This window comes from Flavobacterium chryseum, from assembly GCF_004362015.1.
Classification (GTDB): domain Bacteria; phylum Bacteroidota; class Bacteroidia; order Flavobacteriales; family Flavobacteriaceae; genus Flavobacterium.
This window is the reverse complement of the sequence record NZ_SNWW01000001.1, coordinates 403,699-461,369: the sequence shown is the minus strand read 5'-3', so window position 1 is coordinate 461,369 and position 57,671 is coordinate 403,699. Positions and strand designations below refer to the sequence as shown.

The following is a 57,671-nucleotide window of genomic DNA, read 5'->3' as shown; positions in this document are numbered from 1 at the left end:
ACGGCATTTTGAGCCATGCGTTTCCTAAATCTGTAAAAAGTAACATCCAAAAAGCAAATATACTTGCCAAAACTGCTGATGGCCAAGTAATAATATACCACAAACGATAGGTCATTATTTTGTATTGCGCTTGCAGGATTTCCTTTTCAGGAGATGGTTTATCATTGGCTTCAATTTGGTACACAAACAAACGTACAATGTAAAACAAACCTGCAAACCAAGTAATTACAAATATAAGATGTAACGATTTTAGATAGTTATAATATTCCATTTAAGTCTTTTTTCTTTACTCTTTGTTCTATTTTCTATTTTGCCCAATCATTAATCCAATTTCCAACTGTCTGACACCATTCATCACCATCATTCAAACACGGAATCGCTAAGAATTTTTCTCCACCGTTTTTCTCAAAATCTTCTTTGGCGCGCATAGCGATTTCCTCCAAAGTTTCTAAACAGTCTGAAACGAAAGCTGGCGTTACAACTGCCAGATTTCTAATTCCTTTTCCTGGCATTTTATCAATTTCCACGTCAGTGTAAGGCTCTAACCATTTGTCCCCCGCTAAACGCGATTGAAAAGTCAAGCTGTATTTATCTTCAGGAAGTCCTAATAATTTTACGACTTGTTTTGTAGTTTCATAACATTGATGACGGTAACAGAAATCATGCGCCGGCGATGGTGTGTTGCAACAAGAACCATCGATTTTGCAATGCGATTTTGTTACATCGGTTTTACGGATATGACGTTCCGGGATTCCGTGGTACGAGAATAGTAAATGATCGTATTCAAACCCAACTAAATTTTTCTGAATTGAATCAGCTAAATTCTTGATATAATCCGGTTTGTTGTAAAATGCCGGAACATCAGTAAAAGTCATGTTTGGGAATTTCTTCTTACGAATTTCTTCCGCTTTCACTAAAATAGTCAAAGTTGAAGCCATTGCGTACTGCGGATATAAAGGAAAAAGCAATACTTCTGTAACACCTTTATCGTGTAATTCCTGAAGTCCTTTTTCGATTGTCATGCTTCCGTAACGCATTGCCAAGGCTACAGGAACATTTACCAAAGGCTGTACTTTTTTCTGCATTCTTTCTGAAAGAACCACAAGAGGCGAACCTTCATCCCACCAAATTTTCGCGTAAGCGTGAGCCGATTCTTCCGGTCTTTTTCTTAAAATAATGCCTCGAACCAATAATGCTCTCAACAAATACGGAACATCGATCACGTATTTATCCATTAAAAATTCGTCTAAATACGGTTTTACATCTTTTGTAGTTGGACTTTCCGGAGATCCTAAGTTTACTAATAATACGCCTTTCATTGTTTTTTTGCTTTAGGCTTTAAGCTTTAGGCTTTAAGCTTTTTGTTTGTTTAAATTTTCTTCAAAAGTAGGTTTTGCTGCTTTTTGGAAATATGATAAATGTTATTTTTTATTTATTGCTGAATATAGAAAATCAATTTGTTAGAAATCTTCATTCATAAATTCTGTTCTAATAAATTCAATGGCTTGTTTATAATAATCGTTATTATTCCAATCTCCAATTTCAATTTGAGTTTTCCAATTGTTTAAACAGATCACTTCGCACTCAGGTTCTAATTGAATTGAGAATAAAATATTTCCGTCATTATAAACTGCATAACTATCTTCAATTTGAGCACCAAAAACATATTTTCGGTACTTTTTGTTGCCTTGTAGTATTTCAAATATTTGAATACGTTAGGTAATTCCCTTTTTATTACATTATAAATGTCTTTACCAAATCGATTATAACGAACTAATACTTCTTCAAATTTTTCTTCTAAGTATTCTTGATGGTCTCCTAATATTTCTGTTTCCATTATTTATTGACACTTCTATTATATGTTAAGAATACAATTGAGCAATTCTGAAAATCAAATTAAACATTCGTATTAATCGACATCAAATATTTCTTCGGAGTCGTTGCAAACTTTTTCTTGAAAGCCGCTATGAAGTGACTTCCGGTACTGTAGCCAATTTTTAATCCCACTTCATTTACATTATAAGATCCGCTGTCAAGAAGTTTTCTTGCGAAATCCATTTTATAATCGAATAAGAAACCATAAACTGTGTCACCGTAAATTTGTTTGAAACCCATTTTCAGTTTCTTCAAATTTAAACCAATTTCATCTGCAAGCTCTTGTAATCCGGGAGGTTCAGCCATATTGGCGATGATAATTTCTTTGGCTTTTCGAATCTTCAAAACATTATCTTCATCAATCAAAAACGGACATTGTTCTGCATTTGGATCTTCGGTTCTGTTAAAATACAAACTCAGTAATTCGTATCCTTTTCCTTTATAATAAAGGTTTTTTATGGATGGATGAAGGTTGTAATGAAACAGTTGACTTAATACAATAGCCATAGAAGGACTGATGTTTCCTTCGTTATAATACTTTTTATCCTTATTATCAGGACTTAAAAAAGTAATATAATCTGCTTCTGCAGAAAACAACGCGTGAAATTTCTTGATCGATACAATTACGGAGATCACCCATGAATTTGGAGCCAACTCTAAATTTAGGGGTAATTCTTTTTGCGGATTATATAAAAGAAGCGATTTTTCTTCCTTCAATTCAAGAGCATAATTACCCTGATTGAACAAAAATTTAGCATTGCCTTTTATTCCGAAGTGAAACTGTATCAGGCCACTACCAATTTCGCGTTGAGCAGAAAATGGTTCAGCACTGTCGTTTTGAAAACGAATTAGCGTAAAGTCGTCTTCAATTTTTATAATTTCCTGAGAACTCATAGCGATATTTTTTTGAAACTAAAATCAGAACAAATCAAAAATGTTATTTAGAATCACTCTAAACAAATCATTTCGAACAAGTTGATTTTGCTACAAAAATAATGCTTTTTGCATAAAAACAGACGATTAGAAACAAAAAAACATGTAGCGACACAAAAAGTACTTTGAGCGTTACTTTTATAAACTCTATAATGATAATTTTGTCTCACTTTTAGGAAAGTGAATTTATGGAAAACAATAACGTACCGAAACACCTTTATTTTTACTCAGTTGGTCTGAGTTATAAAAAAGCTGATGCTGAGGTAAGAGGTCAATTTAGTTTGGATGCGGTAGCGAAAACACGTTTACTGGAACAAGCTAAAACTGAAGGAATAGAAAGTTTAATTGTCACTTCGACCTGCAACAGAACCGAAATCTACGGTTTTGCAGAACACCCTTTTCAATTAATAAAACTTATTTGTGATAACAGCAACGGGTCTGTCGATGCTTTTCAGAAAGTAGGTTTTGTTTATAAAAATCAGGAAGCCATCAATCATCTTTTTCGCGTAGGAACTGGTTTAGACAGTCAGATTCTTGGCGATTTTGAAATTATATCCCAAATAAAAACTTCTTTTTCTCACGCTAAATCAATGGGATTGGCCAATACTTTTATGGAAAGATTGGTAAATGCGGTAATTCAGGCGAGTAAAAGAATCAAAAATGAAACGGAGATTAGCTCTGGTGCCACTTCGGTTTCATTTGCATCGGTACAATACATTATGAAAAATGTAGAAGATATCAGCAATAAAAATATTTTACTTTTCGGAACAGGAAAAATCGGTAGAAATACCTGCGAGAATTTAGTAAAACATACTAAAAACGAACACATTACTTTAATTAACCGAACTAAAGACAAGGCGGAGAAATTAGCCGGAAAACTAAATTTGATTGTTAAAGATTATTCTGAGTTACACTTAGAACTTCAAAAAGCAGATGTTGTCGTTGTGGCAACAGGCGCGCAAAACCCAACGGTTGACAAAGCAATTTTAAATCTTAAAAAACCTTTGTTGATTTTAGATTTATCTATTCCGAAAAATGTTCACGAAAACGTAGAGGAATTAGAAGGCGTAACGTTGATTCACATGGATTATTTGTCGCAATTGACAGATGAAACTCTGGAAAACAGAAAATTACATATTCCGGCTGCTGAAGCAATTATCGAAGAAATCAAAGAAGAATTTGTAATTTGGATGAAAGGTCGAAAATTCGCACCAACCATCAATGCTTTAAAAGAAAAACTGAACGCGATTAAAACTTCAGAATTAAACTTTCAAAGCAAGAAAATTACTGATTTCAATGAGGCTCAAGCGGAGATCATCAGCAATAGAATCATTCAAAAAATCACTACACATTTTGCAAATCATTTAAAAGATGACGAGACCATGGTGGATGAAAGCATCGAATGGATCGAAAAAGTCTTTAAAATAAAAGCATCTTAAAATAAAATTTTAAACCATATAAGTTATATAAGTTCATTTAAAAGCAAACTGCTTAAATTATCTTATATAACTTATATGGTGAAATTCAACAAAATGGCTGAAAAAACAATCAGAATTGGAACTCGCGATAGCGAACTAGCACTTTGGCAGGCACATAATGTGGAGAAACAACTAAACGATTTAGGTTATAAAACTTCTATTGTTGCGGTAAAATCTACTGGAGATATTATTCTTGACAAACCGCTTTACGAACTTGGCATTACCGGAATTTTTACAAAAACCTTAGATATCGCCATGATTAATGGGGATATTGACATTGCAGTTCATTCCATGAAAGATGTTCCAACGGCTTTACCAAAAGGAATTGTTCAGGCGGCGGTTTTAGAAAGAGCCAATGTTTTGGATATTTTAGTTCACAAAGGAAATCCTGATTTTGCAAATCCAAGCACAATTGCAACCGGAAGTTTACGTCGCCAGGCGCTTTGGTTCAATAAATATCCAAATCATACAGTGGTTGATTTACGTGGAAACGTAAACACGCGCATGCAAAAATTACAAGACAACAATTGGGACGGAGCTGTTTTTGCTGCTGCAGGTTTGGAGCGCATCAACATAAAACCAGAAAATTATATTAATTTAGATTGGATGATTCCCGCGCCGGCACAAGGAGCAATGCTTGTTGTGGCGATGGAAAATGACAATTTTACGCTTGATGCACTTTCGCAATTGAATCATATTGAAACCGAAATTTGCACGTATATCGAACGCCAGTTTTTAAGAACGCTGGAAGGCGGTTGTACCGCGCCAATCGGGGCTTTGGTGAAATATAATGAAGACGAAGACACGTTACATTTTCAAGGTGTTTTACTTTCTGTTGATGGAAAACAAAAACTCGAAATTGAAAAAACAGTTGATATTTCAGAATGGAAAAAATTAGGTTTTCATTCAGCTCAGGAAATATTGAATAATGGCGGAACCGAATTGATGGCATCTATTAAAGAAAGTTTGAAAAAATAATGGCTTTTTATGGATAAAGCTTTATTGATAAAAAATATTTGTGGATTATTACTCGATGATAAAAAAAATGATTGTGTAGATTTTGCTAATGAAAATTATCCCTTTATGGATAATCTGACTCAAAAAAGGCAATATTCTAAATATCAAATGTGTAAAATCTTTTTAAGAGATGGATTTGTAGATCGATATTCAGGTGATAAATTACTATTTCCTGGATTAATAAAAATATTAACAATAGAGTTTCCTGATATTTTTAAATATCAAAAAAATTGGAAAAGGTCAGAAATACATATCATCTATTGGGATTTATTTCCAACTATTGATCACTATATTCCAGTAACAAGACATGGAGAAGATAATGAAAACAATTGGGTAACAACTTCTATGATTGGTAATTCGGCAAAAGCAAGTTGGACAACTGAAGAATTGGGATGGAAACTATTTGAAAAAGGAAAACTTAAGGATTGGGATGGTTTGGTATATTATTTTTTAGAATTAACTAACAAAAACCCTGATTACGAAAAAGACAATTATGTTAATCAATGGAAAAGAGCATTGTTAAAAGCAATAGATCAGATGAAACAAGAAAAAAACAATGAGTAAATCAATTCAAATATTATCCACAAAAAAGCTATCAAGCGAACAAAAACAAGCTTTGGTAAAAGCTAATATTGAAGTTGTTGAAGCTGATTTTATTCAAACCCAAAATAAATCTTTCGAATTAAAAGACCTCAACGAAAATCTGATTTTCACAAGTCAGAATGCGGTTCACAGCGTTTTATCAGGTCCGAAATCGGAACAATTAAAAAGTAAAAACGTTTTTTGTGTTGGATTAAAAACAAAGATTCTTTTATCAGAAAGCGGTTTTAATGTTGTGGCTTATACTGGTTATGCTTCAGATTTAGCTGAAATTATCACTTTGATTTACCGTGCTGAAACTTTTACATTTTTCAGCGGAAATCTTAGAAGAGAAACTTTGCCAAAAGCTTTAAAAGATGCTGCCGTAAAATTTAATGAAATTCAGGTTTATGATACTTCATTAACGCCTCAAAAAATAAAAACTGCCGTTGATGGAATTTTATTTTTTAGTCCGTCTGGCGTTGAAAGTTATTTGAAAGAGAATACAATTAAAAAAGAAAAATGCTTTTGCATTGGAGAAACCACTGCCGAAGCTTTAGAAAAAATCACAAAAAACATCATCATTGCAGATCAGCCAACGGTTGAAGATGTAATTGAGGATGTAATTGAAGAATATAAATAAAAACCTTTGCAACTCTGTCACTTTGTGACTTTGCACCTAAAATAAAAAACATGTTAAAAAACGACCTATTTTTAAAAGCACTAAAAGGAGAAACTGTTCAACGACCGCCAGTATGGATGATGCGTCAGGCCGGAAGATATTTACCGGAATTTATCGCTTTGCGTGATAAATACGATTTCTTCACCCGTTGTCAGACTCCAGAATTGGCTGCTGAAATCACAGTACAGCCAATTCGCAGAATTGCTCCGGATGCAGCAATTTTATTCTCGGATATTTTAGTTGTGCCTCAGGCAATGGGAATTGAAGTTTTGATGAAAGAGAATTTTGGTCCGTTTTTACCAAACCCTATTCGTTCTTTGGCAGATGTTCACAGAGTTTACGTTCCGGATATTCAGGAAAGTTTAGGTTATGTAATGGATGCCATTAAATTGACGAAAGAAATGCTGAACGACGAAGTGCCATTAATTGGTTTTGCTGGTTCGCCTTGGACAATTTTCTGCTACGCTGTTGAAGGAAAAGGTTCTAAAAGTTTTGATACTGCAAAAGGTTTCTGTTTTTCAAACCCGGCTGCGGCGCATACTTTATTGCAAAAAATTACAGATACGACGATTTTATATTTAAAAGAAAAAGTAAAAGCGGGAGTTGATGCCGTTCAGATTTTTGATTCTTGGGGAGGAATGCTTTCTCCGGTTGATTATCAGGAATTTTCATGGAAATACATCAACCAGATCGTGGAGGCTTTGGCTGATCACGCGCCGGTTATTGTTTTCGGAAAAGGATGTTGGTTTGCTCTTGGCGAAATGGGAAAAAGTAGAGCTTCGGCACTTGGTGTAGACTGGACATGTTCGGCTAGAAATGCGCGTTATTTGTCTGGTGGAAACATTACGTTGCAAGGAAACTTTGATCCTTCAAGATTGCTTTCTCCAATTCCAACCATCAAGAAAATGGTTCACGAAATGATCAACGAATTCGGAAAAGATAAATATATCGTGAATTTAGGTCACGGAATTTTACCAAATATTCCTGTAGATCACGCGAAAGCGTTTATTGACGCGGTTAAGGAATACGAAGCAAAATAGTTTATGATTTATGGTTGATAGTTTGGATATAAATACAATCAACCATAAACTAACAACTTAAAACTATGCTCAACAAAGGCCTAAGAGACGACGAAAGCATCAGAATTGACAATGTCCTGAAAACATTGCGCTCTCTCGACTTTGTGCCTAAAATGTTGACTAACGACGAAAAATTAGATATCGAAAATCAGCTAAAAGAATTTGGGTTGAATATCCAGACTTTGGTCGATTATGATAATGACGAATTAATAACCTTATTAGTTCGTGCTCATTTAGACTTTAATCAGTTAGAGCAATTTGCTGATTTTTTAATTGCTTTTTCAAAAGTAGAAAATTATGATTTTCACGGGAAAGCTTTAGCACTTTATGAATATATTCAGCGGGAAAGCAAGATTTTTTCATTCGGAATAAATATTAAAATCGCTTCGGCCAAAAACAAATAACGAAATGAGTTTTACGGATTGGAAAATAGAAACGATTGACAATATTCTTCCCGAAGAGTTTTATAAGCTTATAGATAAGAATAGAAATCATATTGGAAAAACATTTCCGGTAACGCTAGCTAATTCTGATTCTTTAAAAAAAGCAAAAGATTTTCTCGCACTCAGTGTTGATAAAGAAAAAAACAAGGAAGGCTTTTATTTTTACGCTAGAGATACCAAAACCACTGATTTGATTGGCTATTTATGCATCAAAACTATAGATTACCGCATTTCAAAATGTGAGTTAGGGTATTTTGCTGATGAGAATGTTCAGGGAAAAGGAATCACATCAAAAATGGTTTCACACGCACTTGACTTTTGTTTCAACGAATTAAAAATGAACAAGGTTTTTATCTGCACCTCAGAAATTAATACTGCTAGTCAGCGAATTGCATTAAAATACAATTTTAAACAAGAAGGAATTTTACGCGACGAATTTAGAAATGGTGATGGCGAATTGCAAAACACTGTTTATTTCGGATTGCTTAAATCAGAATACAATCAACATGAAGGATAAATTAGCATTTAATAGGGTATCAGTGCTTGTTTTTCAAGGCTTTCCAATAATGAGATTTTTGTTTAAAATCATTTTTTTTGGATTTTACTATTACTGTCTTTTTACTTTAGTAAAATTTTATTTCTTTTCAAATAATGCAAACATGACAACCAGTCAAGCCTGTGCTGCTGGCTACATGACTTTTATTTATCCGATATTTATAATTATAGTTACGATATTATATCTGGTTTCCATTTCAGTTTATTCAAAAAATATTCAATATAAAAGTTCATATTATAAATTAGTATTATACCCTCTTATCTTATTGATTGTATCCATTTATTTAAATACTATCAAAGATCTTTTTTTCTAGAAATCAATTAACATGAAAGATAAATTTTACGCTTACATACAAAATCTACAAGACCAAATCTGCGCGGGATTAGAAGCTGTTGACGGAACAACAAAATTCCGTGAAGATCTTTGGAAACGTCCGGAAGGCGGTGGCGGAAGAACGCGCGTAATTGAAAACGGTTCTGTTTTCGAAAAAGGCGGTGTCAACATTTCTGCCGTTCACGGAAAACTTCCTGAAGCAATGCAAAAGATGTTTGGTGTTGGCGAAGCTGATTTTTTTGCCTGTGGATTGAGTTTGGTTTTACACCCAAAAAACCCAATGGTTCCGACTGTGCATGCCAATTGGCGATATTTTGAAATGTACGACGAATCCGGAAAAGTAATTGAACAATGGTTTGGCGGTGGACAGGATTTAACGCCTTATTATCTGTTTGAGGAAGATGCAACATTGTTTCATCAAGTCTCTAAAACGGCTTGTGACAAGCACAATGAGGAATTTTATCCAAAATATAAAAAACAATGTGATGCTTATTTCTGGAATGCTCACAGAAATGAAGCTCGCGGAATTGGAGGTTTATTCTTTGATTATTGCAAAGCAAATGAGCAAATGTCTATGGAAAATTGGTTCGATTTTGTTTCTGAAGTTGGTAATAGTTTCCTTGATGCGTATGTGCCAATTGTAGAAAGAAGAAAGAATCTGGAATATTCTGCAGAAAACAGAACGTGGCAGGAAATCCGTCGTGGCCGTTATGTAGAGTTTAATCTGGTTCATGACAAAGGCACTTTGTTCGGTTTAAAAACCAACGGAAGAATTGAGAGTATTTTGATGAGTCTGCCTCCGCATGTGCAATGGGTTTACGATCATCATGCAGAAGCAGGAAGCAAAGAAGAGAAATTAGTGAATGTGCTGGAAAATCCAATTGATTGGATTTAAAACACTTAAGCCACATTTGATATTAAAACATAGATTTAATTTGTAATTTAGAGATTATTTAAAAACGTCTATAAATGCTGTTTGTGTTTCAAAAATTAAAATAAATGGATCTAAAACTGATTTACATATCGTTTTTTACAAGCGTTTTCGGGTGTTTTGCCCAGAAAGATTCGCTTCAAAATCCGTATTTTAAATCATATGATGATAAAGTTACCGCTAGTATTTATTATCTGGATACTTCAAATAATTTTCAGATTGGTTTTGATTCAGAAGGACAAAAAAAATACCTTGACCTTAATCCAAATCGAAAAGAACAATTAGGCGTAAGTATCAGCTATAAGTTTGTTGATATTAGTTTTGGTTTTGCACCGAAGTTTTTTGATGTAAACAAAGACAATTCAGACTCTAAATTAGTTAGTTTCAATACTCGCTTTTATTATAAAAAGTGGATGCAATCTTTCACTTTTATCAATCAAAAAGGCTTTTATGCCAGTGAAGAGAACATTTCTGTAGATTTTCCGCGAATGCGAACTACAAAAATTGGAGGAACTACTTCGTATATCTTCAACGATAAATTCTCTTATAAAACATTAGTCAATCAAAATGAATGGCAGACTAAGAGTTCAGGAAGTTTTATTCCGACATTTTCATTTTATTATACCAATTTAAACTTGAACAATGAGCCTAATTCTTCTAACGGAGATATTTACGTTTTTTCGTTAGCACCCTCCTATTTTTATAATTTTGTAATTAACGACAGGATTTTGATTGGAGCGGGAATTGCCTTTGGAGCGGGAATTAATGATATCGATGGCGATACCTCAGCTTTATACGAATTAGATCTAAATTTAAAGCTTGCGTATAATAGAGATCGTTTTTTTGCATTTGCGAGCTTAAACACGCTTAATTTCATTCAGAATGACACCGCAGCGGAAAGACTGAATGATAATATATCAACTGTGAAATTTAGTATTGGTTACCGATTTGATCCGCCAAGTAAAGTCAAAGAGATTTATGAAAAAGTAAATGAGAAAACCGGGCTTTAAAAGTTTTAAAATTAGTAGTTATTAGTTACGAGCTGAATGCTCACACTCAAACAGTATTTATAGTAAATAAAATTATTATTATGGAAAATAGAGAGAGATACATAGCACAATTACATCGTATGCATTCCGGAAAAGGATTTATCGCTGCCTTAGATCAAAGCGGAGGTAGTACGCCAAAGGCTTTAGCGCAATATGGCGTTTTGGAAACAAGCTTTACAAATGACGAGGAAATGTACACTCTTGTACATGAAATGAGAACTCGAATTATTAAGAGTGCTGCGTTTGATAGTAAATATATTCTGGGAGCTATTTTATTTGAAAATACGATGGACCGCAAAATTGAAGGACAATGGACTGCTGACTATTTGTGGGAGAAGAAAAATATAGTTCCTTTTTTAAAGGTTGATAAAGGACTTGCTGATCTTGCCAATGGTGTGCAATTGATGAAGCCAATTTCGAATCTAGATGAATTATTGACCCGAGCGGTAGAACGAAATGTTTTTGGAACTAAGATGCGTTCGGTTATTAAAGAAGCGAATAGTACAGGAATTCGCGAAGTAGTTGAACAGCAATTTGAAGTTGGTAAACAAATCTTTGCAAAAGGACTAATTCCAATAATTGAACCTGAAGTTGATATTTACAGCGCAGATAAGGAAAAATCAGAGGAAATTCTGAAAGAAGAAATCAAGAAACAACTTAGTTTACTGGATAAAAATGTAAAAGTGATGCTGAAACTGTCCATTCCAACAGTGAATGACTTTTATAGTGAACTAATGTCTGATCCGCATGTTGTGCGTGTTGTGGCATTGTCTGGCGGTTACGGCCAAGAAGAAGCCAATCAAAAACTATCTCAGAATCACGGATTAATTGCCAGTTTTTCAAGAGCATTATCTGAAGGACTTTCTGCCAGTCAATCTGAAGAGGATTTTAATACTAAACTAGATACAACAATTAAAGGGATTTATGAAGCTTCAATTACATAGTTTAGTCGAAAGATTAAAGTCGAAAAGTCGAAAGTATATATCATCAATTAATAAAAATAAGATTGCAGAAAATCTAAAATCTGCATTCTAAAATCTAAAATTTAAAACAATGTTCCCATTACAAAGAAACCGTCGTTTAAGAACCAATGAATCTATTCGTTCTTTAGTTCGAGAAACCAGTTTAAGTCCACAGGATTTTATGCTTCCGATGTTTGTGGCCGAAGGAAAAGATGTAAAAGTTGCCATTCCGTCGATGCCTGGAATTTATCGTCATTCGTTAGACAATACGATTAGAGAAGTTAAAGAAGCTTGGGATTTAGGAATAAAAGCGGTAAACATTTATGTAAAAGTAAGCGAAAATCTAAAAGACAATAAAGGCGTTGAAGCCTGGAATAAAAACGGATTGATGCAGCAAACCATTCGTGCTATCAAAGATGCTGTTCCCGAAATGATTGTTATGCCGGATGTAGCGCTGGATCCGTATTCGATTTATGGTCATGACGGAATTATAGAAAACGGTCAATTGGTAAACGACGCAACTGTCGATGCTTTAACCCGAATGAGTTTAAGCCATGCTGAGGCTGGAGCCGATTTCGTTGCACCAAGCGATATGATGGACGGAAGGGTTTTGGCGATTAGAAAAGCATTAGAAGAAAACGGACATCATAATGTTGGGATCATGAGTTACAGCGCCAAATATGCTTCTGCATTTTACGGACCGTTTCGTGATGCATTAGATTCTGCTCCGGTAGATTCTCAAAATATTCCGAAAGATAAAAAGACCTATCAAATGGATTATGCCAACCGAATTGAAGGAATTCGCGAAGCATTATTAGATGTTGAAGAAGGTGCAGATATCGTAATGGTAAAACCGGGAATGGCGTATTTGGACATTGTTCGTGAGGTAAAAAATGCCGTTCATGTGCCGGTTGCTGTTTACCAGGTATCTGGTGAGTACGCTATGGTAAAGGCCGCAGCCGAAAGAGGATGGCTTGATCACGATAAAATTATGATAGAGCAACTATATTGCATTAAGCGTGCAGGTGCCAGTATTATCTCAACTTACTTCGCAAAAGAAGCAGCTGTAATTTTAAATAGATAAAATGAAAAAAGTATTATTCTTATCAGCCGTTTTAGCGTTTGCATCTTGTAAAAAAGAAGCAACTGAGAATGTTCAGCCCACGACAGAAACTTATTCAGAAGGAGAATCGGCGGAAGCCAAAACACCGGAAGCTTTAGGAAAAGATATTTTTGAAGGAAAAGGTAATTGTATTTCCTGTCATCAGGTTGATCAAAAAGTAATTGGTCCAAGTATTCAGGAAATTGCTAAAATATATAAAGATAAAAAGGGCGATATCGTTACATTCCTTAAAGGAAATGCAGAACCAATTGTAGATCCGAGTCAGTTTCCGGTAATGAAAACAAACATTCCGATTACGCAGGCAATGTCAGACGAAGAACTGAAAGGTCTTGAAGCTTACATCTACAGTAACTTGAAGTAAATTAATATAACTTGAAGTAAATCAAAATTATATAAAACAAAATGGCGCTAAATTAGCGCCATTTTTTATAGATTATCTTACCAGATTTTTACTCTCTTGTCTGGTTCAACATACATAGGATCTCCTTTTTTGATTCCGAATGCCTGATAAAAAGCTTCAACATTCTGAATTGGAACATACGCTCTGTACATTCCCGGTGAATGCGGATCTGTTTTTACCTGATTTTTAATTGCTTCATCTCTCGATTTTGTTCTCCAAACCGTAGCCCATGAAATAAAGAAACGTTGTTCTGGTGTAAAACCATCGATTAATCCCGGATTACCATTTTTCTTTAAATACAATTGCAAACCATCATAAGCAGCATTTATACCACCAAGATCTCCAATATTTTCCCCTAAAGTAAATTTACCATCAACGTGAATTCCCGGTAAAGGTTCTAGAGCACTGTATTGATCTGCAAGAGCAGTTCCTAATGCCGTAAATTGTTTCAAATCCTCAGCTGTCCACCAGTCAACAAGATTTCCATCTGCATTGTAGCGTGCGCCTGAGTCATCAAATCCATGTGAAATTTCATGACCAATTACAGCTCCGATTCCACCATAATTAACTGCTTCATCAGCCTGATAATTGTAAAATGGCGGTTGTAAGATCGCTGCCGGGAAAACAATTTCGTTATACGATGGATTGTAATACGCATTTACCGTTTGTGGCGACATTCCCCACTCTGTTTTGTCAACCGGTTTATTTAGTTTTTCCAAATCTTTATTGAAATTCCATCTTGCAAGGTTCTTAGTATTTTCAAAATAACTTCCACCATCAGCAACACTTTTAATATCAAGAGCCGAATAATCTTTCCACTTATCAGGATATCCAACTTTAATGGTGATTTTATCTAATTTTTCAATGGCTTTCTTTTTTGTCGCGTCAGACATCCATGTCAAATTATTGATACGGTTTTGATACGCCAAAATCACATTATGAATCATATCAACTGCTTTGGTTTTTGCTTCAGCAGGAAATACTTTCTCCACATACAATTTACCAAGTGCTTCTCCAATACTACGATTAACTACCAGTAACGCTTTTTCTTCACGAGGAAGTTGCTTAATCGCTCCTCTTAATGTTTTACTGTAAAAGTCAAAATTTGCTGTTTCAATTTCTGTCGTTAATTGTGAAGCCGCAGAATTTAATAAATCCCATTTCAGGTATTCTTTCCACTGCCCTACTTTGTTTTCAGTAAAAACAGTTTGTAAAGCTTTCATATATCTTGGTTCTGTTACAACAACAGAATCTAATTTAGCCAAACCAATTGCTGTGAAATAAGTATTCCATTTAATCGCCGGAGTTAGCTTTTGAAGATCTGCTATCGACATAGGATTGTATTGCAAACGGCTGTCTCTGCTTTCTACACGATCTAATCGTGGAGATGACAAAGAAGTTTCAAAGGCTACTATCTCAGTTGCACTTTGTTTTGCTTTTTCTAGTGATTCTCCAATAAACTGCAGCATTTTTGCAACGTGAAGTTCGTATTTAGCACGTTTTTCTTTAGAATCTTTATCTTCAGAGGTGTAATAATCCTTATCCGGCAATCCTAAACCGCTTACACTTAAGCTTACAGAATTCTTTGAACTGTTTTTTTCATCTGCACCAATATAAATGCTGAAAAATCCTGAACCTCCTTCACGTTCCATTTCGGCTAAATACTTTTGAAGATCAGATACATTTTTGATAGCATCAATCTTTTTTAGATAAGGTTTCAATTGTTCGATTCCTCTTTTGTTTCTTCCAACAGTATCTAAAACGGCACTAAACAAATTTACAGCTTTGCCCTGATCCGTGTTCGATAAATACTTTGGGTTTTTTGAAGCTTCCTTCAAAATTGCCATTGCATCTTTATCTGTTTTTTTAATCAATTCATTAAAACTTCCCCACGTTGTACGATCGCTTGGGATTTCAGTTTTATCTAACCAGGTTCCGTTTACATATCGGAAAAAATCCTGGCCCGGGCCAATTTTGGTATTCATGTACGAAACATTAATCCCCGGTTCTTTTGAAGTTACATCTTGAGCGTTTACTGCCGTTAATGAAAACAATGCAGAAAAAACACAAAACATAGGTTTACTAAGCTGTTTTTTCATTTTACTATATTCTTTGAGTGTAAATACAAACATATCGCAATTATCTTAAACTTCATGTTAAAATTATACAATAATCACAGCCTGATCCTTTATCACAAATTCTAATAGGAATCAGCAAAAAAATTCATGAATAAATGAGATGATTTTATGTTCTAATTGAAATAGTTTTTGGAATATTTGTTAAAAGAATTAAATCAAAATGAGAGCGAAAATTCAAACTGCATTTTCAGGAAAAGTTGAAGCCATCGGATTACCGATTTTGGCCGTATGCTGGGTAAGTTTTTTTTGGGGAACAACCTGGCTGGCTTCAAAAGAAGGAGTGCGACATATGCCTGCTCTTCAATTGGCAACCATTCGTCAGTTTATAGGCGGAATACTGTATGTTGGTTATTTTTTAATCAAAAAAGAACCTTGGCCAAAAGGCAAACAATGGCGAACTATTCTGGTTTTGGCTATTTTGAATTTTGTTTTGAGTAATGGTTTAAGTACTTGGGGCGTAAAATATATCAGTAGCGGATTGGGTGCCATCATCAGTGCCATTTTCCCAATTTGGATTATTGTGATCAACTTTTTTAATGGCGAACGAATTGCAAAATTGGCTATAACAGGAATTTTAATTTGCTTTGGAGGAATTTGCATCATTTTCATGGATCACTTAGGCGATTTTTTCAAACCTGATTTTCAAGTTGGAATTATCTTAACTGTTGCTTCAACCATTACATGGGCTTTCGGAATTCTACATACCAAGAAAAAGGCAGCCAGTTTCAATCCGTACTTTAGTTTAGGACTGCAAATGTTTATTTCGAGTTTTATTCTTTTTGCAGTAACTGAAGCGGCAGGAGTTAATATTCCGTTGAGCGAAATCCCATCAACATCCTGGTGGGCGATTGGTTATTTAGTAATTATTGGCTCGGTATTAACTTTTATTGCTTTTATATATTCTTTACAACATCTTCCAACAGAAATTAGCAGTATTTATGTTTACATTAATCCTATAGTTGCAATGATTTTAGGCGCTCTAATTTTCGGAGAAATACTAACTCATGCAATCCTAATTGGGGTTTTAGTTACTTTGGCAGGATTATATTTGGTCAATAAATCGATTCGAAAACCTAAAGTTTAGACGATATAAATAAATTCGCCACGAATTACACGAATTTTCACTAATTAATGTTTAATGTAAATTGATTCGTGAAAATTCGTGTAATTCGTGGCAAACTATTCAGCCTGTTAAAAAGCGTTATTATTAAGGATTTTAAAAACCTCTTTTCGTATTTTTGCACCAAATTATTTTTATGAAATCGTTCCTTTACAAATACCGTAAATTCTTTATTGTTTTAATTTTATTTTCGGTTGTCACTATATCCCTATTTTATTCGGCTTTGAAGCCACAAAAAACGTTGCCAATTTATAATCCTGCTGATGTAAATCCAGAATTGGTCGACAGTACTGTTCAATACAAAAGCAAATACCACACCATTGCTGATTTTTCTTTTGTAAACCAAAACGGCGATACCATTACTCAAAAAAATTACGAAGGCAAGATTTATGTTGCCGACTTTTTCTTTACAACCTGCGGATCAATCTGCCCGAAAATGTCAACAAATCTATCCGAAGTGCAAAAAGCAGTTTTAAAAAACCCTAAAGTAATGTTGCTTTCCCATACGGTTTTTCCAGAGGTCGATAGTGTTTCGGTTTTAAAAGCTTATGCTGTAAAATATGGCGTTGTCGACAGCAAATGGAATTTGGTTACCGGAGACAAAAAAGACATTTACACCATGGCAAGAAAATCATATTTAGCTGTAAAGCTTGGCCGACCTGACCAATTATACGATATGGTTCATACAGAGAATTTTGTTTTGGTTGATCAGAAACGTCGCGTTCGCGGATTTTATGATGGAACAAACAAAGATGAAATTAAACGTCTCTTAGAAGATATCGATTTCTTATGTCAGGAATAGCGCCCTTTATTTTAGAAAGATTTAGCATATTCAAAAGTTTTAAATGCCTTGCAATAAAGAATTATTGTCTACTTTTGTAATCTAAATTCAATCTAAATAAGCTTGCAAAATACAATCTATACACTGAAAAAAGGCGAGAAGGCCATTATCAAAGATTTTGACATCGATCTTATTCCTCTAAAATTATTAGAAATGGGTTGTTTGCCGGGCAACTTAGTAGAATTACTTCAGATTGCTCCTTTTGGAGATCCATTATATTTGGACATTAATGGCTCGCATGTTGCGATTCGTGTAGAAACTGCTCGTGAAATTGAAGTTGAACTTATCAAAACCAATTTGTAATGAGCATTCAAAATATTAATGTTGCGCTTATCGGAAATCCGAATACCGGAAAAACTTCTGTTTTCAATCAACTTACAGGATTAAATCAGCAAGTTGGAAATTATCCCGGAATTACGGTTGAGAAAAAAATCGGGTTTTGTAAATTACCTCATAACATAAAAGCCAACATTCTCGATTTACCGGGAACGTACAGTTTGAATGCCAGTTCAATAGACGAAAGTGTTGTCATTGAACTTTTACTGAACAAAAACGACAAATTATATCCAGATGTCGCTGTAGTAGTAACAGATGTTGAAAATCTGAAACGAAATTTACTGATTTACACTCAAATAAAAGATCTTGAAATTCCGACGATTTTGGTCATCAATATGTCAGATCGCATGGAAAGAAAGGGAATTACTCTGAATATTCCGTTTTTAGAAGAAAAACTAAAAACCAAAATTGCCTTAGTCAGTTCACGCAAAGGTTTAGGAATTGATGAATTAAAAGAGTTAATTGTTTCTTATAAAACCATTCCGCATGAACCTTGTTTAAACGCTTCGGTTATTGATGCTGAGTATTTTAAAAATTTACAGCATGCTTTTCCAAATCAATTATTATATAAATTGTGGTTGGTTATTACCCAGGATGTCAACTTTCTAAATTTAGACCGTAATGAAATCCGAAGCAGTTTTACCAAATCACACTCCGAACTAAAACGCTTACAGCAAAAGGAAACCATCAAAAGATATCAGTTTATAAATGATATTCTGAAAGAAGGTTTACAAGTTGATGCCACAATGGCAAATGATATCAGAGCCAAACTAGATCGTGTTTTAACGCATAAATTTTGGGGCTATGTAATTTTCCTTGCCATCTTATTTATAATTTTCCAATCTATTTTTAGTTGGTCAACAATTCCAATGGATTTCATTGACAGCACTTTTGCTTCTTTAAGCAGTTGGGTTTCAAAAAAACTACCAAGCGGAATTCTGACCGATTTACTTTCACAAGGAATTGTGCCCGGTATCGGCGGTGTTATTATTTTTATTCCGCAAATTGCTTTTTTGTTTCTTTTTATTTCCATTTTGGAAGAAAGTGGTTATATGAGCCGTGTTGTTTTTTTAATGGATAAAATAATGCGCAAGTTTGGTCTCTCCGGAAAAAGCGTTGTGCCTTTAATTTCTGGAACTGCGTGTGCGATTCCGGCGATTATGGCAACCCGAAATATCGAAAACTGGAAAGAACGCCTTATTACGATCTTGGTAACGCCATTCACGACTTGTTCTGCAAGATTGCCAGTTTATACGATTATTATTTCATTGGTTATACCAGACGAACGTTTGTTTGGTTTTCTTAATATGCAGGGATTAGCTTTGATGATACTGTATTTATTAGGTTTTGGAACTGCAATTCTTTCGGCTTATATCTTAAACAAAATATTGAAATTCAACTCAAAAACCTATTTTGTTGTTGAAATGCCAAGTTATAAATTACCACTTTTTAAGAATGTGGGAATTAATGTTGTCGAAAAAACAAAGGCTTTCGTTGTTGGAGCAGGTAAAATTATATTGGCGATCTCTGTTATTTTATGGTTTTTGGCTTCATACGGACCCGGAAAAGATTTTAACGAGGCTGAAACTATTGTAAAAGAAAAATTCGCTGATACTACACTTGATAAAATTGAATTTGAAAACGAAGTTGCTTCTCAAAAACTAGAGAATTCCTATATCGGAATTATGGGTAAAGCTATTGAACCCGCTATTCATCCTTTAGGTTACGATTGGAAAATTGGTATCGCCATTATCAGTTCGTTTGCTGCGCGTGAGGTTTTTGTGGGAACTCTTGCCACGATTTACAGCGTTGGAAGCAGTGATAACGAAGCAACTATAAAAAGCAAAATGCAGGAAGAAATAAATCCTGAAACAGGAAAGAAGATCTTTAATTTTGCTTCAGGAATATCATTATTGCTTTTCTACGCTTTTGCGATGCAATGCGCTAGTACATTAGCGATTACCAAAAAAGAAACCAATTCATGGAAATGGCCTGCGATGCAGCTTTTCTTAATGAGCGGTTTGGCTTATTTCGTAGCGCTTTTAGCGTATCAACTTTTAAAATAAACGGCCATGATACAAGAAATTATTGCCTTTGGAATATTACTTATTGCTGTTGCTTTCTTAATCAAAAAATTCTTTTGGAAATCTAAAAAGCAAAAAGATTGTGGTGACGGAAACTGTGGATGTTCTTAAGAAAAGGTTCAAAGTTACTAAGGTGCTGAGGTTTTTTTTCTACTATAAAAGCGCTGGATTCGCAAAGGTTTTTTACGTACTATTTGTCAGACTGAGCGATCCCGAAACTTCGGGAGAAGTGCGCAAAGTTGTTGAAGAATATGTTCAACCCGACAAATCCCATTATCTGTTTTTATTGCCTTTAAAGATGTTTTTTGTCTTATTTTAATACAAATAAAACATATCGTGCCTTCGTCTATTTTTATTCTCTCTTAAATTTGATAACTTAAATTATTAAATATGAAAGAGTTAGAAAAAACAGAAATAATTCGGGACAATCTTGTTTCAAGATTATTATGGTTTACCTTAGGTTTCATATGCGCCATTGCTCTATCGTATTTTTTCCTGAGACATCATTAAAACTGCATCTGCAATAGCAGAAAAACTACTTCACTCCTTCCCACTCGGCATAAAACTGTGCAAGAAACATTTCCATAAAGCGATGTCTTTCGGCAGCAATCTGCCTTCCGGTTTCGGTATTCATTTTATCTTTTAAGAGTAAAAGCTTTTCGTAAAAATGATTTATTGTTGGTGCATTGTTCTTTTTGTATTCTTCTTTGCTCATATTAGTTATTGGCGCAATTTCAGGATCATATAAGGATCTATTTTTAAATCCTCCATAATTGAATGCTCTTGCTACTCCAATTGCACCAATTGCATCTAAGCGATCTGCATCCTGAACGATATTCAATTCTACTGACGAGAACTTCTTTTCGAAATTTCCACCTTTATAAGATATGTTTTCGATGATATTTACCACATGCTGAATAATGTCTTCAGCAACCTTTTCAGATTCAAGAAACAAACGTGCTGTTTTGGGTCCGATAGTTTCATCTCCGTTATGAAATTTGCTGTCGGCAATATCATGAAGCAATGCCCCTAACTGAACAACAACTAAATTACAATTTGTTCCTTTTGCAATTAAAAGTGCATTTTTATATACACGTTCGATATGAAACCAATCGTGTCCGCCTTCGGCATCATTTAGTTTTTCTTTTACGAAAGCAATTGTTTTGTTTATTAAATCTGAATTATTCATTTTGGTTTTGTTTGATTTGAGGGAATTCTAATGTTTTGGTTTCACGCAGATAACGCGGATTTAAGCAGATTTACACTGATCGTTTTCTTTTAAATAAAAATGTTGATTGTCAAAGTTTTTAAACCTCAACAATCAACAAATATATTTATAAATGTCAATATCAAAAATCAATTAAAATATCAATCTGAAATCTACATTCTAAAATCTAAAATCTAAAATTATTACAATCTAGCCGGCTCTACCCATTTAAAGATATGTGATTCTTGTGGAATTACGATTCTCTCTGAGATTCTGGCCATACGTGAAGGCAATTTCATTAAATAATCTCGTGCTTTTTCGGCTTCATCTGTAAGGTTCGAAATTTTATCAATTTCCCACTTATCGATTAATTTTTGCATGATTTCTACGTAATCTGTTGCGGTGTAAACACCAATACGTTGTGCAGAGTCTGAAAATTGTTCAAAAGCAGTACTTATCTTTTGTCCTGATTCTCTTAAGAAATGTGCCGGCATAACGATTTTTTGTTTCATCATGTACTGAAACGCCAACATCATTTCACTCGGATCTACTGCAAAAATACGGGTTACAAATTCGCTATACGCATGGTGATGACGCATTTCGTCACCAGCAATCATTTTACACATCTTAGACAACTTGTTATCTCCAAATTTCTTAGCGATTTGTGCAACTCTGTTATGAGATACATATGTTGCTAATTCCTGAAAACTCGTATATACAAAGTTTTTATATGGGTCAGATCCAGTTCCAATATCAAAACCGTCGTTGATTAAATGCTGCGTTGTCATTTCGATTTCGCGCATATTTACACGACCAGACAAATACAAGTATTTATTTAGTAAGTCACCGTGGCGATTTTCTTCTCCAGTCCATTGTCTGATCCATTTAGACCATCCATTACCGCCATTTTCAATCTGGTCTATACCTTCCACATCCATTAACCACGACTCGTATGTTGGTAAAGCTTCCTCGGTGATCGTGTCACCTACAAGCGTTACCCAGAAATCGTATGGCAATTCTTTAGCAATTTCACGTAATTCTCTAACCTCCTCAAAGAAATTATCTCCTTCAGAATTAGGCAGAAAATCTGACGGCTGCCAAATTTTTTCTACTGGAATTAAATACTGTTCTACAAAGCTATCCACGTTTTTTTCCAAAAACTGCATCACTTCTAATCTAATGTTTTTTATAGACATTACTTATTTTAGATTTGGGATTTAAGTTTTAGTTTTTTACTAAAAACAAAAATCTATTTATACTCGTTTACTCCTTCTATAACTGTTTTTTCCGTTATTGCCATTAGTTCTGCAAAATCATAATCTTTTACAGCTAAAGCTTTATGTACGGTAAAACTAAGATGATTTCCTAAACCAACCGGAAACATTCCATAACGAACCATTTTCCATGAATTGTTTATGCTTACCGGAACTACATATGCTGATGGCGCATATTTACATAAAATTTTCAAACCGCTTTGGGCAAACTCTTTTGGTTTTCCGGTTTTGCTTCGGGTGCCTTCGGGGAAAATCACAGCAGATCTTTTATACTTTTCAATATATTCAGATAATCCCTTGATTACGGGAATTGCTTGTTTTGGATCTTTACGGTCAATTAGTACAGATCCTCCGTGGCGTAAATTAAACGATACACTCGGGATTCCACTACCTAACTCTTTCTTACTTACAAATTTACAATGAAAACGTCTAAAGTACCAAATCATTGCTATGATATCGTACATGCTTTGGTGATTTGATACAAAAATTAACGGAACACCAGTAGGAATTGTCTCTCTGTTTTCAATTTTATAGGTTGTTCCAACTAAATTGGTACATCTTAAAAGAAAAAAATTCAGATAATCAACGCTCTTTTTATGCGCCTGATAACCAAAAACATTTAGGCAAATCCATTGTATTGGATGAAAAACCAACAAACATAAACTAAAACATAAATAGTAAATTACGGATATGGGATACGAAATTATCTTTTGCATGCTCAAAAAAATTAAAGGCCAAAAGTAATAAAATATATTTTTAGCGGTATTAAAATTAAAAACAATAACCGTTTTTAGGGTTTAATTGTACCTTTGCCTTATAAAATTGCAACTTTTTTCTGAATTAATGAACTTCACTTACCCAAAAAACGAACATTTAAAAAGCAAAACCACGATTGGATTACTATTTTCTGAAGGAAAATCGGTTTCAAAGTATCCTTTACGTCTGGTTTATCGTTTGGCAGAACCTAATTCAGAAGAGAACATCACCAAGATTGGGGTTTCGGTTTCTAAAAAATATTTTAAAAAAGCCGTTGACCGTAATTACTTTAAACGTGTTTTGAGAGAAACTTACAGATTGAATAAACATTTGCTTTTAGACAATTTGCAAGAACCTTATTCTATTATGTTTTTTTATCAAACGAAGGACCGCTTAACTTACGAAGAAATCAATACTAAGACGATTCAGTTGTTTGAAAAGTTTCTACAACAAGTAAACAAACGCGAGGATTCTGAAACCAAAATTGAGTTGTAAATCTCAAAAGGGAACTTTATTTATCAAATTAGATTAGAAATTATAAAAAAATTGTAGTTTTAGCTCTAAAATGAAATTTTATGAGAGATATTTTCTTTTTGTTTCTAATTTTTGTCGGTCTTACAAGCTGTAGTAAAAGCCATGAAGAGCCTTTAAATGAAATAGCAATTAGTGCTGTTAAGCTTCCTGCTAAAAGTGAATCGAATGCCAATGCAGTATATGATAAAGCTCTGCCGCCAGAAATTCAGAAGAAAATAATAAAAGAAGCTTCTCTTCGTTTTGAAACAAATGATCTGGAAAGTACTTTCAATCAAATTGAAACTGCGATTAAAGCAAATAAAGGAACTGTACAAAATGATTCTGAAGGAAAGGATGACAATAGTGTTTACAGAAATCTAACCATTCGCGTTCCAAGTCAAAATTTTGACGCATTTATAAGTTCTGTTTCCAAAGGAATTTCTTATTTTGATCGTAAAGACATTTCTTCTGAAGATGTTACTGAAGAATATATTGATCTAAATTCGAGATTAAATACAAAACGCAAACTTGAAGCGCGTTATATAGAAATATTAAAAAAAGCCAACAAAATAAGCGAAATTCTAGAAATTGAAAAGCAAATTTCTATTATAAGAGAAGAGATTGAGGCTAAAGAAGGACGCTTAAAATATTTAGAAAGCCGTGTTTCTGAAAGCACAATTTCGATCGAATTTTATAAAACAATCGCGCAAAAAGAAGGCGTTAAAATTTCATTTGGTTCCAAAATCTGGACAGCTATTAAATCTGGTTTTTTTAGCCTATCAGAGTTTTTAATATCCATTATAAGTATTTGGCCATTTATAATACTGTTTTTTATACTCGCCTATTTTATTAGAAAAAGATTTAAAAGAAAAAAAATATAGTCATGTATCCTTATTTCAAAAAGAAGTTCATCATACCAACCGTTGCGGCGGCATTTTTATTTATTGGAACCAGTTTCAAAGACGATTTCTTTGAGATTGCCAAACAAATAGAAATCTTCACTACACTATTTAAAGCTGTTAATACTAATTATGTCGACGAAACAAATCCGGGTGATTTGATGGATAAAGCGATTAAAAGTATGTTGGGAAGTTTAGATCCGTACACGGTTTATTTTAATGAACAGGATGTGGTGAACTTCAAAATCAACAATACGGGTGAATATACCGGAATTGGTGCTATGATCGCCAGAAAGAAAGATCGTTTAATTGTTCGCGAACCTTATAAAAATTATCCGGCAGACAAAGCGGGATTGAAAGCGGGCGATGAAATTATTCAGATTGGAGATGTATTAATTGCTGATTTTAAAGATGATGCTTCGCAATTATTAAAAGGAACTAAAAACACTAAGATTACGATAAAATACCTTCGTCAGGGAAAAACTTTAACGACAGTGCTTGTCTTAGATGAGGTTGATATTAAATCGGTTCCGTTTTACGGAAAAATCGATGACAAAACGGGTTACATTGTTTTGGCACATTTTAGTAGAAAAGCTGCTGCTGAAGTTAAGGAAGCTCTTGAAAAACTAAAAGCTGATGGCGCAAAACAGATTGTTCTTGATTTGAGAGGAAATCCTGGTGGTTTGCTTAATGAAGCAATTGACATTTGTAATTTATTTGTTCCCAAGAATGAAGTTATTGTAACTACAAAATCAAGAATTGAAAAACATAACAATATTTATAAAACTCAAAATCAACCAATTGATACTGAAATTCCGTTGGCTATTTTAGTAAATGGAAGAAGTGCTTCGGCATCAGAAATTGTTTCGGGAGCTTTGCAGGATTTAGATCGTGCAGTGGTTTTAGGAAGCCGTAGTTTTGGTAAAGGTTTGGTACAACGTTCTGTTGACCTGACTTACGGAACACAATTGAAAGTCACTATTTCCAGATATTATACGCCTTCCGGGCGTTGCATTCAGGCGTTGGATTATGCACATAAAGACAAAAACGGAGTTGCTTTAAAAACGGATGCTAAAAACTTTAATGCTTTTAAAACCAGAAAAGGCAGAACGGTTTATGATGGTGGGGGTGTTTTACCGGATATTGAATTGGAAGAAGCAAAAATGAGTCCGATAACAACCGCGCTTTTAAAAAATGACGGTATATTTGATTATGCAACAACGTATTATTATAAAAACCCAGGTTTAGGCGATAAAATCCCAACGATATCTGATGCGGATTATGCCAGTTTTAAACAATATCTGAAAGCGAACAAAATTAGTTTTGATACTGAAACTGAAGTTGCGCTGAAAAACACTTTGGCGGCAGCCAAAAACGAAAAAATAGACGAAACGATCGCACCGGAATATCAGCAGTTACTCAATGCTCTTGAAAAAAGTGAAACTACTTTACTGGACAAAAACCAAAAGGAGATTAAAAACTTAATTCAGGAAGAACTAATCAAAAGATACCAATACCAGGAAGGTTTGTATCAATTTCACATTAAAAACAATTCAGAAATTAAAAAGGCAGTGAACGTTTTAAATAATCAAACTGAGTATAAAACGATTTTAAAAATGTAGAAAAAATGAAGATTGGTAAAGTCTTCAATTTGAAATCAGAGGGCATGTTCGCTTACTCCTGAAATCTATAGTGACGGAATTGACAAAGAAACCAAAGAAAGAACGCTTTCCTGGAACCGTGCCAAAACCGTTTTTAAGTATTTGATGTCTAAAAAAATCGCAAACAACCGAATGACTTTTCAGGGTTGTGGAAATAAATATCCATTAGGAAAGGGCGACAATTATGACCGACGTGTTGAGTTTATGATTACAAAACTTTGACTAACTGCGCTGCATTTCAATATGCGGAATATCATCTTCTAAATACATTTCACTTGTTTGCACAAATCCGTGGCTTTCATAGAATTTCTTTAAGTACAATTGAGCACCTATTGTAATCTCCTCTTTTCCGAAATTTGATTTAATTCCTGCAATTGCTTCACGCATTAAATCATGCCCCCATTTTTTATCGCGATAATTGGCATCTACAACAACTCTTCCGATAGAAGTATTATCGAAACTAATTCCTGCATCAAATAAACGGGCGTAGGCGACAATTTTGCCATCGTATTCACCAATCAGGTGAAGTGCTTTCTTGTCTTTACCGTCAAGGTCTAAATAAACGCAATTTTGCTCTAGTACAAAGATCTCACTTCTTACTTTAAGTAAATCATACAACTCATGAACTGTTAGTGCCTCAAAAGGCTTTATTTTCCATTTTAATTCCATTCTGTAATATTTGAAAAGATCAATTTATTTAAAAAGCTAAATTAAATCAAATTTACAATTGTTTTAAAAAAGATTTATAAACAGAAATCCCGATTACCACATTTAGTAATCGGGATTATTATTTTGATGCAACTGTTTCTATTTCTTCTTCATTATAATTTCCATGCTTTTATATTCTTCTCCATTCTTCACATCGAACATTTCTATTTTTCTCGTTTTCTCATCCACAATAGTATAGACTTCTCTGTAAGGTGTTTTTTTACCGTTTAACGGATTTATCATATCGCCTTTAAATTCAGTGCTTTTTGTTTTTTCATCATACTTACCAACAGCAACTAGCATACCGGTTCCCATATTATCGATAAAAGTAGTGGTGTATTCTTTGCTGGCATTATTGTAAGCGAGTGTACTTTTACCTTCAAATAATTGCCCCATCATTTTTCCCTGATAGTTTGATTCCTGATATCTGCCTCCCAGTATCATCTTGATGTTTGCTGTAGTGGTCGCTTTTTGTGGCTTTCCGTTTGCTTCCGACCAAAAAGTCATTTCGCAGTTCCAGGTACCGGTTTCATCTGCCATCATTTTATGCGGATTTCCAGGAGTTGCATAAGCTGCCCATGCTTTCATTTCTGCTACAGAATCTAAAGGTTCTTCGGCAATTGGTTCTTTAGCTTTAATAGTATCCGTAGCTGTAGTAGTTACTTCTTCTGTTTTTACCTCCTTTTTACAAGATGCAAAACACAATACTAAAATCAATAATGTTACAATAAGTTTTTTCATAATGATCTGATTTAATGTTTTTTGTAAAACAAAAGTAAGAAAAATACGAACGCTATCTTTTATCTACGTTAACTGATTTTATAATTGCTTCTAACTCTAACATTAAGTCACGTTCCTGATTAGATGGCGAGTAACAAAATCCTTCGATTACTAAAATCCTGTTGTAAGCTTCGTCAATAATTGCGTAGTTGATAAAAGGCCCGGTCATGAAATCATTTTTTAATTCCCAGGTGCCTCTGGTTTCAAATGTTTTTCTTCCGTTTAAAATTGTATTTGAAAAATAGGGTGCATAAGCTTCACCGGTTATCATTTGTGTATTTGTTTCCCGGCCTTTTATGTAACGGCCTACAGAATCTCTCATTCTAACAATATTGCCAACAATATCTGAACCGCGTGTTAGCCTTGAAATTGGAATTTGATAAATGAGTAAACTTGTATTTCCGCTTATGATTTCCTTTTTTAGCCACATAAAATTCTTTTTGTGCAGCATGTATTCATAACCAACGGGAATTTGCAAACCGATATGAAATTTGTTTTTTATAACAGCAGGGTTTAATAAGGCTTTGCTGTTATCTTGTTGAATTTTTTGAATCTCGGCATCACGAATCATCTTGATCATTTGTGCCGAATTTAATTCGATGCTGCAAATGATATCGTCAATAGATTTTCCGTAAATGCGAAATGTGTGGTGTGGTAATGCTTTGCTGTGTTTTATTTCGAATTTATCTGTTGCGGCTTTTTTGACTACAATGATACTTCGGCTGTCGGTTACAAAACCTTCAAGCAATTTAGCAGGATATTGATTGATTGTAAATAATGGTTCTTCCTGAGTAAGTCCTAAAACCGGAGAAGCAAATTTATTTCGAATGGTATCGCCCACTTCTCCATACCACAACTGATCGTCGATGATAATAGAAATAGTGTTTGTTTTACCGGATACGGGCTGAGGCTGCGTTTCTTTTTTAAAACACGAAACCAGCAAACACGAAAGTAAAAGGCATAAAAAATGGGTTTTATTCATTTTATTAATTTATGAAATAAAACCCAAATTTAGTTAAGATTTTTTATTATCCGTTTATTTTAAGTTTCATTCCCGGTTTAATATCGGCATCTTGTATGTTATTCCATTTTTTGATATCTGAAATTGTCACTCCAGGATATTTTTTTGAAATACTATATAATGAATCTCCTTTTTTAACGTAATAGTCTTCTGCTATATTTTTAGCCGAAGCTGTTTTTTTCTTAAATGAATCAATAGAAGATGAAGCTACAGCAGTATTGGCTGTGTTTGTTTCTCCATCAAGACGAATCTCTTTACCAACAATTAATGTTTTTCCTAAGCCAAGATTATTTGAAGTTAGGTTGTTCAATTCTTTTAAGTCAGCAATTGAGATATCGAATTTTTTAGAAATGCTTCCTAAATTATCTCCGGCAGCAACTACATATTCTAAACTTTTAGAACCTTTATCGTTGTTGCTTGAAGATGCAACTGCTTCTTCCGGTTGTTTCTTATCAACTTGTGGTGCAACTTTTAATTCTTTTGGATTCTTAACAATTGAATCGTTGTTTGATTTGATTTTTAAAGTTTTTCCAAGAGCGATTGCATTTCCTTTAATGTTGTTCCATTTTTTTAAATCTAAAACAGAAACATCGTATTTATCAGCAATTGTTCCTAAATTATCTCCTTTTCTAACTTTGTAAAACTGCACTTCAGATGCTGCAACTGCATTATTAAGTTGCGCTTTTCCTTTTGGTGAAACTTTTAAAGCTAATTGTTTTGGTAGCCCTTTGTGTTGAGACTGGTAATTTACGTAAGCGTAAATCTTGTCTTCGTTGTTTACAAAAGTGGCAATTTTATCTTTCGGCAAACGCAAAAAGTGTGGTTCGCTTTGGTAAAATGGTACAACGTTTAATTTATATGAAGGATTTAAAAGTTGTATTTGTGATTGTGGCATGTCTAACAAATCAGCGATTTGTTTGAATGACATTTGATTTTTGATTTGAACTGTATCTGTTTCAAAATTCTTTACAAGAGCTCTTTCCGGATTAATTCCGTGTTCTTTATGGAATTCAAAAAGGTACATTGTAGCTAAGAAAGCGGGAACATAACCCTGAGTTTCTTTTGGAAGATGGTTACGGATATCCCAGTATTTTGTTTTTCCGCCAGAACGACGAATTGCTTTGGTAACATTTCCCGGACCTGAATTGTATGAAGCCAATACAAGCTCCCAATCACCAAAAATCTTAAACATTTTGGTCATATATTCTGAACATGCAGCTGTCGCTTTCATAGGATCGCTGCGCTCATCAATATACGAATCGATTTTAAGATTGTATTGTTTTCCGGTTCCGTACATGAATTGCCAAAGACCTGTGGCGCCCATTTGAGAAACTGCTTTAGGGTTTAAAGCAGATTCTACAACGGCTAAATATTTAATTTCTAAAGGAACGTTTTGTTTGGCAAAAGCGTCTTCAAATATTGGGAAATAATATTCTGATAAAGCCATTAATCGGGAGAACGATTTTTTACGATTCTTAAGAAACGACTTTATTACATTTTCTAAACCTTGATTATATTCGATATCAAAAGGCGATTTCTCATTCATAACCTGAAGTCGCTGTTTAAGCAACTCAGTTGGTAATTCTTCATCAACAGAAACATCTGTATTAATGGTTTGAATGTCTTTCGTTAAATCATCGTAGATATCTAAACTTACTAATTCGTTCATCCAAAGACTGTCTACGCGAGTACACATTTTATCTTTTTGGAAGGAATTCTTAACAGAATCTAAATACGATATTTTTAAATCCGCTTTAATCTGTAAATCAGCTTTAGCAACATCTTGTGCAAAACCAATCGTTGATAATAAAACCGAGACTCCTAATGATAGTTTCCTTATAATCATATAACATTTTTTTAAAATTCTATAATTCAAGTTATTACAGACACGTTAGTTTTGCAAACTTAAGCAGTTTATACGTGTTAGTTATCCAAAAAAATGTTAAAAGTGCTTTTTAGTCCAAAATCGCAGCAATTCCAGGTAGTATTTTTCCTTCTAACATTTCAAGCATAGCACCACCTCCGGTAGATACATAGCTTACTTTATTTTCGAATCCGAATTGTTTTACCGCGGCAACAGAATCACCACCTCCAACTAATGAAAAGGCTCCTTTTTCTGTAGCTTCTGCAATATAATCACCTAAAGCGATTGTTCCTTTTGCAAAAGATTCCATTTCAAAAACGCCTAATGGTCCATTCCATAAAATAGTTTTTGACTCTAAAATTACTTTTTTGAAGTTTTCTAAAGATTTAGGACCTGCATCAAGACCTTTCCATCCGTCAGGAATTGCTTTTACATCTACGATTTGAGTATTTGCTGTGTTTGAGAAATCATCTGCAGCTACTACATCAACCGGAATGTGAATCTGAACTCCTTTTTCTTTGGCTAATCTTAAAATTTCAAGTGCTAATTCTTGTTTGTCATCTTCACAAATAGATTCACCAACTTTTCCGCCAAGTGCTTTAACGAAAGTAAAAGTCATTCCACCTCCAATAATCATGTGATCTACTTTATCTAAGATATTTTCGATAACGGTAATTTTTGATGAAACTTTAGAACCTCCAAGAACCGCAGTAACCGGTTTCTCGCTATTTTTAAGTACTTTGTTTAAACTTTCAATTTCTTTTGCCAATAATGTTCCAAAAGTTTTATCGTTTGGAAAAAATTGCGCGATAATAGTTGTTGAAGCGTGTGCTCTGTGTGCAGTTCCGAATGCATCGTTTACATAAATGTCTCCAAGTGAAGCCAATTCTTTTGCAAAAGCAACATCTCCAGCTTCTTCTTCAGCATGAAAACGTAAATTCTCCAATAATAATACTTCTCCCGGTTTTAAGTTTTTAGCAGCGGTTTGAGCTACTTCTCCAACGCAGTTTTCAGCAAACTGAACCGGAACTTCTAAAATCTCTGAAGCTGTTTTAAGAATATGTTTTAATGAATATTTTTCTTCAGCACCTTTTGGTCTTCCTAAATGCGACATTAAGATTACGCTTCCACCTTGCTTTAAAATGGCATCAATAGTTGGTTTAGCTGCTTCAATACGTGTTGCATCAGTTACATTAAAGTTTTCATCCAGTGGCACATTAAAGTCAACACGGATAATAGCTTTTTTATTTTTAAAGTCGAAATCGTTTAAAGTTTTCATTTGATAGTTTTTTTATTTTTTGAAAGAATAACAAATATAGAACTTTTAAAATAGTATTAAATTCAGAAAATATAAAAATAACCTATCTATAACAACGAAAACGTTGTAAACTATGAAATAAAAACAAATTAATGGTGAAAAGATGAAAAATGCCACATTCCCATTAACAATTAAAGCTTACTGTTTCGGTTAACAGTAAGCTTTAATGTAAAGGTTCTTTATTTAGTCGTGAACGGGACTTTGTGTACAAGGACAGTTACTGATTGAACCGAATAAATCTAATCCGATTGTGATCGAGTGCGTGCCGGTATTATAGTTACCCAAGTCGTTAAACATTACCTGATAAGAATATCCGAAGTAAAATTTAGATTTCATGAAACCTAACATTGGTCCAACAGATAATGGTTTTGGAAACTGGTCGTTTAAGAAACGATACGAAACTCCAACCCAATAGTAATCTTCATAGCGATTGTAACGTCTGTACTTAAAGTTAAGATCCGTAGTAGAACGCCCATCACTGGCAAAATATTGGTAATACAAAGATGGTTCATATTCTATACGGCTGTTTTCGCCATCTTTAAAAACAAATCCAGTATACACCTGATAATTTGAAAGCAGGGATGGTTCAACTCCTCTATATTTATCTATGTTTTTCTTTAAAACGTTATTTGCATTAAAACTTAAATAAAATGCTTTATTACGATACAAAGCACTAATGTCAAAGTTGTTGTTTGAATTATAACGATTATCGGTAACTGAAGGATCTATATTCGTTGGCGCTCCAGGATTATTGGGGTCATTTGTGAATTTATCAATATCAATTTTAAAAGTATTAAAGTTGTATGAAATACCAAAAGACAAATATTGCTTTGAATAATAATCTAAGATAAGGTGATGTGCAAACGAAACTTTAGCACCGGTTTGTCTTGTGTTTCCGTTACTATCATTATACAACGAGATTCCGACTCCGGAACGATCCAGAATTCTAAAATCAGCATACAGCGATTGGTTATCAGGCGCATCTTTAATTCCTACCCATTGGGTAAGTCCATTTGCCCTAATTCTAAGATTGTCACCAATACCTGCAAAGGCTGGAGAGATAACAAAAGGGTTGTCAGCCAAATACTGCGTAAACACTGGTAGGTTTAACTCTTGGCTGTAACCTGATGTTACAGCCATGAGTACTAAGGATAAAATTAATTTTTTCATTGTAATAATTTTTTTAGATAACATAGTTTGGGGCTCTAATTTGTTATCTGTATAGTGTGAAATGTCCAACAAACTCTCTATCATCTTTCTCGTCATTTAGTTTAAGAACATACCAGTAATCACCTGTTGGCAATTCTTCTCCGTTGTATTTACCATCCCATTTTTGACCTACATGGTACTTAGCAACTACTCTACCGTATCTGTCGAAGATATCGAAGGTAAGGTTTTTGTAAGCTAATGCACCACAACCAGGACCAATTTCGGTATGACCTCCGTTACTACCGTTAGGTGTAAAGTAATTTGGCAGACAGAAGTCGATGAATTTACCTTCAACATCTATAGTTGCCTCACAACCGTTTTGATCTCTAACAGTTACTTTGTAAATACGACTTTCGTAGATTCTGAATTCATTAGATTCTGTAAATGGTCCACCATCGAAGCTGTATAAGTAAGGTTTTTTACCTCCTGCAGCTTGCACTCTGATTATATTAACCTCTGCTTTGCTGCTTACAGTAATATCTGTTAAAGTAAGTTTATCAAATCCTTCGATTATAAATTCTTCAGTTCTCTTCTCACATCCGTTTGTATGTCTTACTAAAATAGTATGCGGACCTGGTGTAAGATCTTTGAATACAGGACCATCAGGATTAATCACTCCAGTATTATCCAGAGAGAAATCAAGATCATCAACGTTATTACTCTTATCAAAAAGAACTGTTGTCGTATTGGTTTCACAACCATATACTGTTTCAGTAGTAGTTGGATCTATTGTTACCGACTCTGGTGTTTCAACAACAAGCTCAAATGGTCCACAACCATAACTATCTGTAAAGTATACTATATGCTTACCTCCTTTTAATCCACTAAATGTGTGGAAAGTACCACCATTAGCAGGGACAAAAGCAGTTTCATTATCGATACGTACAAAATAACCTGGTTTACCACCAAAGATATCAACTCTAAATGAAGCGTTGTTTTCTCCTGCACATAACTCTGGTTGAATCGATGTTGCATCTAAAGTTGCATATAATAAATTACCATTTGCAATTGTGAAATTATATATTCCACCACATAGGTTTTCGTCTTTAACCACAATCTGATAATCACCAGGAGCTAATTTGTCGAAAATAAATTTCGAATCGAATTTATCAAGATCAGGTGAAATCGCATATTGAATATTACCTGTACCACCTGTGGCAGTAATTTCTATAATACCATTGTTTGCTCCGAAACAAGTAACATCTGTTACTTTTGACACAACTGTTACAGGAGTAGCAGGTTCATCTATTACTATTGGACCACTTGTGTAAGTACAATCATGACTATCAACTTTTACATAATATGTACCAATTGGTAAGTTTTCGAATGTTCCGTTAGTCTGAGCTGCACGAACAACGTTATTCGTAGCACCAAGTAATGTATAAACATAATCTCCAAGACCACCAATTGCTTCAGCAAATATTGATGCTGATGCATCTCCCTGACATCTAACTACTGCACCAGATACATCTATGTTAAGATTTAGTGGTACTAGAGGATCAATAGTTCTAATATCTGTAACGAATGCGTTACAACCATTAACATCTCTAACATAATAGCTGTAAGAACCAACAGGAACATCAAATGATGTTGTTGCTGCAAATGTTCCTAATACAATCGCGAAATCTGCAGTTGCACTATACGAGTAAGGTCCGGTTCCGCCTGTTGCAGTTAAAGTAAGTTGCGACAATGTTAGACAAGTTTGTTGTCTTGTTACCGCTAACGTTGCTTTAACCAATGTTGGCTCAGTGATTACAATTTCTGCAGATGAAGTTGCTGTACAGCTAAATCCGTCAGTTACTGTTACTGTATATCTTCCCATTCCTAATCCGTCAAAAACAGGACTAATTTGAGGCCCAACAGTTGTAACAGGGTTGTTTGAAAGTACTGTTAAAGTATATAAGTAATTACTTCCCTGACCACCTGTAGGAGGAGAAACTCTAATTACTCCACTCTTATCTCCAAAACATGACAACATTGTTGCATCTGCCGCAGCAGTAAATGTTATTGGAGTTGGAATAGCTAATGTTACTTGTGTTGATACTGGACATCCTTTACTATCTCTTACATTAACAGTATAAGTACCTGCTCCTAAATTTGTAAATACAGCTGTAGCAGAGTAATCAGCTACTATTGTACTAGGGTTTAATACTAATTGATATTCATAACTAGTATCCCAACCACCTTGTGCAGAAGCATAGATAACTCCATCATTATTACCTGTTTTACAAGTAATATCATCTTTTTCTGCTGTTACAGTTAAAATTGTAGCAGGCTGATCTATACTAAATACAGTTGAAACAGTACATTCAGGACTTGCTACTAATCTAGCAATAACAGAATATTGACCAGCTGCAAGGTTTGAAATTCTCAACGGACCTGCATCAGTTGTTGTACCTGTAATTGTAGCAGTACTTGGTGCCGGGCCTGTAATTGTATAATTGAAAGGTCCTGCATCATTTGTTGGATCTAATTGATTATCAACAAAAGTTAAATCAACGATTCCGTCTGTTGTACCGAAACAAATTTCTTTTACAACTGGTATAGCTTTAATCTCAAATGTATTAGGTTCTGCAACATAATACGCTTTTTGTAAACTACAGCCCGTTGCAGGGTTTGTAACCGTAATTATATAATTTCCTACTGTTAAACCAGTGAAATTACCATTTGTTTTTGTTTGGTTATAAGCATTATCTGTACCAGTAACCGTATAATTCAATAGCGCTGGTGTTCCTCCTGTAGATGTTACTGTTATAGTAATATCTTCATTAGAGATACAAGTGATTGCAACTTTAGCAACATTTATAACATCTAAGCTAATGAATGGTCTAATTGGAGCTGCTATGCTTGTACCTGAACAACCTGCGTCGTCAGTAACTTTTACAGTGTAGTTACCTCCTAAGTAATCCGTTTCAGTATAAACTGTTTGAGGACCACTTTGAACTGAAACACCATCTCTGAAGAACTCATAATTTGTATACGTTCCAGATCCATTAGTAACATTTCCTACTGTTACAGTAGCAAAGTTCGAAGTGTTTGCAACCGTACAACCGTATTGAACAACTACTGGAGCAGTTACTACAATTGGATCGAACTGGTTAATTCTAATATCTTCAGAATCTTGACATCCTCTACCTGAAGTAACTGTTACAGTATAATCTCCAGCCTGAAGGTTTTCAAATGTTGGATTCGGTTGGTTTGGTCTGCTAACCGGAACACCTAAAGCTGTAGTTCCTGTTAATCTGTAAACGTAAACCGGGTTATCGTTAACACCAGTTTCATCTATAGTTGCTGTGATTGAACCATTACTTCCTCCGTTACAAGTTACATGGATTGGAGTTAATGCTAATCCTGCAATTGGTGTAGAAGGAGCTACTACTACAGTTATTTGAACAGAACAGCCAGTAACAACATCTCTAACTCTTATAATATGAGTTCCAGGAGTTACATTACTGAATACTGCAGGTGTCGTTGAAACAATAACTCCACCATCTAAAGTATATCTGTAATTTGCAGTTGCTGAGCCACCACTTGCAGTAGCTGTTATAATACCATTATTGGTAACAACACAACCTGGCAATGCAGTAATTGTATGGTCTAATTTTAATGCTGGTAAAATAGTTACAGGAGTAGCTACTGTTACTTCACATTGATTAGCATCTCTAACGGTTACTGTATAGTTTCCTGGTGCATTTACCGTAAAGATATTGCTTGATTGGAAACCATTTCCGATACTGTATTCATAAGGTGCAATACCATTACCTACTGTTACTGTAAATGTGTACTCACCTGTCGCAGATGGACATTGTTGAGTTGAAACATTCGTAGTAATATTATTTGGCAACGGATCCAGTACAATTGTAATTGGAATAGATGTTTTACAATCTTTAGAATCGATCACATAAGCTACCCAGTTTAAGCCTTTTGCAGGATCTAAAACAGCATTATTACTGTTTGAATAATCTGCAGCTGTAACTGTAGCTGTATTTAAAATAAATGCATATTTATAATCTGGAGTTCCTCCGGCTGCTACAACAGTAACCTCCGCACCTGATTTACAATTAGCATGCGTATTTTTAGTTGCAGTTAATGATAATGCATTTGGCTGACCTACAGTTACTGAAGCAGTAGCTGTACAACCTGTGATATCGTCAGTAACTAAAATTGCATAATTACCTACCGGTAAATTAGTAACGGTAATAACTTTACCAACCTTAGTTAATGTACCAGTGGCCGGAGTTAAAACTGCGGTATAAGTACCTGCGAAATTATCAACATCAAATTTCACTGAACCGTTTGCTTCTCCGTTACATACTACATCATTTATTAACTGACCTGCAGTTGTAATATTGATTAAGGCATCAACAGTTTTTGTTGCTTCAGCTGTACATCCGTTAGCATCTGTAACTTTGAAAATATAAGTTCCAGCAGGTAACAAATTAAATTGTCCGCTTGTTGCACCTGAAAAATTTGAAACAGCGCTTGCAGGAGATGTAATTTCATAATGTAAAGTACCAACACCATGACTTACAGTTAATGTTACTGTACTTGTCGTGTTTGCAGCTGGTGTACACCAGATTGGTGTTGCAGTTACATTATCAATTGTTGGTGGATCAAGTGGCTGAACAGTTACACTTGCCGGTACTGCAATTACACAGTTGTTGGCATCTTTAACTAAAGCGCTAACAGGACCTGATACAGTTGTTGTATAAGTATTTACCGAACCATAACTAGTTCCTCCGTTGAAACTATATTGATATGGACCTGTTCCAGTTGTTGGATCAACAGTAACAGTTACTGTTGCTGCTTGTGCCGCATTTCCAGTTCCACATGTTAATGGAGTGGTTACTGTAGCTATTGCAGCTAAAGCTGTTGGCTGTGTAATAGTAACTGGCAATGTGATTGTAACACATTCCTTAGCATCTTTAACCACGATATTGTGTGTACCTGCAGCTAAACCTGTGAATATATTTGATGTTTGGAATGCTCCTCCATCTAATTGATATTGATAAGGTAGTACTCCATTTGCAGCAGTAACTACAATACTTCCATCTGAACCTCCTGTACAACTAACATTATTTTGTGTAGCTGTTGCTGTTGGAGTTGTTCTTGGTGTAACTTCTACTGAAACTGAAGTTGCCTGACATCCCTGACTGTCTGTTACTCTGAAAGTATAAGTTCCAGGAATATTGGTAGTGTAAGGCTGTACGGTTACCGCAGTGTATGCTCCATTATTATAACTAACTTCAAATGTGTTATATGTTAACGTTCCCTGAGTTGCTAATAATGTTATGCTTGCATCACCTGCACAAGTATAATCTTGTGTTAATGTTGCTTTTAATAATAATTGTTGTTTTAACTCGTAAGCTGTTGACGTCACACAACCGTTACCATCTCTAATAGAGAATGTGTAAGTTCCTGGTGCATTCAATACGAAATCAGGGCTAGATTGGTAGTTGTTACCAATACTGTACATTGGCGTGCCAACATAAGTTCCCGTAATTGTAATTGGTACCGGACCTCCCATATAACAATATGGAGCGGCAGGAGTGTCAATTGTTGGAGGCAAATCTGTAGCAATTGTAAAACTGTAAACAGCAGGACAATCGTTTGCATCTAAAACATAAGCATCCCAAGCTGTATTTAATGCCGGATCTAAAACAACACTTGAAACAGTGTCATAATCACCAGCAACAGGAGTAGCTCCGCTTTGAACAAAGGCATATTTGTAAGCTGGAGTTCCGCCAGTAGCAGAAACTGTTACTCTTGCACCAAAGTTGCAATTAGCATTTGTATTGCTTACTAAACTTAGAACAACCGGTGTTGGCTGTGTAACAGCAATAGATGCTGTTGCTTTACATCCTGTTATTCCGTCTGTAATTTCAACTGTATAAGTTCCCGGTACAAGACCAGTCACATTTACAGTGTTTCCTGTTTGAGTTAATGTACCTGTTCCTGCAGTTAAAACTGCTGTATAAGTTCCTGCATAATTTGCTGCAGTAAATTTAACAGCTCCATTATTACCTCCGTTACAAGTAACATTGCTTACTAACTCACCTGAAACTGTAATGTTTGTTACAGGTTTAACGATGTAAGATTCCTGATCTTTACAGCCATTAGCATCTGTAACTTCAAATAAATAAGTACCAGCAGGCAATCCTGTAAATACTCCACTTGTAGCTCCTGTAACGTTTGTCGTTGCTGGTGAAAGTATTACATAACTTAATGCTCCTACACCATTTGTAGTCGTTATAGTAACGGTACTTGTTGTGCTAGCAATCGGATCACAATAAATTGGAGTTCCGGTAATAGTGGTAATTGTTGGCGGATCAAGTGGCTGAACAATTACACTTGCCGGTACTGTAATTACACAGTTGTTGGCATCTTTAACTAAAGCGCTAACAGGACCTGATACAGTTGTTGTATAAGTATTTACCGAACCATAACTAGTTCCTCCGTTGAAACTATATTGATATGGACCTGTTCCAGTTGTTGGATCAACAGTAACAGTTACTGTTGCTGCTTGTGCCGCATTTCCAGTTCCACATGTTAATGGAGTGGTTACTGTAGCTATTGCAGCTAAAGCTGTTGGCTGTGTAATAGTAACTGGCAATGTGATTGTAACACATTCCTTAGCATCTTTAACCACGATATTGTGTGTACCTGCAGCTAAACCTGTGAATATATTTGATGTTTGGAATGCTCCTCCATCTAATTGATATTGATAAGGTAGTACTCCATTTGCAGCAGTAACTACAATACTTCCATCTGAACCTCCTGTACAACTAACATTATTTTGTGTAGCTGTTGCTGTTGGAGTTGTTCTTGGTGTAACTTCTACTGAAACTGAAGTTGCCTGACATCCCTGACTGTCTGTTACTCTGAAAGTATAAGTTCCAGGAATATTGGTAGTGTAAGGCTGTACGGTTACCGCAGTGTATGCTCCATTATTATAACTAACTTCAAATGTGTTATATGTTAACGTTCCCTGAGTTGCTAATAATGTTATGCTTGCATCACCTGCACAAGTATAATCTTGTGTTAATGTTGCTTTTAATAATAATTGTTGTTTTAACTCGTAAGCTGTTGACGTCACACAACCGTTACCATCTCTAATAGAGAATGTGTAAGTTCCTGGTGCATTCAATACGAAATCAGGGCTAGATTGGTAGTTGTTACCAATACTGTACATTGGCGTGCCAACATAAGTTCCCGTAATTGTAATTGGTACCGGACCTCCCATATAACAATATGGAGCGGCAGGAGTGTCAATTGTTGGAGGCAAATCTGTAGCAATTGTAAAACTGTAAACAGCAGGACAATCGTTTGCATCTAAAACATAAGCATCCCAAGCTGTATTTAATGCCGGATCTAAAACAACACTTGAAACAGTGTCATAATCACCAGCAACAGGAGTAGCTCCGCTTTGAACAAAGGCATATTTGTAAGCTGGAGTTCCGCCAGTAGCAGAAACTGTTACTCTTGCACCAAAGTTGCAATTAGCATTTGTATTGCTTACTAAACTTAGAACAACCGGTGTTGGCTGTGTAACAGCAATAGATGCTGTTGCTTTACATCCTGTTATTCCGTCTGTAATTTCAACTGTATAAGTTCCCGGTACAAGACCAGTCACATTTACAGTGTTTCCTGTTTGAGTTAATGTACCTGTTCCTGCAGTTAAAACTGCTGTATAAGTTCCTGCATAATTTGCTGCAGTAAATTTAACAGCTCCATTATTACCTCCGTTACAAGTAACATTGCTTACTAACTCACCTGAAACTGTAATGTTTGTTACAGGTTTAACGATGTAAGATTCCTGATCTTTACAGCCATTAGCATCTGTAACTTCAAATAAATAAGTACCAGCAGGCAATCCTGTAAATACTCCACTTGTAGCTCCTGTAACGTTTGTCGTTGCTGGTGAAAGTATTACATAACTTAATGCTCCTACACCATTTGTAGTCGTTATAGTAACGGTACTTGTTGTGCTAGCAATCGGATCACAATAAATTGGAGTTCCGGTAATAGTGGTAATTGTTGGAGGGTTCAACGCTGGAATGTTAACTCCATTTATAGGAAAAATACAACCTTTTGCGTCTTTTACTAAAACATTAAACGTTACACCAACATATGACTCGTAAGTATTTGTAGTAGAATAACCTGCACCATCAAAATTATATAAATATGGTGCTGTTCCTTGTGAAGCAGTTACGGTTACAACTGCTTTTGTTGGAGCATTTCCAGTTCCACAAGTTAATGGAGTTGTTAACACAGCTGCAGCTGTTAAAGCATTAGGCTGAGTGATCGTAATTGCCGGGTTTGAGTACAAACATGATTTTGCATCTCTAACCGTAACAATATATGCAGTTCCAGCAATTAATCCTGTAAATACATTTGAAGTTTGGAATGTTCCTCCGTTTAATTGATATTGATATGGACCAACACCAGAAGTTACATTAACTGTAATTGTACCGTCATTACCACCATTACAACTCACGTGTGTTTGTACAGTTGTAAATATTGTTGGCTGTATAGGGTCTAATTTGAAAGTAGTTGTAGCCTGACAAGCTGTTGGCAGTTTAGCATCACTTACTCTGAAAATATAGTTTCCTAGAACACTTGTAGAAAGTACATTCGTAGCCATAGCGGTATAAGTACCTCCACCATCAGTAGAATACTCATACGTATAAGCTGTATTGTATCCGCCAGTAGCAGTCAAAGTAATTTGTGCATTTGGTGTACCGGTACAATCTAGTTCTTTTGTAAGTTGTGCGCTTAAGAATAATTGTGGTTTAACTTCATAAGGAACAGTTGCTATACAACCATTACCGTCTTTAATTGTTAAATTATAAATACCTGCTGCGTTAAATGTAAAGTTAGGGCTTGTTTGGAAAGTACTTCCGTTTACACTATAAGTAGCAGCTCCTACAATAGCAGGATCAACAGTTCCTCCTATTGCGATTGTGAATGCAGTACCATTGTAACAAATAGTTGCAGGTGCAATGATCGTTGGATCAGCATCTTTATTTAAAGTAACTGCCGCTTGTTTAATACAACCGTATGCATCTTTTACGTAAGCAATATAACTTCCTGCATCTCTATTAAATGTGTTGACACTTGCCCAACCTGCTGTTGCAGCAGTTGGAGCTGTAGCTGAAGCTAAAAGTAATTGATAAGTATATGGAGCTGTTCCATCTTTACCTATTGCAGTTATAACTCCTGAAGCAGGATTACAATTTGCATTTTTAGAAACTGAAGCTGTAAGTGATAAATCAATAGCAGATTCCGTAATAATAAAATTACTACTTGCAATGCTACATCCAGCATGTGTTGATGTACCAACTTCTTTTATAACAATCACATAAGTTCCATAAGGTAATGGTCCTAAATTAGTAACTGCAAGAGTACCATTTGCCGAAATAGTTCCACTACCTGTAACAGCAGTTGGAGTTATTGGGGTTAAGCTTAATGAATTTAAAATTTCGTACGTTACATCTGTAGCTGTTGGATATGTACTATTGATTGTAAATGAAACTTTACCATCATTTGCACCTTTACACGTAATATTTTGTTCAACTAAATTACTAATAGTTAAAGTTGATTGTGTTGGTATTGGCGTAGTAGAAGTTTCAAAATAATAACAACCTGTTACAGTGTCATGTACAATGAAAGTATATTTAACACCCGGTAGTAAATTAGGTATAGTTGTTTTTTTACTTCCTATAGCATCCTCATCATACCAAGGTAAGGCTGTTGGTGCAGTATATACCATTCCCGGACCAGTATAAATAGCGAAATGGAAAGGACCAGGACCTGTTATAGTACCTAATGATGTTGTATTAATAGCTACAACAGCAGAACCTAAAGTTGAACAATCTGCAGGTGGAGGTGTTACGGTAATATCCAAATCGTCTGGTGGTGATGCTACCAATACGTTTTGTTCGATATTAGTACAACCATTTGCGTCAGTAATAATAATTTGGTACAAACCAAAGTCAACTACTTCAAATACAGCTGTAGCTCCTGTCTGACCAGAAATTTGTTTGTTATAACCATTAACTCCTGTTACGTGATAGATATAATTTGGAGTTCCACCTGTTACAGAGTTAATTGTAATCGATCCCAATGAAACACCACCGCCTGCACATGTAATTGGAGTAACTGTACGACTAACTACAATAGGAGTTGGTTGATTAATTGTAATAGGGAATGTATCTGTACATCCTTTTGCATCAGTAACAGTAACTACATAGTTACCTGCTGCTAAGCCAGATGTTTGCGTACCATAATTAACTCCTGTAGTTGTATTTAATACAGTATATACAAACGGAGCAAGTCCTTTTGTATTATCAATCGTAATTGCAATAGCAGCTGTAGCATCTCCATTACAATTAATAAGCGCTGTTTGTACAACGTTTGTAATATCCGGATTAACTGGAGCTGTAATAATAATTGGAGTTGTTGTTTCAATAATACAACCTTTAGCATCTGTAACTCTGAAAGTATAACTTCCCGGAGTCATAGTATTGAAAACATTCGAAGCCATAGCGGTATAAGCACCTGCAGCTTCTTTTGATTCATATGTGTAAGCAACGCTTCCACCGTTAGCCGTCAAAGTTACCTGAGCAGCAGTTGGTAGCGAACATGTAATGTTTTTATCTAATACAGCATTTAATGTTAATACATTATCAACTATAACAACATTACTATCTGCCGTACATCCGTTACCGTCTTTAATTTTAACTGTATAACTTCCCGGTGTAGTAATTACAAATGTATTACCTGCTTGGTAAGAAGCACCATTGTCAATACTGTAGCTTAAAGGCGCAACTAAACCAGTTCCTGGTGTTGCAGTAATTGTATAGCTTCCTACACCAAAACACTGACCCGTAGCCGAAGCTGTAACCGTTGGCACAACATCTTTTGCAATTGTAATATCTAATTTGAATGTACAACCATTCGCATCAATGATATGAACATCCCAACTTGTGTTTACTGCAGCATCTAAATTCGCAGTATTAGAGTTAGAATATGTACCAATTGCAGCGTTATCCTGTACAAATGAATATCTATAAACCGGTGAACCTCCAGTAACAGTTACTGTAACATTTGAAGTCGTAACAGCACAGTTTCCGTTTATAGTTGTATAAGTTGCAGCTAAAGCAGCTGGTTGGTTAATTGTAACCGCAGCTGTTGCTGTACATCCTGTTGCATTATCTGTAACGATAACGGTATAAGTACCTGCAACAAGAGTTGTTAAATTAATTGTTGAAGCAGTTTGCGCTGTAACAGCAGTTCCACCATTTACAGTATAACTGTAAGTAGCAGCAAAACCTGCAACATTAAATCTGGCTGCACCAGTGTTTCCTGCGTTACACAATACGTCGCTTATTTTAGTACCAATAAGTGTTATTGGTGTAACCGGATTTATTGTGTGAGCTTCTGTGTAGAAACATCCATTTGCATCAGTAACTTTAAACATATAAGTTCCCGGAGCAAGATTTGCGAAAGAATTAGATGTTTGTTTAGCAATAATTACAGGAGATGGAGCAATAGTTTCGTATTGAAGAACACCTACACCATTTGTTGCCGTTACTGTAACTGTAGTTGTAGTTGCTGTACAGGTAACTGCTGCAGCTGTAAAAGTTAAATCTGTTGGCGGGTTTAGTCTCAATAAAGTTCCTGAACCTGAAATTGTACATCCTAATCCGTCTCTTACTGAGTAAGTATAACCTTGATCTGCACCATTGTCGTTTAATGTTAATGTATTTGAATTACCAAATCCACCACCATTAAAACTATATTGATATGGAGTAGTTCCTGTACCTAAAGTAACATTTACTGTTACTGATCCTGCAACTTTTCCATTAGAAGTGTTACAAGAAAAAGGAACTTCTGTAACTGTTGCTGCTAATTGCGTTGGAGCTGTTAAGGTAACTGTAATTGGTGTTGCACAATCTTTACTGTCTTTTACATAGAATGTATAAGTTCCTGCAGCTAATCCTGTAAAGGTAGCATTGGCAGTATAAACCGTACCGTTATTACTGTAAGTATATCCTCCTGATCCTCCGGCACCAACTAATACTACTGAACCGTTAGCTCCTCCATCACATGATGGGTTAATATGCGTTTCTGTAACTGTTGGGCTCGAAATTGTATTTACTGTTGTAGTTGTTGTACTAGAACATCCATTGGCATCCGTTACTACAAAAGTATAACTGTCCGCATTGATAGCAGTAACAGCGTATGTAAACGATGTTCCTGAAAATGGAGCACTTGGAGCGCTTGTGGCACCACTACCTTTTTTAACCGTATAAGTAAATTGAGATTTACCACCTGAAACTGCAACAGTAATCGTTGCATTTGGTGTCGTTGTACAATCTAATTCTTTAGTAACTGATGCAAGTGCAACCAGTTGTGGGTAGATTATTAATGGTGTTACTGTTGTAGCTGTACATCCGTTTCCATCTTTTACCGTAACGGTATAAGTTCCGGCTGGAACATTAAATACGTTACTTGTCTGGAATGATGTTCCATCAATACTATATGTTAATGGCGCTTTTCCTGTACCTGTAGCAGTAATTACAAACGTACTTGCTGTACCTGTACATTGGTTGCCATTAGTAGCTGTAACCGATGGTAGATTATCTTTAGCAATAGTAACTGCTCTTGGAGTAATACAACCGTTAGCATCTTTTACGTAAACATCCCAGTTTAAATTTGCACCAGAATTAGTATCTACTGAAAGAACGTTTCCACTTGCGAAAACTGTTGGAGCTGTAGCTCCTGCTATAACAACTGCATAGGTATAATTTGGTGTACCTCCGCTTGGCGTAACAGTAATTTGGGCAATACCATTATTACAGCTAATATTAGTTGGTACTGCTGTTAATGTTAATGGATTTGCTGGTTCATTAATTGTTATTGTCGCTGTATTGGTACATCCTGTAGCAGTATCTGTAACTTGTAAAGTATAAGTTCCCGCTACAACATTTGCTAATGTTAAAGTGTTTCCTGCTTTAGTAACAGTTCCTATTCCGGCTGTCAATGTATGTGTATAAGCACCTACTGTTGCAATTCCTGAAACTGTAAAAGTTACTTTACCTGTTGAACCGCCTTTACACAATACATCGCTGTCTTTGTTAGCAACAACAGAAATTGGTGTAACAGCGTTGATTATAAATGGTTTGTTAAAATAACATCCGTTAGCATCCGTTGCTCTGAAATTATAAGTTCCAGGTGCTAATCCTGCGAAAACACCTGTAGTGTTTGATGCTACAGAAGCTGCTGGTGATGTAATTGAATAGGTAATAGTTCCAACACCGTTTGTTGACGTTGCTGTAACTGTAGTTGTAGTTGCTGTACAAGTTACCGCTGCAGCACTAAACGTAATATCTGTTGGCGGGTTTAGTCTCAATAAAGTTCCTGAACCTGAAATTGTACATCCTAATCCGTCTCTTACTGAGTAAGTATAACCTTGATTTGCTCCATTGTCGTTTAATGTTAATGTATTTGAATTACCAAATCCACCACCATTAAAACTATATTGATATGGAGTAGTTCCTGTACCTAAAGTAACATTTACTGTTACTGATCCTGCAACTTTTCCATTAGAAGTGTTACAAGAAAAAGGAACTTCTGTAACTGTTGCTGCTAATTGCGTTGGAGCTGTTAAGGTAACTGTAATTGGTGTTGCACAATCTTTACTGTCTTTTACATAGAATGTATAAGTTCCTGCAGCTAATCCTGTAAAGGTAGCATTGGCAGTATAAACCGTACCGTTATTACTGTAAGTATATCCTCCTGATCCTCCGGCACCAACTAATACTACTGAACCGTTAGCTCCTCCATCACATGATGGGTTAATATGCGTTTCTGTAACTGTTGGGCTCGAAATTGTATTTACTGTTGTAGTTGTTGTACTAGAACATCCATTGGCATCCGTTACTACAAAAGTATAACTGTCCGCATTGATAGCAGTAACAGCGTATGTAAACGATGTTCCTGAAAATGGAGCACTTGGAGCGCTTGTGGCACCACTACCTTTTTTAACCGTATAAGTAAATTGAGATTTACCACCTGAAACTGCAACAGTAATCGTTGCATTTGGTGTCGTTGTACAATCTAATTCTTTAGTAACTGATGCAAGTGCAACCAGTTGTGGGTAGATTATTAATGGTGTTACTGTTGTAGCTGTACATCCGTTTCCATCTTTTACCGTAACGGTATAAGTTCCGGCTGGAACATTAAATACGTTACTTGTCTGGAATGATGTTCCATCAATACTATATGTTAATGGCGCTTTTCCTGTACCTGTAGCAGTAATTACAAACGTACTTGCTGTACCTGTACATTGGTTGCCATTAGTAGCTGTAACCGATGGTAGATTATCTTTAGCAATAGTAACTGCTCTTGGAGTAATACAACCGTTAGCATCTTTTACGTAAACATCCCAGTTTAAATTTGCACCAGAATTAGTATCTACTGAAAGAACGTTTCCACTTGCGAAAACTGTTGGAGCTGTAGCTCCTGCTATAACAACTGCATAGGTATAATTTGGTGTACCTCCGCTTGGCGTAACAGTAATTTGGGCAATACCATTATTACAGCTAATATTAGTTGGTACTGCTGTTAATGTTAATGGATTTGCTGGTTCATTAATTGTTATTGTCGCTGTATTGGTACATCCTGTAGCAGTATCTGTAACTTGTAAAGTATAAGTTCCCGCTACAACATTTGCTAATGTTAAAGTGTTTCCTGCTTTAGTAACAGTTCCTGTTCCGGCTGTCAATGTATGTGTATAAGCACCTACTGTTGCAATTCCTGAAACTGTAAAAGTTACTTTACCTGTTGAACCACCTTTACACAATACATCGCTGTCTTTGTTAGCAACCACAGAAATTGGTGTAACAGCGTTGATTATAAATGGTTTGTTAAAATAACATCCGTTAGCATCCGTTGCTCTGAAATTATAAGTTCCAGGCGCTAATCCTGCGAAAACACCTGTAGTGTTTGATGCTACAGAAGCTGCTGGTGATGTAATTGAATAGGTAATAGTTCCAACACCGTTTGTTGCCGTTGCTGTAACTGTAGTTGTAGTTGCTGTACAGGTAACTGCTGCAGCACTAAAGGTAATATCTGTTGGCGGGTTTAGTCTATTGATTGTAATAGTCTGAACTCCTGTTTTACAACCTTGAGCGTCTTTAACTACATAAGAAATAGTTTGGTTTGTACCATTATCGGTAACAGATAGTGTACGTGTACTTGTAAAAGTTGTACCACCATCAAAACTATATTCATATGGAGCTGTTCCAGTTGTAGGAACTGCAATAGTAACAGTAGCAGCTTGTTTTACATTTGATGCATTACATGTAAATGTAGTTGCAGTAGCTGTAGCTGTTAAAGTAGTTGGTTGCGCAATTGTAATAGTTCCAACTGCAGATTTACAACCTTTACTATCCATTACCTGGTAAGAATAAGTTCCTGCAGCTAAACCTGTATAACTTGCTTGTGCTAGAAATGTTGTTGGCACAGGCAAAGTTGTGTTATTATAGAATAAATAAGTATATCCTCCTGATCCTCCGGCACCAACTAATTGCACAGAACCTGTTGAAGCACCATTACAAGTAGCATCAACTTTCGTAGCTGTTACAGTTGGGTTTACAATAGGATTTACGATTGCACTTACAATATTAGTACAACCCTTAGCATCTGTAATTTCAAAAGTGTAAGTATCCGCAGCATTTGCAGAATATACAAACGATGTTCCAGTTACAGGAATACTTGCTCCGTAAGCTCCAGCACCTTTTTTTACTTTATAAGTAAACGGACTGTTTCCTCCGGCAATGTTTACTGTAATTGTTGCATCTGGCGTAGCAAGAGTACAATCTAATGTTTTAGAAATTACTGCTGTACCTTTTAATTCCGGTGCAATTACAATATTACTTATTGCAGCTGTACAGCTGTTGCTGTCTGTTACTACAATATTATGAGTACCAGGCCCAACATTTGTAAATGTATTTGAAGTTTGAGCTGGCTGACCGTCTAAACTATACGTTAAAGATCCAGTTCCTGTAGCTGTTACAACAAGTGTAGATTGATTAACGGTGTCATAACATAAATCTGAAGTAGCTGCCAACGATGCAGTTGGAGCTGTTGATGAATTTACTGTAACTACAGCCGATGCTGGAGAAGAACAAGCGTTTGAATCACGAGTTACAACAGTATAAGTACCCGCAGGAACATTTGTAAAAACACCTGAACCCTGGAAAGCAGTAACTACTGTAGTACCATTCGATTGTCTTAATTCATATTGGTATGCCGGTGTTCCGCCTGCTCCAACTGCAGTAATAGTTGCACCAGTAGTACATGTAGGCAATTTAGTTACCGTAGCAGTAACCGTTACTGCTGTAGGCGATTTTACAATTTGTGTTAATGGTACAGTACAACTTGAAGCAGAAGCATCGTAACGTACTTGTATATTGTATGTTTTACTACTTAATCCAGTAGCTGTTACTGGTGAAACTTTAGAGTTAATCCAGGTAGCACCATTATCTAATGAATAATCAAATCCGTAAGGAAGATTAAAGTTTTGAGCTGCAATTGTGATTTCACCATCATTAGATCCAAGACATTTAACATCTTTAAATCCGGTTACTGAAGCTGTAAAAGCTTTATTTGAATCAATAACAATAGGGAAATCTTTTTGCGCAATACATGATTTTGGTATTTGACGAACCCATATATCATCTATAAGTACATCATTACCATTAAATTCATTACTGTAAGATCTAATAACAAAACTTAAATTATTGTAAGTTCCAGGATTTAAAGACAATTCTTTATATTCCCACTTTTCTGTTTTAGGAACTACCCATGGGTTTGTCGTATCAGTAGTGGCAACAATAGTTTGTGGACCACCGACACCATTTAAATTATTAACTAACTGTATCGTTAATTTTGGATCATCGTGCGTAGTTGATGTTTTTACAATAAGATTTTCTGCCCATAATGAAATTATTACCGGTTGATTTACAATAACATCCTTAATTGGTTTACTGTATAAAATACCTCCAATACCAGCACTTCCTCCAACATTTACACATAAAAATCTTCCTAAAGGATCAGCTGGAAGAGTATGGTCTTTAGCAAAGATCCAAGAATTTCCAAAATTTGTTTTAATAGAGCTTGCAACTGCGTATTTACCATCATTAATTTGATAATCATTAAAATTTCCACAAGGGAAACCTACCGGGTGTGGCGTTGATTCATCTTCAAAACAATAAGCAGGATTAATACCAGGAGTTGTAGTATAACCACCTTTACCAAAATCTTCTTGTAATAAATTACTATAAGTAGAAACCGTAGTTACATTATATTTAACTGAAACTGTATGAGATCCAGAAGGAACATTCAAAAATGTATTATTAGTAATAGGCGTATTAGCAACTCCATCTAAATAATATTCATAAGTATAATTAGCAGAAGTACCATTTGTAACAGTTACTTTACTAGTTGCAGTTCCGTTACAATTAAAAACAGGATCATCAACTTTAATTGTTGGATCAACTGGTTTTTGATCCAGAATAATATTATAAGGAATAGTATATTCACAACCTAAAGCATCTCTGATTTTTAATATATATTGACCTGGTAATACATCTTTTTCATTAGAAGCCTGCCATGTTCCTCCATTATCAAAACTATATTGATAAGGTGCGGTTCCTCCCTGTGCATTATTAATTCTTAATTTTCCTCCCAATTGAGAAAGTGTACATCCTGCTAATTCTGCAACTCCCGCAGATGCCACCAAAGCAGCAGTTGGTCCACTAATAATTACAGTCTGAGCCGGATCAATACATTCTTTCGTTTCTGTATTTGGGAAGTACGGTACCGGGTAAGTGATACTGTATTTTACTATAACCTTGTATGTTCCAGGTTGTAAGTTAGAAAAAACAGGATTAGCCTGATAAGTTCCTCCATTATTTATACTATAAGCCATAGTATAACCGTTTGCTCCGCCAGCACCTAGTGTTACTCTTATTTCAGCACCACTATTATAACAAGCGCTGTTAGTATTAGAAACAGTATATGTTGGTTTTGGAAGACCCGGAACTGTAAGCGTTATCGTTTTTTCACAAAGATTTGAATCTACAACACGTATTGAATATGTTTTTGCAGCAGGTGCTACAATAATAATATTGTTTTGCTGAGTGTTATCGTTTTCAGAATAAGCCTGAGCCGTTGTTGAACCATCTACAAAATAAGAATATGTTCCACTACCACCAGTTGCGCTAATTCTATACTTTCCATCGCTACACGCTGTTAGAGGTACAATTGTAGTAGTAACCGGAGTAATTTCAGATGAAGGGTTATTTATATATTTACCCGCACGAGCAGTACAATCTTTTTTACCGTCTGAATCTACACTATAAACTTCAACTTCATAATATTTTCCTGGCGCAACAGAAAAAGTATGAACTCTGTCTGTTAGCGGTCCAACTTGATCAATTATAGTTGCTCCATCATAAAGGACAAAATAATAACTAGAAAATCCAGCTGAAGCACTTACTGTAATACTTCCATTAGAACCAAAACATAATGGCTGCTCATTAGGATTTTCAACTTTTGCGTTAATATTTAAGTCATTTATTATTATTTGTTGCGTTTTATAAACGCAAGTGTTAACAATACCCTTTAGTCTATAATTAACAACATAAGTACCCGCATTCCAAATTTCAAAAGAATTACTATCCTGATAAGCACCAGTTGTATTGTTCGATAAATTTGTTAAACTGTACTCATATCCGTTAATCTGTTGTACCGTGATGTTACCACTTTTGTAACACAATTTATCTTTCTTAGATACGGTAACAGAAACATCACTTTTATATACATTAAAGTAATATGTGTTATTACAACCTCCCGCATTAATTGTTACTCTATAATAACCTGCAGTATTTGCATTAAACGTTGGTCCGTCTGGTCCTGCCGATACCCAAGTACATGCACCTCTTTCATCAGCACAGGTTTCAGATAAATCGACCGGGCGAACACAATTCGTTTTTTGCCAAACAACAGTTCCGTTAGTAACGTTTACATTGATTAGTCTCGAATCGTTGGTTCCACATAAGTAAATTTTAGGCAGAGGTTTACCGTCAATTACGCAACCAACAATAGTACCATCCGGTTCCTTATTATCAGCATATGGTATTACCGGGTTTGTTCTTACTCCACCACCATCTACTACAGTAATTGTTTCCTGTAAATCTATACAAGGAGGATTCGCTGTATTATAAACATAATAAGTTCCTGGTTGTGTAATCGTAAGTGATTGATTTGTACCAATTACCGGAGTACCAGAAGCATTAGTAGACCAAGAATATGATTTATATCCACCAGAAGCAGAAATTACCATATTAGTAGTACAAATTTCCTGTCTTCTGTTTTTACAGGCATCCAAACCTACTAAAAAGTTAGTCGATTGTGGAACAAGGTTACAACCAGCTGTTGTAGAATAACTTTTATCTCCAAAATCAGTAGTCGTACTGCCTAATTGTCCAAAATAATGTGATTCTGCACTATTTTTAATAATATTAGAACATGCATCTGTCAATTTAGAACAATCATCTACTACTTTAACTCTAAATTTTATAGTTGATTCTGGTGCTCTTGTTGGTACCGCTGTAACATACGAATTAGGAATCGTAAATGTTATTGTTCTGGTTGTGGCATTATAAGTAACATATTGATTACCGGCCGCAGTAGTTGGAATTGTCATTCCTGGCGGTAACGAAATGATATCGCTCGGAAAATTGAAAGTAGTGTTTACCGGTAATTGATCGATTATAGTAAATGAAGTCGCATTATCATTACCTTCATTTTGAAAACTTAACTCGTATCTTAATTCCTCACCCAGTACAACATTTTTATTACTGGCGTCATTATTATTAATATCCTTTACCGCTTTTTTTAATACAACTTTTGGCGCAATAATGTCAACAGAAAATGCCGTAAAATAATAAATAAAAATATCACTGTTAGTCCCTAAAGTTATGGTAGCAGATGTATCATTATTTTTTATAATATTCGCCGAAGGGTCAATATCAATAACACCTGTATCAAAACCTAACGTATTTGTACTGTTAGGAACTCTGTTTGTAAAAGAGGCACCTAAACTGTTTATGGAACTATTAAAAAAGTTATCGCTATTACTTTGTCTAGGTCTTGTTGGAGGTGTAATAGTTGATCCGTTTATTTGAAGATAATCTCCTCTATAACCGTAATCTCCTTCAAGAGCTGCAAAAGCAAATCTGGCCTGAACAGGACCAGTAGGAATAGTTGTAAAACCATTGATAACCGTATTGTTTGGTCCCCCTCCTTGTGCTCTGGCAGTAAAACCATTAAATGATGAAATTGCTTTTGAAGGCAAACTTGAATCTTCATATACAATAAAAAGTGACCATCCGGCAGACAAACCAGTTCCTCCATTAGATCCTTCACTTGAAATTACATTCGCAACTGTATAGGTTCCGTTAGGATTTGCTGCACTTAATAAATTTGTGATTTCAGCAAAACAGGCATAAGCTTGTGTATTGTCAGGATTAATACCATCAGCGGCATTTACAATGTCATGAATAACTGTTCCGGTTACATCCTGATACGCACTATTAGTCGTATTAGGAACCTTAATTTTTACCTTATTAATGTTAGCCCTGCTAGCCGGCGACTTTAAAGTAGCTGACCAATATAAAGCAGCATAAGCAACTCTATAACATGGATCTGCAGGTGCACGATTATTCGGCACAGTTAGAGTTGCACTACTTGAGCTAAAAATACCAGTAGTAGCTCCATTATCGATATTGATATAGCGCATATCAAAATCACCATTAAATCCAGTACCGTTATACGCAGTATTTGGACTAGTGATCACTTGACCTCTGTTATTAGTTTCTCTTCTGTTAAGAATATTATTTCCAATAACTAGAATATCTCCTTTCAGCTGTTTGTCAAACTGTCTGACAAAAGGCTTCAAATTTTGAGAAGACACAACATCACATTGTAAAAACAACAAAAATAATAATGCAATTTTTAGAATAGTAGGTTTTTTCATGGTATTTATTTTTTTGCTTGGTCCTTTTCTCTAAGGGGCATTAGAGATCTAAATTTCAGCATTTTAAAACGTTTATTTATATCCTTAATATTTAAGAAACTTATTCTCTTTATAATTAATTTTCAACTTTTACGATAGCCATTTTCCCGTTATATGGCTCTTTACCTCTGGATTCCATTGCTTTTTGAGCTTCTGGCAATCCATCGACTTTTTCATAATAGATGTAATACTTACTTGTTGTTACATTGTAAAAGAAATTCACATCTGTACGTCCGGCAGATACTGCTTTGGTTAAGAATTCATCTCTTTTTTCAACACTGCTATGAACTGCTATAATCAAATAAAAGCCACTTTCAGCATTTTTAATATTCTTAATAATCTGCATATTCGATTGGTCTTCCCCAAAATCAAAATCACTTGCAGTTAATGGTCTGCTGCTTGGTTTCGTTGTTTCTTTTATACGTTTAAGAGCAGCCAAATCCTGTTCATATCTTCCTTGATCATTTTCGTATGCTGCACGTTTAATTCTACGTCTTTTCTCAATCTCAGTTTCAGCTTTAATACGTTCTAAATCCGCAAGTAATGCTGCGCTATCCAATTCCATTTTTAACTGAGCTGCTTTTAACTGATTTATTTTTTCTAAATAAGCTCTGTTTAAAGCATCATTTTTATTCGGGAATTTTTTAAGTCTTTCGTTATATAAATTCGTTAACCTCGCAATTTCATCTTTTTGAGTTTTGTTTGCTTCAGCTAATTGTAATTTTAAAGCTTCCATCTGACTGTTCTCAGCAGCTACACTTTTAAACGGTTTTGGTTCTTTATATATACCTTTTTCACTCAAGTCATTTTCTTCTCTCAAGTCGTTCAGGTCTTTTTGTTTATTTGCTACAGTTCCATTAAACTGTGCCAATATATCATTTTGAGTTTTACCTGAAGCGTCTAATGAAAGTGCCAGATTATCTATTGCTTTTGCTGTTTCATCTTTTGAAGCTGCTGCAGCAAGTGCATCAGCATCCGCTTTTGCTTTATCTGCTGCAAGTTTTGCTTGTTGAGCTTCTTCTGCTAATTGCAATTGTCTGATTTCTTCTTCTGCTTTTGCTTTTTCATTCGCTTCTGCATCTGCTTTTGCTTTTGCATCTGCTAATAATCTTGCTTGTTCAGCTTCCATATCTGCTTTCGCTTTGGCAGCAGCTGCAAGTTTTGCTTGTTGTGCTTCTGCGTCAGCTTTGGCTTTCGCATCGGCTGCAAGTTTTACCTGAAGAGCTTGGGCATCTGCTTTCGCTTTGGCGTCAGCTGCAAGTTTTGCTTGTTGCGCTTCTGCATCCGCTTTCGCTTTAGCATCCGCCGCTAATTTTGCTTGTTGAGCTTCTGCATCTGCTTTCGCTTTTGCATCAGCAGCTAATTTTGCTTGTTGTGCTTCTGCATCCGCTTTCGCTTTGGCATCTGCAGCTAATTTTGCTTGTTGTGCTTCTGCATCTGCTTTCGCTTTAGCATCCGCCGCTAATTTTGCTTGTTGCGCTTCTGCGTCAGCTTTCGCTTTGGCGTCAGCTGCAAGTTTTGCTTGTTGTGCTTCTGCGTCGGCTTTCGCTTTGGCATCAGCTGCAAGTTTTGCTTGTTGTGCTTCTGCATCAGCTTTGGCTTTTGCATCGGCTGCAAGTTTTGCTTGTTGCGCTTCTGCATCGGCTTTTGCTTTGGCATCGGCTGCAAGTTTTGCTTGTTGAGCTTCTGCGTCGGCTTTTGCTTTGGCATCAGCAGCTAATTTTGCTTGTTGTGCTTCTGCATCCGCTTTCGCTTTGGCATCTGCAGCTAATTTTATTTTTAGGGCTTCAGCATCAGCTTTGGCTTTCGCATCAGCTGCAAGTTTTGCTTGTTGTGCTTCTGCATCGGCTTTTGCTTTGGCATCAGCAGCAAGTTTTGCTTGTTGCGCTTCTGCGTCTGCTTTTGCTTTGGCATCGGCAGCTAATTTTATTTTTAAGGCTTCAGCATCTGCTTTGGCTTTTGCATCGGCTTCTAATTTTGCTTGACGCGCTTCCTCTTCTTGTATTTTTTTAGCTTCTGCATCTGCTTTTGCTTTAGCTGTTGCTTCTGCATCTGCTTTTACTTTAGCATCTGCAAGTAATTGTGCTTGTAAAGCTACCATATCCGCTTTTGCTTTCGCATCAGCAGCTAATTTTGCTTGTTGAGCTTCCGCATCAGCTTTTGCTTTGGCATCGGCTGCAAGTTTTGCTTGTTGTGCTTCTGCATCGGCTTTCGCTTTGGCATCTGCTGCGAGTTTTGCTTGAAGAGCCTGTGCATCAGCTTTAGCTTTGGCATCAGCAGCTAATTTTATTCTTAGTGCTTCGGCATCAGCTTTCGCTTTGGCATCAGCAGCTAATTTTGCTTGTTGTGCTTCTGCATCTGCTTTCGCTTTAGCATCAGCAGCTAATTTTGCTTGTTGAGCTTCTGCATCTGCTTTCGCTTTGGCATCAGCTGCAAGTTTCGCTTGTTGTGCTTCTGCATCGGCTTTCGCTTTAGCATCAGCAGCTAATTTTGCTTGTTGAGCTTCTGCATCAGCTTTTGCTTTGGCATCGGCTGCAAGTTTTGCTTGTTGTGCTTCTGCATCAGCTTTCGCTTTAGCATCTGCAGCAAGTTTTGCTTGTTGTGCTTCTGCATCGGCTTTCGCTTTGGCATCAGCAGCTAATTTTATTCTTAGTGCTTCGGCATCAGCTTTCGCTTTGGCATCAGCAGCTAATTTTGCTTGTTGTGCTTCTGCATCTGCTTTCGCTTTAGCATCTGCTGCTAATTTTGCTTGAAGAGCCTGTGCATCAGCTTTAGTTTTTGCATCTGCTGCAAGTTTCGCTTGTTGTGCTTCTGCATCCGCTTTGGCTTTTGCATCTGATTCTAATTTTGCTTTCGCCGCAGCTTCTGCATCGGCTTTCGCTTTAGCATCGGCAGCAATTCTTGCTTCTCTTGCTTCTGCATCTGCTTTCGCTTTGGCATCAGCAGCTAGTTTTTCTTTCAAGGCAGCACTTTCTGCAGCTTTTGCTTTGGCATCGGCCGCAGCTTTCGCTTTGTTTGCAGCATCGATACTTGTTTTTGTTTTTGCAGCAGCAGCAGCTTTCGCTTTTGCTTCGGCAGCAAGTCTTGCCTGAAGTGCATCAGAGTCCGCTTTTGCTTTGGCATCAGCAGCTAAAATCGATTGTAAATCTGCAGCTTCTGCTTTCGCTTTAGCGTCTGCTTTACGTTTGGCTTCAGCAGCATCAGCTTTCGCTTTAGTATCGGCAGCTAATTTTGCTTGTTGTGCTTCTGCATCTGCTTTTGATTTTTCAGCAGCTAATCTTATTTTCTCAGCATTTTCTGCGTCGGCTTTTGCTTTATCAGCAGCTAATTCTGCTGGTGTTTTTTGTGGTT

At 35.6% G+C, this 57,671-nt stretch carries 37 protein-coding genes (2 of these 37 only partly in view); 21 read left to right on the top strand and 16 right to left on the bottom strand.

The features are described from left to right. The 4 genes from EV143_RS01925 to EV143_RS01910 all read right to left on the bottom strand — a co-directional run. Positions 1-271, bottom strand: the 5' end (the start) of a protein-coding gene (locus tag EV143_RS01925; RefSeq protein ID WP_133506301.1) for a CopD family protein. Its footprint begins 278 nt before the window's first position; only the first 271 of its 549 coding nucleotides appear in the window; it begins with the start codon at positions 269-271; its stop codon lies beyond the left edge, outside the window. Between the two features lie 34 nt (positions 272-305). Beyond that, on the bottom strand, positions 306-1,319 hold the full coding sequence (gene hemH / locus EV143_RS01920) for a ferrochelatase (protein WP_133506300.1): 1,014 nt from the start codon (positions 1,317-1,319) through the stop codon (positions 306-308). A gap of 272 nt (positions 1,320-1,591) precedes the next feature. Beyond that, positions 1,592-1,837 (bottom strand): hypothetical protein, encoded by a 246-nt coding sequence (locus tag EV143_RS01915; protein ID WP_133506299.1) that lies wholly within the window; start codon positions 1,835-1,837, stop codon positions 1,592-1,594. A 59-nt stretch (positions 1,838-1,896) separates the two neighbouring features. Beyond that, positions 1,897-2,769: a helix-turn-helix domain-containing protein gene (locus EV143_RS01910; RefSeq protein WP_133506298.1), complete on the bottom strand. Its 873-nt coding sequence runs from the start codon at positions 2,767-2,769 to the stop codon at positions 1,897-1,899. 227 nt (positions 2,770-2,996) lie between these two features. Here EV143_RS01910 and hemA point away from each other — a divergent pair, with 227 nt between their 5' ends. From hemA to EV143_RS01850, 12 genes are all read left to right on the top strand, one after another. Beyond that, positions 2,997-4,247, top strand: coding sequence for a glutamyl-tRNA reductase (gene hemA, locus EV143_RS01905; RefSeq protein WP_133506297.1), 1,251 nt, complete (start codon positions 2,997-2,999; stop codon positions 4,245-4,247). Positions 4,248-4,340: 93 nt separating this feature from the next. After that, positions 4,341-5,264 (top strand): hydroxymethylbilane synthase, encoded by a 924-nt coding sequence (gene hemC, locus EV143_RS01900; protein WP_133506296.1) that lies wholly within the window; start codon positions 4,341-4,343, stop codon positions 5,262-5,264. Between the two features lie 9 nt (positions 5,265-5,273). After that, positions 5,274-5,867 (top strand): HNH endonuclease, encoded by a 594-nt coding sequence (locus EV143_RS01895; RefSeq protein ID WP_133506295.1) that lies wholly within the window; start codon positions 5,274-5,276, stop codon positions 5,865-5,867. After that, complete coding sequence (locus tag EV143_RS01890) at positions 5,860-6,525, top strand: uroporphyrinogen-III synthase (protein ID WP_133506294.1); 666 nt, start codon at positions 5,860-5,862, stop codon at positions 6,523-6,525. Before EV143_RS01895 ends, EV143_RS01890 begins: the two co-directional genes overlap by 8 nt. A gap of 50 nt (positions 6,526-6,575) precedes the next feature. Next, complete coding sequence (hemE, locus tag EV143_RS01885) at positions 6,576-7,604, top strand: uroporphyrinogen decarboxylase (protein WP_133506293.1); 1,029 nt, start codon at positions 6,576-6,578, stop codon at positions 7,602-7,604. A gap of 65 nt (positions 7,605-7,669) precedes the next feature. After that, complete coding sequence (locus tag EV143_RS01880; RefSeq protein WP_133506292.1) at positions 7,670-8,047, top strand: hypothetical protein; 378 nt, start codon at positions 7,670-7,672, stop codon at positions 8,045-8,047. A gap of 4 nt (positions 8,048-8,051) precedes the next feature. Then, a complete protein-coding gene (locus EV143_RS01875; RefSeq protein ID WP_133506291.1) occupies positions 8,052-8,603 on the top strand; it encodes a GNAT family N-acetyltransferase in 552 nt (183 codons plus the stop codon). Between the two features lie 364 nt (positions 8,604-8,967). Beyond that, the gene (gene hemF / locus EV143_RS01870; RefSeq protein ID WP_133506290.1) at positions 8,968-9,870 is read left to right on the top strand and encodes an oxygen-dependent coproporphyrinogen oxidase; all 903 of its coding nucleotides are present in this window, start codon (positions 8,968-8,970) and stop codon (positions 9,868-9,870) included. A 104-nt stretch (positions 9,871-9,974) separates the two neighbouring features. Continuing rightward, the gene (locus EV143_RS01865) at positions 9,975-10,916 is read left to right on the top strand and encodes a DUF4421 family protein (protein WP_133506289.1); all 942 of its coding nucleotides are present in this window, start codon (positions 9,975-9,977) and stop codon (positions 10,914-10,916) included. Positions 10,917-10,996: 80 nt separating this feature from the next. Further along, the gene (locus EV143_RS01860) at positions 10,997-11,899 is read left to right on the top strand and encodes a fructose bisphosphate aldolase (RefSeq protein WP_133506288.1); all 903 of its coding nucleotides are present in this window, start codon (positions 10,997-10,999) and stop codon (positions 11,897-11,899) included. A 109-nt stretch (positions 11,900-12,008) separates the two neighbouring features. Then, positions 12,009-13,001 (top strand): porphobilinogen synthase, encoded by a 993-nt coding sequence (gene hemB, locus EV143_RS01855; RefSeq protein ID WP_133506287.1) that lies wholly within the window; start codon positions 12,009-12,011, stop codon positions 12,999-13,001. Between the two features lies 1 nt (position 13,002). Continuing rightward, positions 13,003-13,401 (top strand): c-type cytochrome, encoded by a 399-nt coding sequence (locus EV143_RS01850; protein ID WP_133506286.1) that lies wholly within the window; start codon positions 13,003-13,005, stop codon positions 13,399-13,401. 77 nt (positions 13,402-13,478) lie between these two features. On the opposite strand, the gene EV143_RS01845 is transcribed toward EV143_RS01850, so the two are convergent. Next, on the bottom strand, positions 13,479-15,539 hold the full coding sequence (locus tag EV143_RS01845; RefSeq protein ID WP_133506285.1) for a M13 family metallopeptidase: 2,061 nt from the start codon (positions 15,537-15,539) through the stop codon (positions 13,479-13,481). A gap of 199 nt (positions 15,540-15,738) precedes the next feature. Here EV143_RS01845 and EV143_RS01840 point away from each other — a divergent pair, with 199 nt between their 5' ends. The 5 genes from EV143_RS01840 (at position 15,739) to EV143_RS01820 (ending at position 20,070) form a co-directional block, all read left to right on the top strand. Beyond that, entirely contained in the window at positions 15,739-16,662 is a 924-nt protein-coding gene (locus EV143_RS01840) for a DMT family transporter (RefSeq protein ID WP_133506284.1), read from the top strand. Positions 16,663-16,834: 172 nt separating this feature from the next. Continuing rightward, positions 16,835-17,500, top strand: coding sequence for an SCO family protein (locus EV143_RS01835; RefSeq protein WP_133506283.1), 666 nt, complete (start codon positions 16,835-16,837; stop codon positions 17,498-17,500). Between the two features lie 102 nt (positions 17,501-17,602). Continuing rightward, positions 17,603-17,842: a FeoA family protein gene (locus tag EV143_RS01830; RefSeq protein WP_133506282.1), complete on the top strand. Its 240-nt coding sequence runs from the start codon at positions 17,603-17,605 to the stop codon at positions 17,840-17,842. Then, the gene (gene feoB, locus EV143_RS01825; protein ID WP_133506281.1) at positions 17,842-19,941 is read left to right on the top strand and encodes a ferrous iron transport protein B; all 2,100 of its coding nucleotides are present in this window, start codon (positions 17,842-17,844) and stop codon (positions 19,939-19,941) included. Before EV143_RS01830 ends, feoB begins: the two co-directional genes overlap by 1 nt. A 6-nt stretch (positions 19,942-19,947) precedes the next feature. Then, positions 19,948-20,070 (top strand): FeoB-associated Cys-rich membrane protein, encoded by a 123-nt coding sequence (locus EV143_RS01820; RefSeq protein ID WP_133506280.1) that lies wholly within the window; start codon positions 19,948-19,950, stop codon positions 20,068-20,070. Between the two features lie 424 nt (positions 20,071-20,494). Here EV143_RS01820 and EV143_RS01815 read toward each other — a convergent pair whose 3' ends face one another. The 3 genes from EV143_RS01815 to EV143_RS01805 all read right to left on the bottom strand — a co-directional run bounded on the left by EV143_RS01815 (position 20,495) and on the right by EV143_RS01805 (position 23,156). Continuing rightward, a complete protein-coding gene (locus tag EV143_RS01815; RefSeq protein WP_133506279.1) occupies positions 20,495-21,148 on the bottom strand; it encodes an HD domain-containing protein in 654 nt (217 codons plus the stop codon). A 221-nt stretch (positions 21,149-21,369) separates the two neighbouring features. Then, positions 21,370-22,362, bottom strand: a complete 993-nt coding sequence (locus EV143_RS01810; protein WP_133506278.1) for an acyl-ACP desaturase — start codon at positions 22,360-22,362, stop codon at positions 21,370-21,372. A 53-nt stretch (positions 22,363-22,415) separates the two neighbouring features. Beyond that, entirely contained in the window at positions 22,416-23,156 is a 741-nt protein-coding gene (locus tag EV143_RS01805; RefSeq protein ID WP_133506277.1) for a lysophospholipid acyltransferase family protein, read from the bottom strand. 127 nt (positions 23,157-23,283) lie between these two features. Between EV143_RS01805 and rnpA the strand changes: the two genes are divergently transcribed. The 4 genes from rnpA to EV143_RS01785 all read left to right on the top strand — a co-directional run bounded on the left by rnpA (position 23,284) and on the right by EV143_RS01785 (position 26,491). Next, the gene (rnpA, locus tag EV143_RS01800; protein ID WP_133506276.1) at positions 23,284-23,691 is read left to right on the top strand and encodes a ribonuclease P protein component; all 408 of its coding nucleotides are present in this window, start codon (positions 23,284-23,286) and stop codon (positions 23,689-23,691) included. Between the two features lie 80 nt (positions 23,692-23,771). After that, positions 23,772-24,590: a DUF4349 domain-containing protein gene (locus tag EV143_RS01795; RefSeq protein WP_133506275.1), complete on the top strand. Its 819-nt coding sequence runs from the start codon at positions 23,772-23,774 to the stop codon at positions 24,588-24,590. A gap of 2 nt (positions 24,591-24,592) precedes the next feature. Beyond that, entirely contained in the window at positions 24,593-26,230 is a 1,638-nt protein-coding gene (locus EV143_RS01790) for a S41 family peptidase (RefSeq protein WP_133506274.1), read from the top strand. Positions 26,231-26,293: 63 nt separating this feature from the next. Beyond that, entirely contained in the window at positions 26,294-26,491 is a 198-nt protein-coding gene (locus EV143_RS01785; RefSeq protein WP_317128059.1) for an OmpA family protein, read from the top strand. On the opposite strand, the gene EV143_RS01780 is transcribed toward EV143_RS01785, so the two are convergent. The 8 genes from EV143_RS01780 to EV143_RS01745 form a co-directional block, all read right to left on the bottom strand. Next, entirely contained in the window at positions 26,492-26,938 is a 447-nt protein-coding gene (locus EV143_RS01780; protein ID WP_133506273.1) for a GNAT family N-acetyltransferase, read from the bottom strand. A gap of 138 nt (positions 26,939-27,076) precedes the next feature. Further along, on the bottom strand, positions 27,077-27,718 hold the full coding sequence (locus tag EV143_RS01775) for a DUF1579 domain-containing protein (protein ID WP_133506272.1): 642 nt from the start codon (positions 27,716-27,718) through the stop codon (positions 27,077-27,079). A 52-nt stretch (positions 27,719-27,770) separates the two neighbouring features. Next, positions 27,771-28,739, bottom strand: coding sequence for a DUF4837 family protein (locus tag EV143_RS01770; protein ID WP_133506271.1), 969 nt, complete (start codon positions 28,737-28,739; stop codon positions 27,771-27,773). Between the two features lie 46 nt (positions 28,740-28,785). Then, on the bottom strand, positions 28,786-30,624 hold the full coding sequence (locus EV143_RS01765) for a LysM peptidoglycan-binding domain-containing protein (protein WP_133506270.1): 1,839 nt from the start codon (positions 30,622-30,624) through the stop codon (positions 28,786-28,788). 109 nt (positions 30,625-30,733) lie between these two features. After that, positions 30,734-31,921, bottom strand: a complete 1,188-nt coding sequence (locus EV143_RS01760) for a phosphoglycerate kinase (RefSeq protein WP_133506269.1) — start codon at positions 31,919-31,921, stop codon at positions 30,734-30,736. 222 nt (positions 31,922-32,143) lie between these two features. Then, positions 32,144-33,130: a PorP/SprF family type IX secretion system membrane protein gene (locus tag EV143_RS01755; protein WP_243739775.1), complete on the bottom strand. Its 987-nt coding sequence runs from the start codon at positions 33,128-33,130 to the stop codon at positions 32,144-32,146. Positions 33,131-33,173: 43 nt separating this feature from the next. Continuing rightward, complete coding sequence (locus tag EV143_RS01750) at positions 33,174-54,281, bottom strand: T9SS type B sorting domain-containing protein (protein WP_133506267.1); 21,108 nt, start codon at positions 54,279-54,281, stop codon at positions 33,174-33,176. A 115-nt stretch (positions 54,282-54,396) separates the two neighbouring features. Beyond that, positions 54,397-57,671 carry the 3' portion of a PorP/SprF family type IX secretion system membrane protein gene (locus EV143_RS01745; protein ID WP_133506266.1) on the bottom strand. 1,765 nt of this gene lie beyond the right edge of the window, so 3,275 of the gene's 5,040 nt are visible here — the last part of the coding sequence; the start codon falls outside the window, past its right edge; the stop codon is at positions 54,397-54,399.

Coding starts and splice junctions, on each gene's coding strand:
- EV143_RS01790 (WP_133506274.1), top strand. CDS start 24,593: ATGTATCCTTATTTCAAAAAGAAGTTCATCATACCAACCGTTGCGGCG.
- EV143_RS01865 (WP_133506289.1), top strand. CDS start 9,975: ATGGATCTAAAACTGATTTACATATCGTTTTTTACAAGCGTTTTCGGG.
- EV143_RS01780 (WP_133506273.1), bottom strand. CDS start 26,938: ATGGAATTAAAATGGAAAATAAAGCCTTTTGAGGCACTAACAGTTCAT.
- EV143_RS01760 (WP_133506269.1), bottom strand. CDS start 31,921: ATGAAAACTTTAAACGATTTCGACTTTAAAAATAAAAAAGCTATTATC.
- EV143_RS01750 (WP_133506267.1), bottom strand. CDS start 54,281: ATGAAAAAACCTACTATTCTAAAAATTGCATTATTATTTTTGTTGTTT.
- EV143_RS01875 (WP_133506291.1), top strand. CDS start 8,052: ATGAGTTTTACGGATTGGAAAATAGAAACGATTGACAATATTCTTCCC.
- hemC (WP_133506296.1), top strand. CDS start 4,341: ATGGCTGAAAAAACAATCAGAATTGGAACTCGCGATAGCGAACTAGCA.
- hemF (WP_133506290.1), top strand. CDS start 8,968: ATGAAAGATAAATTTTACGCTTACATACAAAATCTACAAGACCAAATC.
- EV143_RS01880 (WP_133506292.1), top strand. CDS start 7,670: ATGCTCAACAAAGGCCTAAGAGACGACGAAAGCATCAGAATTGACAAT.
- EV143_RS01840 (WP_133506284.1), top strand. CDS start 15,739: ATGAGAGCGAAAATTCAAACTGCATTTTCAGGAAAAGTTGAAGCCATC.
- hemB (WP_133506287.1), top strand. CDS start 12,009: ATGTTCCCATTACAAAGAAACCGTCGTTTAAGAACCAATGAATCTATT.
- EV143_RS01810 (WP_133506278.1), bottom strand. CDS start 22,362: ATGTCTATAAAAAACATTAGATTAGAAGTGATGCAGTTTTTGGAAAAA.
- EV143_RS01915 (WP_133506299.1), bottom strand. CDS start 1,837: ATGGAAACAGAAATATTAGGAGACCATCAAGAATACTTAGAAGAAAAA.
- hemE (WP_133506293.1), top strand. CDS start 6,576: ATGTTAAAAAACGACCTATTTTTAAAAGCACTAAAAGGAGAAACTGTT.
- EV143_RS01850 (WP_133506286.1), top strand. CDS start 13,003: ATGAAAAAAGTATTATTCTTATCAGCCGTTTTAGCGTTTGCATCTTGT.
- EV143_RS01890 (WP_133506294.1), top strand. CDS start 5,860: ATGAGTAAATCAATTCAAATATTATCCACAAAAAAGCTATCAAGCGAA.
- EV143_RS01845 (WP_133506285.1), bottom strand. CDS start 15,539: ATGAAAAAACAGCTTAGTAAACCTATGTTTTGTGTTTTTTCTGCATTG.
- hemH (WP_133506300.1), bottom strand. CDS start 1,319: ATGAAAGGCGTATTATTAGTAAACTTAGGATCTCCGGAAAGTCCAACT.
- EV143_RS01805 (WP_133506277.1), bottom strand. CDS start 23,156: ATGCAAAAGATAATTTCGTATCCCATATCCGTAATTTACTATTTATGT.
- EV143_RS01815 (WP_133506279.1), bottom strand. CDS start 21,148: ATGAATAATTCAGATTTAATAAACAAAACAATTGCTTTCGTAAAAGAA.
- EV143_RS01765 (WP_133506270.1), bottom strand. CDS start 30,624: ATGATTATAAGGAAACTATCATTAGGAGTCTCGGTTTTATTATCAACG.
- EV143_RS01835 (WP_133506283.1), top strand. CDS start 16,835: ATGAAATCGTTCCTTTACAAATACCGTAAATTCTTTATTGTTTTAATT.
- EV143_RS01820 (WP_133506280.1), top strand. CDS start 19,948: ATGATACAAGAAATTATTGCCTTTGGAATATTACTTATTGCTGTTGCT.
- EV143_RS01770 (WP_133506271.1), bottom strand. CDS start 28,739: ATGAATAAAACCCATTTTTTATGCCTTTTACTTTCGTGTTTGCTGGTT.
- EV143_RS01860 (WP_133506288.1), top strand. CDS start 10,997: ATGGAAAATAGAGAGAGATACATAGCACAATTACATCGTATGCATTCC.
- EV143_RS01910 (WP_133506298.1), bottom strand. CDS start 2,769: ATGAGTTCTCAGGAAATTATAAAAATTGAAGACGACTTTACGCTAATT.
- hemA (WP_133506297.1), top strand. CDS start 2,997: ATGGAAAACAATAACGTACCGAAACACCTTTATTTTTACTCAGTTGGT.
- EV143_RS01895 (WP_133506295.1), top strand. CDS start 5,274: ATGGATAAAGCTTTATTGATAAAAAATATTTGTGGATTATTACTCGAT.
- EV143_RS01775 (WP_133506272.1), bottom strand. CDS start 27,718: ATGAAAAAACTTATTGTAACATTATTGATTTTAGTATTGTGTTTTGCA.
- rnpA (WP_133506276.1), top strand. CDS start 23,284: ATGAACTTCACTTACCCAAAAAACGAACATTTAAAAAGCAAAACCACG.
- EV143_RS01755 (WP_243739775.1), bottom strand. CDS start 33,130: ATGAAAAAATTAATTTTATCCTTAGTACTCATGGCTGTAACATCAGGT.
- feoB (WP_133506281.1), top strand. CDS start 17,842: ATGAGCATTCAAAATATTAATGTTGCGCTTATCGGAAATCCGAATACC.
- EV143_RS01795 (WP_133506275.1), top strand. CDS start 23,772: ATGAGAGATATTTTCTTTTTGTTTCTAATTTTTGTCGGTCTTACAAGC.